Origin of the sequence: Streptomyces rubellomurinus (genome assembly GCF_000961885.1) — a bacterium.
Taxonomy (GTDB): Bacteria; Actinomycetota; Actinomycetes; order Streptomycetales; family Streptomycetaceae; genus Kitasatospora; species Kitasatospora rubellomurina.
Genome location: NZ_JZKH01000032.1, coordinates 1 through 55,781, shown reverse-complemented (window position 1 = coordinate 55,781; position 55,781 = coordinate 1). Strand labels below are relative to the sequence as shown.

The 55,781-nt window shown below is 73.7% G+C and carries 51 protein-coding genes and 2 pseudogenes (1 of these 53 running past the window's edge); 29 read left to right on the top strand and 24 right to left on the bottom strand.

Annotation, left to right across the window (positions count from 1 at the left end; genetic code table 11):
• Both VM95_RS17460 and VM95_RS17455 read left to right on the top strand, forming a co-directional pair.
• Positions 1–1,601, top strand: partial view of a thioredoxin domain-containing protein gene (locus VM95_RS17460; RefSeq protein WP_045697720.1) — the 3' portion only. Its footprint begins 466 nt before the window's first position; only the last 1,601 of its 2,067 coding nucleotides appear in the window; the start codon falls outside the window, past its left edge; the stop codon is at positions 1,599–1,601.
• 39 nt (positions 1,602–1,640) lie between these two features.
• The gene (locus tag VM95_RS17455; RefSeq protein ID WP_045697718.1) at positions 1,641–2,501 is read left to right on the top strand and encodes a GNAT family N-acetyltransferase; all 861 of its coding nucleotides are present in this window, start codon (positions 1,641–1,643) and stop codon (positions 2,499–2,501) included.
• A gap of 7 nt (positions 2,502–2,508) precedes the next feature.
• On the opposite strand, the gene VM95_RS17450 is transcribed toward VM95_RS17455, so the two are convergent.
• Positions 2,509–3,468, bottom strand: coding sequence for a hypothetical protein (locus VM95_RS17450; RefSeq protein WP_425265318.1), 960 nt, complete (start codon positions 3,466–3,468; stop codon positions 2,509–2,511).
• A gap of 234 nt (positions 3,469–3,702) precedes the next feature.
• Between VM95_RS17450 and VM95_RS17445 the strand changes: the two genes are divergently transcribed.
• The gene (locus VM95_RS17445; RefSeq protein ID WP_078860050.1) at positions 3,703–4,383 is read left to right on the top strand and encodes a papain-like cysteine protease family protein; all 681 of its coding nucleotides are present in this window, start codon (positions 3,703–3,705) and stop codon (positions 4,381–4,383) included.
• A gap of 10 nt (positions 4,384–4,393) precedes the next feature.
• Complete coding sequence (locus VM95_RS17440) at positions 4,394–5,257, top strand: hypothetical protein (RefSeq protein ID WP_045697755.1); 864 nt, start codon at positions 4,394–4,396, stop codon at positions 5,255–5,257.
• A gap of 63 nt (positions 5,258–5,320) precedes the next feature.
• Here the strand turns inward: VM95_RS17440 and VM95_RS17435 are convergent, their stop codons facing one another.
• The gene (locus VM95_RS17435; RefSeq protein WP_045697716.1) at positions 5,321–5,977 is read right to left on the bottom strand and encodes a TetR family transcriptional regulator; all 657 of its coding nucleotides are present in this window, start codon (positions 5,975–5,977) and stop codon (positions 5,321–5,323) included.
• 7 nt (positions 5,978–5,984) lie between these two features.
• A complete protein-coding gene (locus VM95_RS17430) occupies positions 5,985–7,613 on the bottom strand; it encodes an MFS transporter (RefSeq protein ID WP_078860048.1) in 1,629 nt (542 codons plus the stop codon).
• A gap of 320 nt (positions 7,614–7,933) precedes the next feature.
• Here VM95_RS17430 and VM95_RS17425 point away from each other — a divergent pair, with 320 nt between their 5' ends.
• Positions 7,934–8,461, top strand: coding sequence for a hypothetical protein (locus VM95_RS17425; protein WP_045697714.1), 528 nt, complete (start codon positions 7,934–7,936; stop codon positions 8,459–8,461).
• Here the strand turns inward: VM95_RS17425 and trhA are convergent.
• Entirely contained in the window at positions 8,432–9,154 is a 723-nt protein-coding gene (trhA, locus tag VM95_RS17420; RefSeq protein WP_045697751.1) for a PAQR family membrane homeostasis protein TrhA, read from the bottom strand. The two genes, VM95_RS17425 and trhA, sit on opposite strands and share 30 nt — an antisense overlap.
• A 285-nt stretch (positions 9,155–9,439) precedes the next feature.
• Here trhA and VM95_RS17415 point away from each other — a divergent pair, with 285 nt between their 5' ends.
• The gene (locus VM95_RS17415) at positions 9,440–11,281 is read left to right on the top strand and encodes a phosphoenolpyruvate carboxykinase (GTP) (RefSeq protein ID WP_045697713.1); all 1,842 of its coding nucleotides are present in this window, start codon (positions 9,440–9,442) and stop codon (positions 11,279–11,281) included.
• 153 nt (positions 11,282–11,434) lie between these two features.
• On the opposite strand, the gene VM95_RS17410 is transcribed toward VM95_RS17415, so the two are convergent.
• A complete protein-coding gene (locus VM95_RS17410) occupies positions 11,435–12,649 on the bottom strand; it encodes a pyridoxal phosphate-dependent aminotransferase (protein WP_045697711.1) in 1,215 nt (404 codons plus the stop codon).
• A gap of 246 nt (positions 12,650–12,895) precedes the next feature.
• On the opposite strand from VM95_RS17410, the gene VM95_RS17405 reads away from it, so the two are divergent.
• Positions 12,896–13,618 (top strand): prepilin peptidase, encoded by a 723-nt coding sequence (locus tag VM95_RS17405; RefSeq protein WP_052706388.1) that lies wholly within the window; start codon positions 12,896–12,898, stop codon positions 13,616–13,618.
• A gap of 134 nt (positions 13,619–13,752) precedes the next feature.
• Here VM95_RS17405 and VM95_RS17400 read toward each other — a convergent pair whose 3' ends face one another.
• Positions 13,753–15,366 carry a chitinase gene (locus VM95_RS17400; RefSeq protein ID WP_045697709.1) on the bottom strand — a complete coding sequence of 538 codons (1,614 nt, stop codon included), beginning with the start codon at positions 15,364–15,366 and terminating at the stop codon, positions 13,753–13,755.
• A 390-nt stretch (positions 15,367–15,756) separates the two neighbouring features.
• On the opposite strand from VM95_RS17400, the gene VM95_RS17395 reads away from it, so the two are divergent.
• The 4 genes from VM95_RS17395 to VM95_RS17380 all read left to right on the top strand — a co-directional run bounded on the left by VM95_RS17395 (position 15,757) and on the right by VM95_RS17380 (position 21,332).
• Positions 15,757–16,551, top strand: a complete 795-nt coding sequence (locus tag VM95_RS17395) for an isoprenyl transferase (protein WP_208615473.1) — start codon at positions 15,757–15,759, stop codon at positions 16,549–16,551.
• Between the two features lie 244 nt (positions 16,552–16,795).
• Positions 16,796–18,130: an RNA 5'-3' helicase PhoH2 gene (locus VM95_RS17390; RefSeq protein ID WP_045697707.1), complete on the top strand. Its 1,335-nt coding sequence runs from the start codon at positions 16,796–16,798 to the stop codon at positions 18,128–18,130.
• 417 nt (positions 18,131–18,547) lie between these two features.
• Positions 18,548–19,273 carry an aggregation-promoting factor C-terminal-like domain-containing protein gene (locus tag VM95_RS17385; RefSeq protein WP_045697705.1) on the top strand — a complete coding sequence of 242 codons (726 nt, stop codon included), beginning with the start codon at positions 18,548–18,550 and terminating at the stop codon, positions 19,271–19,273.
• Between the two features lie 502 nt (positions 19,274–19,775).
• Positions 19,776–21,332 carry an AI-2E family transporter gene (locus tag VM95_RS17380; protein ID WP_045697703.1) on the top strand — a complete coding sequence of 519 codons (1,557 nt, stop codon included), beginning with the start codon at positions 19,776–19,778 and terminating at the stop codon, positions 21,330–21,332.
• 99 nt (positions 21,333–21,431) lie between these two features.
• Here VM95_RS17380 and VM95_RS17375 read toward each other — a convergent pair whose 3' ends face one another.
• Together VM95_RS17375 and VM95_RS17370 are read right to left on the bottom strand one after the other, a co-directional pair.
• A complete protein-coding gene (locus VM95_RS17375; RefSeq protein WP_045697701.1) occupies positions 21,432–21,974 on the bottom strand; it encodes an alkyl hydroperoxide reductase in 543 nt (180 codons plus the stop codon).
• A gap of 3 nt (positions 21,975–21,977) precedes the next feature.
• Positions 21,978–22,529, bottom strand: coding sequence for a peroxiredoxin (locus VM95_RS17370; RefSeq protein WP_045697699.1), 552 nt, complete (start codon positions 22,527–22,529; stop codon positions 21,978–21,980).
• 192 nt (positions 22,530–22,721) lie between these two features.
• Here VM95_RS17370 and VM95_RS17365 point away from each other — a divergent pair, with 192 nt between their 5' ends.
• The gene (locus VM95_RS17365; RefSeq protein WP_078860046.1) at positions 22,722–23,672 is read left to right on the top strand and encodes a LysR substrate-binding domain-containing protein; all 951 of its coding nucleotides are present in this window, start codon (positions 22,722–22,724) and stop codon (positions 23,670–23,672) included.
• 3 nt (positions 23,673–23,675) lie between these two features.
• On the opposite strand, the gene VM95_RS17360 is transcribed toward VM95_RS17365, so the two are convergent.
• Complete coding sequence (locus VM95_RS17360; RefSeq protein WP_045697697.1) at positions 23,676–24,299, bottom strand: TetR/AcrR family transcriptional regulator; 624 nt, start codon at positions 24,297–24,299, stop codon at positions 23,676–23,678.
• Positions 24,300–24,451: 152 nt separating this feature from the next.
• Here VM95_RS17360 and VM95_RS17355 point away from each other — a divergent pair, with 152 nt between their 5' ends.
• Positions 24,452–26,641, top strand: coding sequence for an MMPL family transporter (locus VM95_RS17355; RefSeq protein WP_045697695.1), 2,190 nt, complete (start codon positions 24,452–24,454; stop codon positions 26,639–26,641).
• 24 nt (positions 26,642–26,665) lie between these two features.
• Here VM95_RS17355 and VM95_RS17350 read toward each other — a convergent pair whose 3' ends face one another.
• The 3 genes from VM95_RS17350 to VM95_RS17340 all read right to left on the bottom strand — a co-directional run bounded on the left by VM95_RS17350 (position 26,666) and on the right by VM95_RS17340 (position 32,879).
• Positions 26,666–28,549 carry a SpoIIE family protein phosphatase gene (locus VM95_RS17350; RefSeq protein WP_045697693.1) on the bottom strand — a complete coding sequence of 628 codons (1,884 nt, stop codon included), beginning with the start codon at positions 28,547–28,549 and terminating at the stop codon, positions 26,666–26,668.
• 105 nt (positions 28,550–28,654) lie between these two features.
• The gene (locus VM95_RS17345; protein ID WP_045697743.1) at positions 28,655–29,353 is read right to left on the bottom strand and encodes a class I SAM-dependent methyltransferase; all 699 of its coding nucleotides are present in this window, start codon (positions 29,351–29,353) and stop codon (positions 28,655–28,657) included.
• A gap of 568 nt (positions 29,354–29,921) precedes the next feature.
• Complete coding sequence (locus tag VM95_RS17340; RefSeq protein ID WP_045697692.1) at positions 29,922–32,879, bottom strand: AfsR/SARP family transcriptional regulator; 2,958 nt, start codon at positions 32,877–32,879, stop codon at positions 29,922–29,924.
• Between the two features lie 214 nt (positions 32,880–33,093).
• On the opposite strand from VM95_RS17340, the gene VM95_RS17335 reads away from it, so the two are divergent.
• Positions 33,094–33,378 (top strand): hypothetical protein, encoded by a 285-nt coding sequence (locus tag VM95_RS17335; protein WP_045697690.1) that lies wholly within the window; start codon positions 33,094–33,096, stop codon positions 33,376–33,378.
• Between the two features lie 262 nt (positions 33,379–33,640).
• Here VM95_RS17335 and VM95_RS17330 read toward each other — a convergent pair whose 3' ends face one another.
• Positions 33,641–33,844 (bottom strand): hypothetical protein, encoded by a 204-nt coding sequence (locus VM95_RS17330; protein ID WP_045697688.1) that lies wholly within the window; start codon positions 33,842–33,844, stop codon positions 33,641–33,643.
• A gap of 201 nt (positions 33,845–34,045) precedes the next feature.
• Here VM95_RS17330 and VM95_RS17325 point away from each other — a divergent pair, with 201 nt between their 5' ends.
• On the top strand, positions 34,046–34,804 hold the full coding sequence (locus VM95_RS17325) for a GntR family transcriptional regulator (RefSeq protein WP_045697686.1): 759 nt from the start codon (positions 34,046–34,048) through the stop codon (positions 34,802–34,804).
• 15 nt (positions 34,805–34,819) lie between these two features.
• On the opposite strand, the gene VM95_RS17320 is transcribed toward VM95_RS17325, so the two are convergent.
• The 3 genes from VM95_RS17320 to VM95_RS17310 all read right to left on the bottom strand — a co-directional run bounded on the left by VM95_RS17320 (position 34,820) and on the right by VM95_RS17310 (position 37,277).
• Positions 34,820–35,242: a PIN domain-containing protein gene (locus VM95_RS17320; protein WP_045697741.1), complete on the bottom strand. Its 423-nt coding sequence runs from the start codon at positions 35,240–35,242 to the stop codon at positions 34,820–34,822.
• Positions 35,242–35,475 (bottom strand): type II toxin-antitoxin system VapB family antitoxin, encoded by a 234-nt coding sequence (locus VM95_RS17315; RefSeq protein ID WP_045697684.1) that lies wholly within the window; start codon positions 35,473–35,475, stop codon positions 35,242–35,244. Before VM95_RS17315 ends, VM95_RS17320 begins: the two co-directional genes overlap by 1 nt.
• A 134-nt stretch (positions 35,476–35,609) precedes the next feature.
• On the bottom strand, positions 35,610–37,277 hold the full coding sequence (locus tag VM95_RS17310; RefSeq protein ID WP_045697682.1) for a fumarate hydratase: 1,668 nt from the start codon (positions 37,275–37,277) through the stop codon (positions 35,610–35,612).
• A 146-nt stretch (positions 37,278–37,423) separates the two neighbouring features.
• Between VM95_RS17310 and VM95_RS17305 the strand changes: the two genes are divergently transcribed.
• Both VM95_RS17305 and VM95_RS40405 read left to right on the top strand, forming a co-directional pair.
• Positions 37,424–38,215, top strand: coding sequence for a DUF1707 SHOCT-like domain-containing protein (locus VM95_RS17305; RefSeq protein ID WP_078860042.1), 792 nt, complete (start codon positions 37,424–37,426; stop codon positions 38,213–38,215).
• A 315-nt stretch (positions 38,216–38,530) separates the two neighbouring features.
• On the top strand, positions 38,531–38,944 hold the full coding sequence (locus VM95_RS40405; RefSeq protein ID WP_078860052.1) for a WhiB family transcriptional regulator: 414 nt from the start codon (positions 38,531–38,533) through the stop codon (positions 38,942–38,944).
• A 94-nt stretch (positions 38,945–39,038) separates the two neighbouring features.
• Here the strand turns inward: VM95_RS40405 and glpX are convergent, their stop codons facing one another.
• Positions 39,039–40,079: a class II fructose-bisphosphatase gene (glpX, locus tag VM95_RS17295; RefSeq protein WP_045697680.1), complete on the bottom strand. Its 1,041-nt coding sequence runs from the start codon at positions 40,077–40,079 to the stop codon at positions 39,039–39,041.
• Positions 40,080–40,314: 235 nt separating this feature from the next.
• Here glpX and VM95_RS17290 point away from each other — a divergent pair, with 235 nt between their 5' ends.
• Positions 40,315–40,830 (top strand): DUF4245 domain-containing protein, encoded by a 516-nt coding sequence (locus tag VM95_RS17290; RefSeq protein WP_045697678.1) that lies wholly within the window; start codon positions 40,315–40,317, stop codon positions 40,828–40,830.
• Between the two features lie 77 nt (positions 40,831–40,907).
• Here the strand turns inward: VM95_RS17290 and VM95_RS17285 are convergent, their stop codons facing one another.
• Complete coding sequence (locus VM95_RS17285) at positions 40,908–41,510, bottom strand: malonic semialdehyde reductase (RefSeq protein WP_045697677.1); 603 nt, start codon at positions 41,508–41,510, stop codon at positions 40,908–40,910.
• Positions 41,511–41,619: 109 nt separating this feature from the next.
• Entirely contained in the window at positions 41,620–41,877 is a 258-nt protein-coding gene (locus tag VM95_RS17280; RefSeq protein ID WP_045697675.1) for an exodeoxyribonuclease VII small subunit, read from the bottom strand.
• 112 nt (positions 41,878–41,989) lie between these two features.
• On the opposite strand from VM95_RS17280, the gene VM95_RS17275 reads away from it, so the two are divergent.
• Entirely contained in the window at positions 41,990–42,478 is a 489-nt protein-coding gene (locus VM95_RS17275; RefSeq protein WP_045697673.1) for a GNAT family N-acetyltransferase, read from the top strand.
• 10 nt (positions 42,479–42,488) lie between these two features.
• Here VM95_RS17275 and xseA read toward each other — a convergent pair whose 3' ends face one another.
• Positions 42,489–43,730, bottom strand: coding sequence for an exodeoxyribonuclease VII large subunit (gene xseA / locus VM95_RS17270; protein ID WP_045697671.1), 1,242 nt, complete (start codon positions 43,728–43,730; stop codon positions 42,489–42,491).
• A gap of 90 nt (positions 43,731–43,820) precedes the next feature.
• Entirely contained in the window at positions 43,821–45,185 is a 1,365-nt protein-coding gene (locus tag VM95_RS17265; protein WP_045697669.1) for an APC family permease, read from the bottom strand.
• A gap of 109 nt (positions 45,186–45,294) precedes the next feature.
• On the opposite strand from VM95_RS17265, the gene VM95_RS17260 reads away from it, so the two are divergent.
• Entirely contained in the window at positions 45,295–46,269 is a 975-nt protein-coding gene (locus VM95_RS17260) for a 4-hydroxy-3-methylbut-2-enyl diphosphate reductase (RefSeq protein ID WP_045697667.1), read from the top strand.
• A 128-nt stretch (positions 46,270–46,397) separates the two neighbouring features.
• Positions 46,398–47,144 (top strand): polyphosphate--glucose phosphotransferase, encoded by a 747-nt coding sequence (ppgK, locus tag VM95_RS17255; RefSeq protein WP_045697665.1) that lies wholly within the window; start codon positions 46,398–46,400, stop codon positions 47,142–47,144.
• A 24-nt stretch (positions 47,145–47,168) separates the two neighbouring features.
• Here ppgK and VM95_RS17250 read toward each other — a convergent pair whose 3' ends face one another.
• Complete coding sequence (locus tag VM95_RS17250) at positions 47,169–47,786, bottom strand: DUF6542 domain-containing protein (protein WP_157882131.1); 618 nt, start codon at positions 47,784–47,786, stop codon at positions 47,169–47,171.
• Positions 47,787–47,957: 171 nt separating this feature from the next.
• Between VM95_RS17250 and VM95_RS17245 the strand changes: the two are divergent.
• The 4 genes and pseudogenes from VM95_RS17245 to VM95_RS17230 all read left to right on the top strand — a co-directional run bounded on the left by VM95_RS17245 (position 47,958) and on the right by VM95_RS17230 (position 50,194).
• Positions 47,958–48,375 (top strand): annotated as a pseudogene (locus VM95_RS17245) (VOC family protein).
• Between the two features lie 84 nt (positions 48,376–48,459).
• Complete coding sequence (gene ychF, locus VM95_RS17240) at positions 48,460–49,533, top strand: redox-regulated ATPase YchF (protein WP_045697663.1); 1,074 nt, start codon at positions 48,460–48,462, stop codon at positions 49,531–49,533.
• Between the two features lie 128 nt (positions 49,534–49,661).
• Entirely contained in the window at positions 49,662–49,943 is a 282-nt protein-coding gene (locus VM95_RS17235; protein ID WP_045697662.1) for a type II toxin-antitoxin system Phd/YefM family antitoxin, read from the top strand.
• Positions 49,940–50,194: a Txe/YoeB family addiction module toxin gene (locus VM95_RS17230; RefSeq protein WP_045697660.1), complete on the top strand. Its 255-nt coding sequence runs from the start codon at positions 49,940–49,942 to the stop codon at positions 50,192–50,194. The genes VM95_RS17235 and VM95_RS17230 overlap by 4 nt, the downstream gene beginning before the upstream one ends.
• Before the next feature lie 11 nt (positions 50,195–50,205).
• Here VM95_RS17230 and VM95_RS17225 read toward each other — a convergent pair whose 3' ends face one another.
• Both VM95_RS17225 and VM95_RS44430 read right to left on the bottom strand, forming a co-directional pair.
• On the bottom strand, positions 50,206–50,874 hold the full coding sequence (locus VM95_RS17225; RefSeq protein WP_045697658.1) for an HAD-IA family hydrolase: 669 nt from the start codon (positions 50,872–50,874) through the stop codon (positions 50,206–50,208).
• A gap of 64 nt (positions 50,875–50,938) precedes the next feature.
• A pseudogene (locus VM95_RS44430) lies at positions 50,939–52,077 on the bottom strand (dihydrofolate reductase family protein).
• Between the two features lie 170 nt (positions 52,078–52,247).
• Here VM95_RS44430 and VM95_RS17210 point away from each other — a divergent pair.
• From VM95_RS17210 to VM95_RS17200, 4 genes are all read left to right on the top strand, one after another.
• Complete coding sequence (locus VM95_RS17210) at positions 52,248–53,069, top strand: methyltransferase domain-containing protein (RefSeq protein ID WP_045697651.1); 822 nt, start codon at positions 52,248–52,250, stop codon at positions 53,067–53,069.
• Positions 53,070–53,255: 186 nt separating this feature from the next.
• Positions 53,256–54,713 carry a DUF4190 domain-containing protein gene (locus VM95_RS17205; RefSeq protein ID WP_157882130.1) on the top strand — a complete coding sequence of 486 codons (1,458 nt, stop codon included), beginning with the start codon at positions 53,256–53,258 and terminating at the stop codon, positions 54,711–54,713.
• Between the two features lie 169 nt (positions 54,714–54,882).
• Positions 54,883–55,047, top strand: coding sequence for a hypothetical protein (locus tag VM95_RS43300; protein ID WP_167352932.1), 165 nt, complete (start codon positions 54,883–54,885; stop codon positions 55,045–55,047).
• Between the two features lie 18 nt (positions 55,048–55,065).
• The gene (locus tag VM95_RS17200; protein ID WP_045697646.1) at positions 55,066–55,482 is read left to right on the top strand and encodes an NUDIX domain-containing protein; all 417 of its coding nucleotides are present in this window, start codon (positions 55,066–55,068) and stop codon (positions 55,480–55,482) included.
• Positions 55,483–55,781 lie beyond the last annotated feature (299 nt).

Below are 55,781 nucleotides of genomic sequence, written 5' to 3'. Positions count from 1 at the left end.
CCGGGCGGATCCGGGCCGACCTGGCCGAACGGGCGTCCGTCTACTCGGCGGGCGCGCACCACCCGCCCGCGGACGCCGACCTGCACCAGGCGCTCGTCGGGCTCAGCCGGGACTTCGACCAGCGCCACGGCGGCTTCGGCGGCGCGCCCAAGTTCCCGCCGGCCATGACGGTCGAGTTCCTGCTGCGCCACCACGCCCGCACCGGCTCGGAGGCGGCGCTGGAGATGGCCGTCCGCACCGGCGAGGCGATGGCCCGCGGCGGCCTCCACGACCAGCTCGGCGGCGGCTTCGCCCGGTACGCGGTGGACGCCGGCTGGGTGGTGCCGCACTTCGAGAAGATGCTGTCCGACAACGCGCTGCTGCTGCGCGCCTACCTGCACCTGTGGCGGGCCACCGGCTCCCCGCTCGCCCGCCGGGTGGCGCTGTCCACCGCGGACTTCCTGCTGCGCGAACTCCGCACGCCCGAAGGCGCGTTCGCCTCCGCGCTGGACGCCGACAGCCTGGACGAGGAGACCGGCGCCACCGCCGAAGGGGCCTACTACGTGTGGGAGCCCGGCCAGTTGGTCGACCTGCTCGGGCCCGCCGACGCCGCCACCGCCGCCCGGCTGTTCACGGTGACCGCGGACGGCACCTTCGAGCACGGCACCTCCGTGCTCCAACTCCTCGACGAACCCGAGGACTTCGCCCAGTACGAGGAGATCCGCGAGCGGATGCTGCGGGCCCGGGCGGACCGGCCCGCACCCGCCCGCGACGACAAGGTGGTCGCCGCCTGGAACGGCCTCGCCATCGCCGCCCTCGCCGAGGCCGGCGCCCTGCTGGAGCGGCCCGACCTCGTCGAGGCCGCCGAACGCGCCGCCGACCTGCTGCTCGCCGTCCACCTCACCCCGGACGGGCGGCTGCTGCGCACCTCCCGCGACGGCCGGGCCGGCGACAACGCGGGCGTCCTGGAGGACTACGCCGACACCGCCGAGGGCTTCCTCGCGCTGTACGCCGTCACCGGCGACGCCGCCTGGCTGCAGCTGGCCGGCGGGCTGCTCGACACCGTGCTCAAGCACTTCACCGACGAGGTCTCCGGCGCCCTCTACGACACCGCCGACGACGCCGAGGAGCTCATCCGCCGCCCGCAGGACCCGACCGACAACGCCACCCCGTCCGGCTGGACCGCCGCCGCCGGCGCGCTGCTCGGCTACGCCGCGTACACCGGCTCCGACCGGCACCGCACCGCCGCCGAGCGGGCCCTCGGCATCGTCGGCGCGCTCGCCGCGCGGGCGCCCCGCTTCATCGGCTGGGGGCTCGCCGTCGCCGAGGCGCTGCTGGACGGGCCGCGCGAGATCGCCGTCGTCGGCCCCGCCGACCACCCGGCCACCGCCGCGCTGCGCCGGGCGGCGCTGCTCGGGACGGCCCCGGGGGCGGTGCTCGCGGTCGGCGAGCCCGCCGGGGCGGCGGAGCCCGAGGTGCCGCTGCTGGCCGACCGGCCGCTGGTCGGCGGCGCGCCCGCCGCCTACGTCTGCCGGCACTTCGCCTGCGAGGTGCCGACCACCGATCCGGCGGCGCTCGCCGAGCGGCTGGGCGTGGTCGTCGGGCGGCCGGACGCCGAATAACTGCTGGCGGGAGCCGGTGCGCCGGGGCGAGGATGGGCCATGACCTGGACCCTCACCACCTCCCTGGACGCGTTCCGCGCCGAGGCCGGGGCCTTCCTGGCCGCCCACCCGGCCGAGAACACCGTGCTGCTCACCATCTCCCACCGGCTCGCCGAGGCCGGGCTGGACGTGTTCGGCGGGCCGCCCGTCTTCGGCTGGTGGCGGGCGGCGCCGGACGGCCCGGTCGAGGGCGCCTTCCTGCAGACCCCGCCGTTCGACCCCCGGCTCTCCCGGATGCCGGAGCGGGCGGCCGCCGAGCTCGCCGTCGAACTCGCGGCGGCCGGGAGCGGGTTCACCGAGGTGGCCGGGGTCAGCGGGGCCACCGGCGCGGTCCGCGCCTTCAGCGGTGCCTGGACGGCCGCCACCGGCACCACGCCGTCCGTCCGCGTCCAGGAGCGGCTGTACCGGCTCGGCCGGCTGACCGACCCGCCGCGCCCACCGGCCGGGCGCCACCGGCTCGCCGCACCGGCCGACCGGGAGCTGGTGGTCCGCTGGTACCGGGACTTCCTGGCCGAGGTCGAGGTCGTCCTGCCCGACGTGCCACGGGCGGTGGACGAGAAGATCGCCGCCGGCGGCGTCCACCTCTGGGAGGACGGCGGCCGGCCCGTCGCCCTGGCCGGCACCAGCCCGATCATCGCCGGCATGTCCCGGGTCGGCCCGGTCTACACCCCGGCCGAGCACCGGCGGCGCGGCTACGCCGGCGCCGTCACCGCCGCCGCCTCCGCCCACGCCCTCACCGAGGGCGCCGAGGAGGTGCTGCTGTACACCGACGTCGCCAACCCGACCAGCAACTCCGTCTACCGGCAGATCGGCTACCGGCCGGTGGAGGACATCCTGGTCCTGGACTTCGCCCCGGCGTAGCGCGGCCTCACTCCCAGTCCCACCGGACCCCCAGCAGGCACGGCCGCAGCGCCGTCGCCACCAGGTGCACGCAGTGGTGCCCGTCGAGGGTCAACTCCTCGGTCTCGTACGGGTCCTCGCCGGGCGAGTGGAGCGCGAAGCGCTGGCAGCGCACGGGCAGGGCGGCGGGGTGGAAGGTGACCTGCAGGACGTACTGGCCGGCGCCGGAGTTGAAGCCGCGGACGTACTCGTCGCTGGGCTCGGGGGCGGGGGCGTCGTCGAAGCCGTAGCCGAGCAGGTGGGTGTCGCCGGCGCGCAGGCGCCGGTCGAGCAGGAGCTCGGCGAGGAGCAGGTGGTGGGCCCGGTCGCGGCGGATCCGGCCGGGGCGGCAGTTCTCCTCGGCGCGGACGCCGACCAGGCCGATGTCGCTGCCCGGGTCGCCCTGGTAGAGGGCGAGGTAGCGGTCGATGCCGTCGCGGTGGGCGCGCAGGGCGTGCTGGGAGTCGCGGCGGGTGAGGCGGCGGTCGGGGCCGATCCGGATGCGTTCGATGTGGGTGATGGTGTGCAGGCCGGTGTCGCGCGGGCCGGAGATGGTGGCGAGCAGGTCGTCGACGGCGGCGGCCGGGGCGATCAGGTCGCGGTACGGGCGCACGGGCGGGCCGGCCGGGTCGGCGGCCGCGCGGCGCGGGCCGAGCAGCCGGGTGAGGGAGTGCTCGGGCAGGTCGAGGACGTCCTCGAGGGCGGCGACGGCGCGCAGGGACTCGGGGCGTTCCGGGCGGCGGCGGCCCTGCTGCCAGTAACTGAGGCTGGTGAGGCCGACGTTGACGCCGCGCAGGGCGAGATGGCGGCGGACGCGGTGCAGGGTGAGGCCGCGGGCGGCGATGGCGGTGCGCAGGGCGAGGTGGAACGGGCCGGAGCGCAGGGCGGCGGCGAGGTCGGCGGGGTCGCTGCGGCGGATGGCTGCCTCCTGGGGGCGCGGCGCGGGCAGACCGGCTTTTGACCGTGAATATTCACATCCGGACGGCTGTTTGTCACTGGTCCGGGCGCCCCACCAGCGGCTTCGCCGGGCGGCGTTCACACCTGTTGCCGCCCGTTCACACCCCAACACCGGTACCCGCGGCACCCGTTGACCATCCTCCGACAACGGCGCGATGCTCATGGCGCGATCCGGACCGCGCCCCCCCACAGCACCTCGCTCCGCTCGTGCAAGGAGGCATCCCCCATGCCAGCAACACCCGTTCCCCGGACACGGCTGCGCCGCGCGGTCGCCCTGCTCGCCCTCGGCGTGCTGGGCCCGGCGCTCACCGCGGCGGTGGCCGCCCCGGCCGTCGCCGCCGACGCCCCCCACGCGTCGGCCGCCGACCGGGCCCCGGCGAAGGTCCGTCAGGCCGCCGCGCCCGGCAGCACGGCCGACCTGGCCGGCACCTTCAAGAAGCTCAACATCACCATGCAGCAGCAACAGCAGACCAACTGGTGCTGGGCGGCGAGCGGCAACACGATCGCCACCTGGTTCGGCTACAACTACAGCCAGAACCAGTTCTGCAACGCCGCGTTCGGCCGCTCGATCGACTCCGGCTGCCCCAACAGCCAGGCCACGCTGGCCGATGTGCAGAACGGCCTGGACTGGGTCGGCATCAACCCAGGCTCGTACGTCACCGGCTACCTGCGCTACTCCACCGTGCAGACCGAGGTGAACGCGAACCGGCCGATCGAGACGCGCATCCAGTGGAGCTCGGGCGGCGGGCACATGCACGTCGTCTACGGCTACGACACCGGCAACAACTGGATCTACTGGGGCGACCCGTGGCCGTCCAACTACCGCTACAACTGGGCGGACTACTCGTACTACGTGAACAACGACACGTTCTCGTGGACCCACTCCCTCTACCGGATCGGCGCGTGAGGTGGCGACCATGACCGAGCTGAACAGCATCCGCCGGGCCGCCGTCGCCGTCCTCCTCGCGGCCGGCCTCGGCCTGGCGCTCGCCCCGGCCGCGCAGGCCGACGACGACCCCCGGACCGCCGCCCCCGCGACCGCCGCCCCGGCGCCGGTGCCCGCCGCCGACCTGGCCCGGGCGCGCGGCGCGGTGCAGGACCCGGCGGTGCTCGACCAGGTCGGCCGGTTCTTCGCCCGCAAGGGCGTCCCGCCGACCCAGCAGCTGACCATCGGCGCGGCCGAGGAGGTGAAGGCGGCGGCCGCGTCGGCGCCCCGGCTGACCGGGGACACCGTGCCGGTGTACACCCTGGACGCCGGCTTCGTGGCCGGCACCGCCGGTGCGCCGGTGGCGAAGGCCGAGTTCACGGCCAGCAAGGTGACCGCGGCGGACGGGCAGAGCGCCTCGGTCTGGACGGTCCGGCAGGGCGACGGCTGGCGGGTCGTGAACATCGCCTCCGGCGGCGACGAGAGCGACTACGCGGCGAAGGCGGCGAGCGGCGGTGGCGGCACGGCCTTCCGCGAGCCGCAGATCAACGCCTGGTACGTGCTGCGCGACGGCCGGGTGCTCCCGCTGGACGACGAGGCCCGGCGCTCGGTCGGCACGGACGGGGTGTCGCTGGCCCGGTACCAGCAGCTGGTGCACCAGCGGTACGGCGACAAGCTGCCCGGCTCGGCGTACGACCGGTCCGGCGAGGGCGGCGGCTACCAGGTGGAGGCGGCGGCCGCCCCGGCGGCGGGCGGCGGCTCGGCGCTGCCCGCGGTGACGGCGGCCGCGGCCCTGGGCGCCACCGCGCTGGCCGGCACGGGCGCGGCGCTGCGGCGCCGGTCCCGCCGCAGCTAGCGGACCTGGCGGGACGGCGGGGCCCGGCGAAGGAGCCGGGCCCCGCACCGCGTCCGCCCACCGTCACACCCCGGCGAAGCCGCTCTCCAGCAGCGCGAAGGCGTGGTCGACCAGCTCCGCGATGTCCTGCTCGCCGCCGCCCGCCGCCCAGCACAGCACGGCCTCGGTGGACGCGGCGCCGATCGCGGCGGCGGTGATCCGCATGTCGTAGCTGGGCTCCTCGACGCCGGCCCGCCGCAGCAGGATGGCCAGGTAGAGCGCCGCCGGGCTGTGGTCGGCCCGGTGCAGCCCGGCGCGGAGCGCGGGCACCTCGGTGACCAGCCGCATCCGGATGAGCAGTTCCTGCCGCTCGTGCTGGAGCAGTTGGCGGATCAGCCCGATGAGCGCCTCCCGGCAGGAGGTGAGGAAGGGCTCGTCGGCGGGGCGCGCCAGCAGGGCGGCGATCATCGCCGGGTCGTACTCGTCGGTGAGGACGAGGTCGTCCTTGGTGGCGAAGTAGCGGAAGAAGGTGGAGGGGGAGACCTCGGCGGCGGCGGCGATCTGCTCCACCGTGGTGCTCTCGTAACCCTGCTCGGCGAACAGGCGGTACGCCTCGCGCCGGATGGTCTGCCGGGTCTTCAGCTTCTTGCGTTCGCGCAGCGACAGCGGCGCCTCCAGCAGGGCCTGGACCGGGTTGGTCGGGGCGTCCGGGAGGGCCGCGGTCGGCTGCGTGGCGTTCATGACCCGATTATCGGCGATCTTCGACGGCGGCGGGCTCGACTCCCGCCCCGGGCTCGATTCCCGCCCCGGCCTCCTGGGCCGGCGGCCCGCCCGCCGGCATCCGGGCCGCGATCAGCACCGCCGAGAGCACCGCGACGATCCCGGCGACCAGCAGCACCAGCGCCATCCCGTGCACGTACGCCGCGTGCGCGGAGGCGCTGAGCGCGGCCCCGCCCTCGCTCCGGGCGGCGACGGCGTCGGCGGCGACCACCGACTTCCCGGCCTGCCGCGCCGCCTCGGCGGGCAGCGCGCCGGTGTCCAGCGCGCCCCGGTAGGCGCCGGCGAGCAGGCTGCCGAAGGCGGCGACGCCGATCGCGCCGCCGACCTGCCGCAGGGTCTGCAGCAGCCCGGAGCCGACCCCGGCCCGGGCGGGCGGCAGGGTGGCCAGGGCGGAGGCCTGGGCGGTGATCAGCGACAGGCCCATCCCGAAGCCGAGCACGCCGAGCCAGACCGCGGCCCGCCCGTACCCGTCCGCGGGGCCGGTCCGGCTGCCGAAGAGGAGGGCGGCGGCGAGCAGGGCCAGCCCGGTCGCGACCACCGCGCGGGTGCCGAGCCGCACTACCAGCCGCTCGGTGAGCCTGGCGGCGACCATCAGGCCGAGCATCATCGGCATCAGCCGCAGCCCGGAGCCGAGGGCGTCGGTGCCGAGCACGCTCTGGAAGTAGAGGGGCAGGACGAAGAAGGCGCCGAACAGGACGACCGAGATCAGCGTGGCGGCGATGGCGGACCAGCGGTAGGAGGGGTCGGCGAGCAGCGCGAGGTCGAGCATCGGGTCGCTCTGCCGGTGGCTGCGCCGGACGAGCGCGGCGAGGGCGAGCACCGAGCCGGCGAGCGTGCCGAGCACCAGCGGGTCGCTCCAGCCGCGGTCGGCGCCCTCGATGATCCCGTAGGTGAGGGCGCTGAGCCCGGCGGCGGCGAGCAGCGTGCCGAGCAGGTCGATCCGGGGTGCGGCGGGGTTGCGGGTCTCCGGCAGCAGCAGGACGCAGGCGGCGATGCCGATCGCGGTGAGCGGGACGTTGATCGCGAACACCGAGCCCCACCAGAAGTGCTGGAGCAGGAAGCCGCCGATCAGCGGTCCGAGCGGGGCGCCGGCGGCGAGCGAGGCGGCGAGCACCGAGGTGGCCCGGCGCTGCTCGGCGGCCGGGAAGAGGCCGGGGATGACGGCCAGGGACATCGGCATGACGAGCGCGCCGGCCAGGCCCATCGCGGCGCGGGCGGCGATCAGCGTGCCGGGGGACGTGGTGACCATGCCGACCATCGAGGCCAGGCCGAACAGGGCGAGGCCGGTGGTGAGGGTGCGGCGGCGGCCGAACCGGTCGCCGAGCAGCCCGGCCGGGAGCATGGCGGCGGCGAAGACCACGGTGTAGGCGTCGACGATCCACTGCTGCTGCCCGGTGGTGGCGTGCAGCTGGGCGGCCATGGTGGGCAGGGCGACGTTGAGGATCGTCATGTCGAAGCTGATCACCAGGACGCTCAGGGCGACGGCGACCAGGGCCAGCCGCCGGCGCGGGTTCGCCTCGGCGCCGGCGGCGTTCCCGGGCGCGGTTTCGGCGGCGGTTTCGGCGGCGTTCTCGGCTGCGGGGGGTGCGGTGGACACGACTGACCTCCGGCGGGAGTCGAGGGAGGAGACATAGGAGTCTCTGTCAAATGAGAGTAACTCCCAAAAGGTCCCGGCCGTCAATGCGTGGACTCGTGACGATTCGATCGCATACGGTGATGTGTCCTGGAAGTGCTGCTTCCGCACACGGAATTGACGCAACGTTGATCTGTCGTTCGCCGCCTCGGGGCAGCCTGGAGTGACGGACGGTAGATACCATGTGGCAATCGGTCAGTGCTGGCCGACGCGTGCCGAGAGCGGAGAAGGGGTGGGGCGGCCAGGGCCGACCACGAGCCCGGCGCCGGGAAAGGGGAGCCGAAGTGGCCGACAGTGACGAGGTGCGGGCGAGCGCCCAGGTGTGGGGCGGGGCGGTGGTGGTGGCCTCCGCGCTGGCCGTGGTCGCGGCCTATCTGATCAACGGCGCCCTGCTGGTCCTGACGGTCGCCGGGGTCGAGACCCTGCTGCTGATGGTCTACGTCGCCCGCCGCTGGCGCGCGCTGCACCGGTCGCCGGCGCCGGAGTCCGGTCACCGCCCGCGCCGGGGCACCCCGGACGCCGCGCACTGCGAGCGCTGCCGCCGGGCCCGCGAGGCGCTGGACGCCCGCCAGGCGCGCGGCCGGGCCGGCCGGGTCGAGCGGCCGGAGCCGCGTCCGGAGTCGGCGCCCCCGGCGGAGCCGCTGCCCGGGCTCGGCGAGGCCGCCCGCCCGCCGTACCCGCACCGCCCGCAGGGCCGGGCCCCGTACGAGCGGCCCTGGACGGCCGAACGGGCGGCCGCCCGGTCCGTGGACCGCGCGACCGCCCGTCGTGGGACGCCGGGTTCAGCCGGCCGTGCTGTACGCCACCAGTGAGACGCCGACGTACTGCACGATGAAGGCGCCGAGGGTGAAGGCGTGGAACACCTCGTGGAAGCCGAACCAGCGCGGTGAGGGGTTGGGGCGCTTGAGGCCGTACACCACGCCGCCGACGCTGTAGAGCACCCCGCCGACGATCATCAGCACCAGCACCGCGACGCCCCCGGTGTGCAGGAAGTCCGGCAGGAAGAAGGCGGCGGCCCAGCCCAGCGCGAGGTACACCGGCGTGTACAGCCAGCGCGGCGCGCCGACCCAGAACACCCGGAACGCGATCCCGGCGAGCGCCCCGCCCCAGACCGCCCAGAGCAGCACCTGCCGGCTGCCGCCCTGCAGCAGCAGGATGGTGAACGGGGTGTAGGTGCCCGCGATGATCAGGAAGATGTTCGCGTGGTCCAGGCGGCGCAGGATCGCGTCGCCGCGCGGCCCCCAGGTGAAGCGGTGGTAGACCGCGCTGACCCCGAACAGCAGCCAGGCGCTGACCGAGTAGACCGCGCAGGCGGCCTTGGCGCGCGGTGAGTCGGCCAGGCAGATCAGCACGATCCCGGCGGCGACGGTGGCGGGGAACATCCCGGCGTGCAGCCAGCCGCGCCACTTCGGCTTGCCCTCCCCGGTGTCCGGGAGGCCGCCCTCCGCGGGGCCGGTTCGGGTCGGATCCTCCGCGGGGCTCTCCCCGAGCGCAGCAGCAGTCATGCGCTGCATGCTACCCGTTACCTACGCCTCCGTAGGTTACTGGCGCGTAGTGAAGTGGTGATAGTCACTCTTGGACGTTTTGGAGTGTTCGAAGTGTGGCGCCGCGCACTCCGGGCCGGACGTCGACGAGCTGTTACTGGCTGGTAATAGTACTGACTGTAGTAAAAGATGCGTCAATATCGCCGAGCTGCCGCATTCAGCTCGAACACCCGGGGCTACGCTGCAAGCACCCTCAGACCCCCGCTACGCCGCCTCTTCGACGAGATGGCGTGAAACGGAGCGATCGTGTCGTACGAGATCTCTGCTCTCAGCGCATCCGCGCCCACCCGCCACAAGCAGCTGCTCGCTTGGGTGAGCGAGATCGCCGAGCTGACCCAGCCGGACCGCATCGAGTGGTGCGACGGCTCCGACGAGGAGTACCAGCGCCTCGCGGACCTGCTGGTCGCTCAGGGCACCTTCAAGAAGCTCAACGAGGAGAAGCGCCCCAACTCCTACTACGCCGCCTCGGACCCGACGGACGTGGCGCGCGTGGAGGACCGCACGTTCATCTGCTCCGAGCAGGAGAAGGACGCCGGCCCCACCAACAACTGGAAGGCCCCCGCCGAGATGCGGGAGCTCTTCCAGGGCACCGAGGGCCTGTTCCGCGGCGCCATGAAGGGCCGCACCATGTACGTCGTGCCCTTCTCGATGGGCCCGGTCGGCTCCCCGCTGGCCGCGTACGGCGTCGAGATCACCGACTCCGCCTACGTCGCCGTCTCCATGCGCGTGATGACCCGCATGGGCCAGGCCGTGCTGGACCAGCTCGGCGAGGACGGCGACTTCGTCAAGGCCGTGCACACCGTCGGCGCCCCGCTCGCCGAGGGCCAGGCGGACGTGCCGTGGCCGTGCAACACCACCAAGTACATCTCGCACTTCCCGGAGACCCGTGAGATCTGGTCCTTCGGCTCCGGCTACGGCGGCAACGCCCTGCTCGGCAAGAAGTGCTACGCGCTGCGCATCGCCTCGACCATGGCCCGCGACGAGGGCTGGCTGGCCGAGCACATGCTGATCCTGAAGCTCACCCCGCCGGCCGGCCCCTCGGGCGAGTCGCAGCCGAAGTACGTCGCGGCCGCCTTCCCCTCGGCCTGCGGCAAGACCAACCTCGCCATGCTCCAGCCCACCGTTCCGGGCTGGAAGGTCGAGACGATCGGCGACGACATCGCCTGGATGCGCTTCGGCGCGGACGGCCGCCTGTACGCCATCAACCCCGAGGCCGGCTTCTTCGGCGTCGCCCCCGGCACCGGCGTGGACACCAACGCCAACGCCATCGACACCCTCTGGGGCAACACCGTCTTCACCAACGTCGCCCTCACCGACGACGGCGACGTGTGGTGGGAGGGCCTGACCGAGGAGCCCCCGGCGCACCTCACCGACTGGCGCGGCAACGACTGGACCCCGGAGTCCGGCACCCCGGCCGCCCACCCGAACGCCCGCTTCGCCGTCCCGGCCGCGCAGTGCCCGACCATCGCCCCGGAGTGGGAGGACCCGGCGGGCGTGCCGATCTCGGCGATCCTGTTCGGCGGCCGCCGCGCCACCGCCGTCCCGCTGGTGACCGAGTCCTTCGACTGGCAGCACGGCGTCTTCCTCGGCGCCAACATCGCCTCCGAGAAGACCGCCGCCGCCGAGGGCACCGTGGGCGAGCTGCGCCGCGACCCGTTCGCGATGCTGCCGTTCTGCGGCTACAACATGGGCGACTACTTCGCCCACTGGCTGAAGGTCGGCGCCCAGGCGGACGCCGCCAAGCTGCCGAAGATCTACTACGTCAACTGGTTCCGCAAGAACGCCGAGGGCAAGTTCGTCTGGCCCGGCTACGGCGAGAACAGCCGCGTGCTCAAGTGGATCGTCGAGCGCCTGGAGGGCACCGGCGAGGGCGTCGAGACCCCGATCGGCGTGCTGCCGACCGTCGAGGGCTTCGACCTCGGCGACCTGAAGCTGTCCGAGGAGGACCTCGACCTGCTCTTCACCGTGGACGCCGACATCTGGCGCCAGGAGGCCGCGCTCGTGCCGGCCCACCTGGAGCTGTTCGGCGAGCACACGCCGAAGGAGCTGTGGGACGAGTACCGGAACCTGGTCGCGCGCCTCGGCTGAGCCTGAGCCTCGGCCGAGCGGAGGCGGGCGCGCGGCACGAACCGCGCGCCCGCCGAGCGACAGGACGGCCGGAGTTCCGCCGGACGGTCTTTCCCCGACCAAGGAGACCGCCCGGGCCGGGACTCCGGCCGTAGTGCTTTCCCCTTTTACTTCCTACGGCTGGGTGTAGCCGCCGAGGAAGTCGCCGATCCGGGTCACCGCCTCGGTGATCTCCTCCGCCCGGGGCAGCGTGACCAGCCGGAAGTGGTCCGGCTCGGGCCAGTTGAAGCCGGTGCCCTGGACCAGCAGGATGCGCTGGGAGCGCAGCAGGTCGAGCACCATCCGGGCGTCGTCCTTGATCTTGTGGACCTTCGGATCCAGCCGGGGGAACGCGTACAGCGCGCCCTTCGGCTTGACGCAGCTGACGCCCGGGATCTGGTTCAGCAGCTCGTACGCGGCGTCGCGCGAGGCCAGTAGCCGGCCGCCGGGCAGGACCAGGTCCTTGATCGACTGCCGGCCGCCGAGCGCGGCGGCCACCGCGTGCTGGGCCGGCATGTTGGCGCACAGCCGCATCGAGGCGAGCACGGTCAGGCCCTCGATGTAGCTGCGGGCCCGGGACCGGTCGCCGGAGAGCACCATCCAGCCGGAGCGGAAGCCCGCGACCCGGTACGCCTTGGACAGGCCGTTGAAGGTGACGCAGAAGAGGTCCGGTGCCAGGGTGGCCAGCGGGACGTGCTCGACGTCGTCGTAGAGGATCTTGTCGTAGATCTCGTCCGCGTAGACCACCAGCTGGTGCCGGCGGGCGATCTCGACGATGCCCTCCAGCACCTCGCGCGGGTAGACCGCGCCGGTCGGGTTGTTCGGGTTGATCACCACGATGGCGCGGGTGCGGTCGGTGACCTTGGCCTCGATGTCGGCGAGGTCCGGGTACCACTCGGACTGCTCGTCGCAGCGGTAGTGCACGGCGGTGCCGCCGGCCAGCGAGACCGAGGCCGTCCACAGCGGGTAGTCCGGCGCGGGGACGAGCACCTCGTCGCCGTCGTCCAGCAGCGCGGTCATGGCCAACTGGATCAGTTCGGAGACGCCGTTGCCCAGGAAGACGTCGTCGACGGAGAGGCCGTGCAGGCCGCGGTCCTCGTAGTGCATGACGACGGCGCGGCGCGCCGAGAGCAGGCCCTTGGAGTCGCCGTAGCCGTGCGCGGTGGCGAGGTTGCGCAGGATGTCCTGGAGGATCTCCGGCGGCGCCTCGAACCCGAAGGTGGCCGGGTTGCCGGTGTTGAGCTTGAGGATGCGGTGGCCCTGGTCCTCCAGCCGCATCGCCTCGTCGAGCACCGGGCCGCGGATGTCGTAGCAGACGTTGGCGAGCTTGCTGGATTGGATGACCTGCATGCCTGCCTACTTTAGGGGTACGGCGGGCCCTTCGGCGGGGCTCCGCGGGGGTGCTTCCCGGGGCCCGGGAGGCTCCCTTGGATCGGCAGGCCGGGGTGGCGGGGGGCCTTCCGAACCGGCAGTCCCATGTCCGGATTGCCCCCGTACACGAGGGGTGGCGGCGCGCGGCCGGGTGGAACGAGACGGACGGCACACCGCCGCACGCGGGAGGATGTGGCCGGTGTCGGACGAGGAGGGGGTGCGCCGGTGGTCCCGGTCGTGGTCGCGGCGGTGCTGGTCGGTCTCCTGGCGGCCGTGCCGCTGCGCGGGCTGATCGCCCGGTTCGCGGTGCCGGAGGGCGAGCCCTGGTGCGAGGCCTGCCCGTCGTGCGGGCGCCCGGTGCGCCTGCTGCCGCCGACCGGGCGCTGCCCGGGCTGCCGGGAGCGGCTGGGCGCCGGCCCCTGGACGGTGGAGCCGGTCACGGTGGCCGTCGCCGTCGCCGTGGCGTACGCGGCGGACGGGCTGCTGGTGGTGACCCCGGCGCTGGCCTGGGCCGCGGCGCTCGGGGTGGTGCTCGGCTTCGTCGACGCCCGGGTGCGCCGGCTGCCGTACCGGCTGACCACGCCGCTGCTCGGCGGGACGGCCGGCCTGCTGGTGCCCGCCGCGCTGTCCGCCCAGCAGCCCGGGGCGACGCTGCTGCGCTGCCTGCTGGCCGCCCTCGCGGTCGGGGGCGTGCTCGAACTGGCCGTCTGGCTGGGCGCGTTGGGCCCCGGCGACTCCCCGCTCGGGCTCGCCCTGGGCGGGCTGCTCGGCTGGTACGGCTGGCGGACGGTGCTCGGCGGGCTGTGCGCCGCGGTGCTGCTGGCCGGCCTCTGGGGCGTCGTGCGGGCCGTCGCGGCGCTGGCCCGCCGCCGCCCGGTGCGCGGACTGGACCTCGCGGTGGGCCCGTTCCTGCTGCTCGGCGCGCTGGCCGCCGTGCTGGGGCGCTGAGCGCCGCCCGGCGGGAGGACGCGGAAAGGCCCGCCGTACCGGGTGGGTACGGCGGGCCCGGCCGCCGGCGCGCGGGCCCCACCCTCAAGGAGCGGCACGCCGGAGGGGGTTGGGTCCTCAGGGGCTGTCCGGCACTACGGCATCTTGTGCACGAACGGGCCGACCGCGTTCGAGAACGCGTTGCCGTTGTTGGCGTCCCAGTTGGTCGACCAGGTCATCGCGCCGCGGATGGTCGGCCACTTGGCCGGCGGCACGAAGCTGCCGCAGTTGGCGCCGGTGGCCAGGCAGTTCAGCGCGTTGTTCACCACGGACGGGTCGACGTAGCCGCCGCCGGCCGCCTTGGCGGAGGCCGGGACGCCGATGCCGACCTGGTCGGGCCGCAGGCCGCCCTGGATGTGGGTGCAGACCTGCGAGGTGATGAAGTCGACGGTGCCCTGGTTGTAGACCTTGCCGTCGCAGCCGTTCATGCCGCCCGAGTTGTAGAACTGGGTGTTGACGACGGTCAGGATGTCCTTGGTGTTCAGCGCCAGTTGGAAGTACGCGCCGGCGGTGCTGTACATCCCGATCGTCTCGGGCGCCATGGTCAGCACGAAGCCGGGGCCGACCTTGGCCTGCAGGGCGTGCAGCGCGTCGCCGAGCGGGCCGGCCTGGACGCCGTTCTCCAGGTCGACGTCGATGCCGTCGAAGCCGTAGTCCTTGATGATCGCGTATGCGCTGTCGGCGAAGTTCGCCCCGGCCGTCGCGTCGCCCACGGTGATCGCGCCGTTCTGGCCGCCGATCGAGAGGATCACCTTCTTGCCGGCCGCCTGCTTGGCCTTGATGTCGGCGCGGAACTGCGCGTCGGTGTAGCCGCCGAGCGCCTTGGACAGGCCCGGGTCGAGGGTGAAGCTGATCGCGCCGGTCCGGGTCGGCACGGCGTCGGCGAAGGAGACCGCGATGATGTCGTACGCGCTCTGGACGTCGGCGAGGCGCTGCGGGGTCGAGCCGTTGTCGAAGTTCTGCCAGTAGCCGGTGACGGCGTGCGCGGGCAGGCCGGTGGCCGGCGGGGTGGTGGCGGTCGGGGTGGCCGTGGGCGTCGCCGTGGGGGTGGGGGTCGCGGTCTGGGTGGGCGTCGCCGTGGGGGTGGGGGTCGCGGTCCGGGTCGGCGTGGCGGTGGCGGTCGGCGAGGCGGTCGGCGTCTGGGTGGGGGTGGCGGTCGGCGAGGGCGTCGACGTGCCGCCGGGGCCGGCCAGCGCGACGTCGTCGGCCAGGTAGGCGCTCTGCCCGTACCAGCCGTGCAGGTAGACGGTGACGCTGGTGGCGCTCGCCCCGGTGGTGAAGGTGGTGGACAGCTGGTTCCAGCTGTTCTGGTTCGACCAGGTCGACGGGTCGGTGCCGCCGGTGCCGCGCGCGCCGAGGTAGACGTACGGTCCCTGGACCCAGGCGCTCAGCGTGTAGCTGGTGTTGGGCAGCACGCTGATGGTCTGGGCGCACTCGGCGGTGTCGCCCGCGCCCGGGGTGGCCTGCAGCGCGCCGGCGCCGGAGTGCGTCGGCGAGGAGACGGCGCTCGCGGCGCCGGTACAGCTCCAGCCGCCCAGCCCGTTCTCGAAGCCGCCGTTGGCGACCAGGTTCCCGGCCGCCGCGCTGGCGCCGCCGGCGAACAGGGCCAGGCCGCCGCCGGCCAGGGCGAGGGCGGTGGCGCCGGCCGCGACGGCCGGGAGGGGGCTGCGCCGGCGCTTGTGGGCGGGCTGGTTCGGCGTACGGGCCATGGTGCGACGCTCCTGGGGGAGGAGCGGCCGCCGCGGTGGGGGGCGCGGCGGCCGCGTGTGGGGGAGGGGAGGTCCGGTGCGAGACATGGGGGGCGAGCGGTACCCGCTGCGTCCTGGGTGACAAGCTGGACTAGACCAATAGCGGCCGTCAAGCATCGGACGGCCTGCTTACGGATTCCTTAAGGAATCGGAGACCGTTCCGTGTCCGCGCCACGGCGGCCGGCCGGCGCCTTTCCCCCGCAGGCGGCCGACACGCCGCCGGGACAGACTCCGTACAGGACCGTGACCAGACCGCTACCTGCGGCTTTACCGCCCGCCTGCGCGCCGGAGTAGGCTGCGCCGGGGGCTGAGAAGCACCAGCTGAACGAGGAAAAAGAGGGGCCGGGAACCATGGGTCTGCGCGATGTGGCCGAACGGACGCCGGGGCTGCGCACCCTGCTGGGCGGGATGTACGGCCTCTACGGCCGCCGGGTCGAGGTCCACCTCGCACGCACCCCGCACCACATCGGCGTGATCCTGGACGGCAACCGCCGCTGGGCCAAGGCCACCGGCGGTTCCACCGCGTACGGCCACCAGCGCGGCGCCGACAAGATCAGCGAGTTCCTCGGCTGGTGCGACGAGACGCACGTCAAGGTCGTCACCCTGTGGATGCTCTCCACCGACAACCTGGACCGCCCGGCCGAGGAGCTGGTCCCGCTGCTCGGCATCATCGAGGAGGCCGTGGCCGGCCTGGCCGCCGCCCGCCGCTGGCGGGTCAACCCGGTCGGCGCGCTGGACCTGCTGCCCGAGCACACCGCCGGCGTGCTCAAGAGCGCCGCCGAGCGGACCGCCGACATCGAGGGCATCACGGTCAACGTCGCGGTCGGCTACGGCGGCCGGCACGAGATCGCCGACGCCGTCCGCTCGCTGCTCCAGGAGCAGGCCGGGCGCGGCACCTCGATCGAGGAGCTGGCCGAGGTCCTGACCGTCGAGCACATCGCGGAGCACCTCTACACCCGCAACCAGCCCGACCCGGACCTCATCATCCGCACCTCGGGCGAGCAGCGGCTGTCCGGCTTCCTGCTCTGGCAGAGCGCGCACAGCGAGTTCTACTTCTGCGAGGCGTACTGGCCGGCCTTCCGGAAGGTCGACTTCCTGCGCGCGCTGCGGGCGTACGAGCAGCGGCACCGCCGACTGGGCCTCTAGTCCCGCGGCTCCCTGGGGTCTGGGCCCCCATGCCGTCCCACGGTGAAGTGACCGCCGTAGGGCTGGCGTACCCGGGCCCCGCGCGAGGCCAAACGTTCACCGGCAATGATCCGTCAGTTCGCCGGGGGCGCGAATGCACCGCCGCTCGCCTGGGAATACTCCAGTCAGTCCGGCCCCGAGGCCACCGGGGCAGCGGGGGCCGGCATGCCGCGGATGACGCAGGGTCATCCGCTCTGGAGGCCTAGTGGTCAGTTCCAAGAGCCGCCGGACACCAGACCGGCGCACGTACGTTCTCGACACCAGCGTGCTCCTGGCGGACCCGCTCGCCATGACCCGCTTCGAGGAGCACGAGGTCGTCCTCCCGGTGGTGGTCGTCACCGAGCTGGAGGCCAAACGGCACCACCCGGAGCTGGGCTACTTCGCCCGTCAGGCGCTCCGCCTGCTCGACGACTACCGCATCCGGTACGGCCGGCTCGACGAGCCGATCCCGGTCGGCGAGCTGGGCGGCACGATCCGGGTCGAGCTCAACCACTCCGACCTGTCGATACTGCCGGCCGGCTACCGGTCCGGCGCCAGCGAGGCGGACACCCGGATCCTGGCGGTCGCCCGCAACCTGCAGGCCGAGGGCTACGACGTCACCGTCGTGTCCAAGGACCTCCCGCTGCGGATCAAGGCCAGTTCGGTCGGCCTGCTCGCCGAGGAGTACCGGGCCGAGCTGGCGATCACGTCCGGCTGGACGGGCATGACCGAGCTGCACGTCCCGGCCGACCAGGTGGACGCGCTGTTCGCGGGCGGCCACGACGTCCCGGTGGACGTCGACGGCGCCGCCGAACTCCCCGTCCACACCGGCCTGGTGCTCACCTCGGAGCGCGGCCGGGCGCTCGGCCGGGTCACCGGCGACGGGCGGGTGCGGCTGGTCCGCGGCGAGCGGGAGGCGTTCGGCCTGCGCGGGCGCAGCGCCGAGCAGCGGGTCGCGCTGGACCTCCTGCTGGACCCGGAGGTCGGCATCGTCTCGATGGGCGGCCGGGCCGGCACGGGCAAGTCCGCGCTGGCGCTGTGCGCGGGGCTGGAAGCGGTGCTGGAGCGGGGGCAGCATCGCAAGGTGATGGTCTTCCGGCCGCTGTACGCGGTCGGCGGGCAGGAGCTCGGCTACCTTCCGGGCAGCGAGGCGGACAAGATGGGCCCCTGGGCCCAGGCGGTCTTCGACACGCTCTCCGCCGTCACCACCCCGGACGTGATCGAGGAGGTCATCTCCCGGGGGATGCTGGAGGTGCTGCCGCTGACCCACATCCGGGGGCGCTCGCTGCACGACGCCTTCGTGATCGTGGACGAGGCCCAGTCGCTGGAGCGCAACGTCCTGCTGACGGTGCTGTCCCGGATCGGGCAGGGCTCGCGGGTGGTGCTCACCCACGACGTCGCGCAGCGGGACAACCTCCGGGTGGGCCGGTACGACGGGGTGGTGGCGGTGGTGGAGAAGCTGAAGGGGCATCCACTGTTCGCCCACATCACCCTCACCCGGTCCGAGCGTTCGCCGATCGCGGCGCTGGTCACGGAGATGCTGGAGGACATCCACCCGTGATCCGCCTCTGACCGGGGCATAGTAGGACAATACGGTCAACTGCCGTAGCGGGGCCCGTTCCTGACGGAGCGGGCCCCGCCGCTTTTCACCCTTGGGTGTGACGTGCGCCACGCGGGCGGGAATTGCGTCGACCGTGCCCCTTGCGGCATGGTGAGGGTTCTGTCAGGCCCCGCGTACGGCGCGACAGGGCTTCCGGAGCCCGGAAGTCCGGTCCCGGAAGGTCCGCCAACTCCGGTCGGTGGACGCACAATTGAAGACCGATGAGCCGTACGCCGCCCGATCTCAACGCCCGGTCGCCTCACCTCGGCCGGACGCCGGGCCAGCACCTCCCGTGACCAGAGCACCGTGCGGAGGTCCGTGCCAAGGGGCAACTTGCGCCCGCACGGTCACGCGTGGGCGACGCTGGAAGGAAACCATGTGACTCGGATCTCGGTCCGGGGAGTTGCTGTGGCCTCCGCCACCGCCGTCACCGCTGTCGGTGCCGTCGTGGGTGTGGCCTCGGGCAGCGAGGGCAAGACGACGCAGACGGTCGACGTCGCCGGTGCGACCCTGCTTGCCGAAGTCCCCTCTGGCACCCAGGCGCAGACCGTCAGCGACAACATCGGCCAGCAGGCGTCCGCCCAGCGCGCCTCCGCCGACGCGGCCGCCAAGGCCGCCGCCGAGCAGAAGGCCGCCGACGAGGCCGCGCGCCAGAAGGCCGCCGCGGACGCCCAGGCGAAGGCCGACGCGCAGGCGAAGGCCGACGCGGACGCCAAGGCCGCCGACGACGCCCGCAAGGCCGAGGCCGCCAACCGGTCCAAGGCCCGCTCGGCGATGACCGCCACCGACAGCGCGCCGGCCGTCTCGGTCAGCCCCGGCTCGGTCCAGGACATCGCCCGGCAGATCATCGGCAACGACACCCAGTTCCAGTGCTTCAGCCAGATCGTGAAGCGCGAGAGCGGCTGGGACTACACCGCCACCAACAAGAGCTCCGGCGCGTACGGCCTGGTCCAGTCGCTGCCCGGCTCGAAGATGGCCTCGGCGGGTGCCGACTGGCGCACCAACCCGGCGACCCAGATCAAGTGGGGCCTCGGCTACATGAACGACCGCTACGGCAGCCCCTGCGGCGCGTGGTCGTTCTGGCAGGCCCACAGCTGGTACTAGGAGGGCCCGCGGTCCGTCCGCGCCCTCGACGGCCCCCGGGCCGCTCGTCGTCCCGTCGACGAGCGGCCGGGGGCCGTTCCCGTTTTCGGGCCCGTTCCCCGAGCGCGGTCCCGCCGGACGGGGCGGGCCGCGCCGCCCGGGCTGCGCTGACCGGGGCGCTCGCGGGCGGTGCGGTCCTGGGTGCGGACGCGGGGCGCGGGAAGGGGTCCTGGTGCTCCCCGCACCGGCCGGTCCGCCGGCGGTTGGCTTCTGCCGGGACGCGGCCCGCGGCCCTGCCGCGCGGCGCTGGTCCCGTTCCGACTCCTCCCCACCGCCCGGTGTCCGAAACCATGCGAAACATTGGGATTGGTCCTCGTTGTCCGATGGTCCGGTCGAACCGAACCCCGCGGCGGGGCGGACTCGCCGGGCCGTCGCCGGGTAGCGTCATCCCTGACGGCCGTGGCGCGACCCACGGCGGAGCGCCGGACACGGCGGAAGCGGCAGGGAAGCGGCGGGTAGCAGGATGGCGCGGGGCGGAAAGGCCTTCAAGGCCGTGGCCAAGGGCATGGCCGTGGTGGCGAGTGCGGCCGCCGTGATCGAACGGCGCCGACGCGCCGCGATGGCGGCCGATCCGCACGACCCCGCCGTCCCCGAACCGGCCGGAGCGGCCGCCGTCCCGGCCGAGCTCCCCGAGCCGCGCGCCGACCACGGCCCGGCCGCCGTGGCGGCCCCGGCCGCGCTCCCGGCACCCGTGCCGGCGACCCAGGCCACCCCGGCCTCACTGGCCGCCCAGGCTGCCCAGGCCTCACCGGCCCCCGCGCCGGCGCCGCCCGCCCAGGCGACGCTCGGCCGCGAGTACCACCCGGGCCGGCCCGCCACCCCCGCCGAGGCGGTGCCCTGGGGGCTGCGGGTGGCCGCCGAGTCCACCTGGCGGCTGCTGCTGCTCGGCGCCGCGCTCTACGTCGTCTTCTACGTCGTCGACATGCTGCGGCTGGTCGCCTTCTCGGTGCTGGCCTCGCTGCTGATCGCCGCGCTGCTGGAGCCCTCGGTCTCCTGGCTGCGACGGCACGGGGTGCCGCGCTCGCTGGCCGCCGGCGGGACGTTCCTGAGCGGCCTGGCCGGGATCGGCCTGGTCGGCTGGTTCGTGGTGTGGCAGGTGACCGACAACGTGGACACCGTCACCACCAAGGTGAAGACCGGTGTCGACCAGATGCGGGACTGGCTGATCGACGGCCCGCTGCACCTGACCCACCAGCAGATCACCGACTTCGCCAACCAGATCACCGGGGCGATCACCAGCAACACCGACCGGCTCACCTCGGTCTCGATCACCGGCGCGCAGATCGCCGTCGAGGTCCTGACCGCGCTGATGATGACCTTCTTCACCACCTTCTTCTTCCTCTACGACGGGGCGAAGATCTGGAACTGGGCGCTGCGCGGCCTGCCCCGGCACTCCCGGTTCGCGATGGCCGGGGCCGGGCCGAAGGCCTGGGCGACCCTCACCGCGTACGTGCGCGGCACCGTCTGCGTGGCCTTCATCGACGCGGTCTGCATCGGCATCGGGGTCGACTTCCTCGGCGTGCCGCTGGCGCTGCCGATGGCCGTGCTCATCTTCCTGGGCGCGTTCGTCCCGCTGGTCGGCGCGCTGATCACCGGCACCGTCGCGGTGCTGATCGGGCTGGTCACCCAGGGGCCGTGGACGGCGCTGATGGTGCTGGTGGTGCTGATCGTGGTGATGCAGGTGGAGAGCCACATCCTGCAGCCGCTGATCCTCGGCCGGGCCGTCCGGGTCCACCCGCTCGGCGTGGTGCTCGGCGTCGCGGCCGGCGGCATCATCGGCGGCATCGGCGGCGCGGTGGTCGCCGTCCCGCTGATCGCCGTCACCAACACCGTGATCGCCCACCTGCGCCGGCGCAACGAGGCCGGCCAGGCCGTCTTCACCGCGATGGAGGCCGCCCGCGAGGCGGCCGAGCGCACCGCCGCCGCCCAGCCGCAGGCCCACCCGACCCACACCCGGCCCGCGCCCGCGCCCGCGCCCGCTCCCGTCCGTCCCGCCGAGCCGGCCCCGGCCGCGGACTGACCGGCCGGGCCCGCGCACGCGGACGGGCCCCGCGCCGGACGTGGTGTCCGGGGCGGGGCCCGTCGCTGTGGTGCGGGGTGGTGCGGGTGGCGCGGTGCCTCAGGCGTCGACGGAGGCGAGCGCGGCCTCGGAGTCGAGGACCCCGGCCACGGCCTGGAGCACGGCGGCGATCTTCATCGAGGCCTGGATGACCTCGCGCTCGACACCGGCCTTGCGCAGGACGCCCTCGTGCGAGTCCAGGCACTGGCCGCAGCCGTTGATGGCCGAGACCGCGAAGCACCAGAGCTCGAAGTCGACCTTCTCGACGCCGGGGGTGCCGATGATGTTCATCCGCAGACCGGCCCGCATCGTGCTGTACTCCTTGTCGGAGAGCAGGTGCAGCGTCCGGTAGTAGACGTTGTTCATCCCCATGATCGCGGCCGCGCCCTTGGCGGCGTTGTACGCCTCCGGGGACAGGTTGGCCTTGGCCTCGGGCTCCAGCTCGCGCAGCACGCGGGGGCTGCGGGTGGCCATCGCGCAGGACAGCACGGTGCCCCAGAGCTGCTGGGCGGGGAGGTCGGAGTTGCCGATGACCGAGCCCAGGTTGAGCTTGAGGTCCTTGGCGTAGTCCGGGAGGGCGGCCTTCAGGTCGTCGAGAGCCATGGGTCAGCCCGCCAGCAGGGCCTGGGCGTCGAGGGTGTCCTCGCCCTTGTTCCAGTTGCACGGGCACAGCTCGTCGGTCTGCAGGGCGTCCAGCACCCGCAGGACCTCCTTGGGGTTACGGCCGACGGAGCCGGCGGTCACCATGACGAACTGGATCTCGTTGTTCGGGTCGACGATGAACACGGCGCGCTGTGCGGTGCCGTCCTCGCCCTCGACGCCGCAGGCGCGCATCAGGTCGTGCTTGACGTCGGCCAGCATCGGGAAGGGCAGGTCGCGCAGGTCCTTGTGGTCCTTGCGCCAGGCGTGGTGCACGAACTCGGAGTCGCCGGAGACGCCGAGGATCTGGGCGTCGCGGTCGGCGAACTCGTCGTTCAGCTTGCCGAACGCGGCGATCTCGGTCGGGCAGACGAAGGTGAAGTCCATCGGCCAGAAGAAGACGATCTTCCACTTGCCCTCGTAGGACTTGTGGTTGATGTCGGCGAAGGCGTTCGCGGCGTCCAGGTCGACACAGGCCTTGAGGTCGAACTCGGGGAACTTGTCACCGATCGTGAGCACGTTCGCTTCTCCTGAAGTGAGACTGCGGGGAGTTTTGTCCGGATTCCGGACGCCGTCCACCATTCCACATGGTGGACTGATCGGGGAAATAGCTACCCTGGATGTGTCTGATCGGAGATTGTTATCAGTAATGAACCGCGCACGTCCCGGCCCGGCTCCCGCCGCGGCGAGGGCGGCAAGCCCGAGGCGACTGTGGCGAGTGCCACAGTCCGCGCCCCCCGCACCCCCACCGTCGCCCAGCTCCGGGCCTTCGTCGCGGTGGCCGAGCACCGGCACTTCCGGGAGGCCGCCGCGGCCACCGGGACGAGCCAGCCCGCGCTGTCCGGGGCCGTCGCCGCGCTGGAGGAGGCCCTCGGCGCGCAACTGGTCGAGCGTACGACGCGCAAGGTGATCGTGACCCCCCTGGGGGAGCGGGTGCACGCGCACGCCCGCCGGGTGCTGGCCTCGCTGCAGGCCCTCACCGAGGAGGTCGAGGCCGCCCGCCGCCCGTTCACCGGGCCGCTGCACCTGGGCGTCATCCCGACCGTCGCACCGTACCTGCTGCCCACCGTGCTCCGGCTGGTCCGCGACCGCTTCCCCGAGCTGGAGCTGCACGTCCACGAGGAGCGCACCCCCTCGCTGCTGGAGGGCCTGGCCGCCGGGCGGCTCGACGTGCTGCTGCTCGCGCTGCCGGCCGGCGGGGCCTCGCCGACCCGCGACATCCCGCTGTTCGACGAGGACTTCGTGCTGGTCACCCCGCCCGGGCACCCGCTCGCCGGGCGGATCGACGTCCCGCGCGACGTGCTGCTCGACCTGGAGGTGCTGCTGCTGGAGGAGGGCCACTGCCTGCGCGACCAGGCGCTGGACATCTGCCGCGAGGTCGGCGCCGACCCGGCCGGCTCCACCACCCGCGCGGCCGGGCTGTCCACCCTGGTCCAGCTGGTCGCCGGGGGCCTCGGGGTGACCCTGCTGCCCGCCACCGCGCTGGACGTCGAGGCCGGGCGCGCCGACCGGCTGGCCGCCGTCCGCTTCGCGGAGCCCGCGCCCGGCCGCCGGATCGGCCTGGCGACCCGGCCGGGCTCGGCCCGCAGCGCCGAGTACGAGCGCTTCGCGGCGGCGCTGCGCGAGGTGCTGGCCGAGCTGCCGGTGCGGATCGTCGACTGATCGTCAGCTGATCGCGGGGGCGCCCAGGCAGAGCCCGACCGCGGTCGCGATCAGCACCTCCAGGCCCCGCAGGGTGTCCGGGTCGGCCGGCTCGCCGGGGGTGCGCTGCGCCAGGTGGCGGTCCGTCAGGCCGTCGAAGCCGGCCAGGAAGAAGACGGCGACCTCCCGTGCGGGCAGGGCGAGCCGGATGCCGTGCGCCTCGGCCAGCGCGGTGAGCATCTCGGCGGCGGTGCCCTCGATCTCGCGCTGCATCGCCGACATGATCTCCTGCAGGTCCGGGTCGCGCATCGCCAGCGCCGCGAACTCGCTGAGCAGTTCGCAGTGCCCGTCCCCCCTGGTCGAGTTCTCCCACAGGGCGTGGACCAGTGCCCGGATCTGCTCGCCGAACGGGCCGTCGCCCGGGTCGGCGGCGCGGACGTTGCCGATGAACTCGGCGGTCAGCTGCTCGACCACGGCTCGGTAGAGGTCCTTCTTGGTGCCGAAGGTGTAGTGCACCGTCGCCTGCGCCACGCCCAGCTCGGCCGCGATCGCGCGGGTGCTGCCGGCCGCGACGCCCTCCCTGGCCATCAGGTCGAGGGCGGCCTGGACCAGCTGCGGGCGGCGTTCGGAGGCGGGGACATGAGCCATTCCGTCAGGGTATCGCCACGGTCGGGCAACCGTGTCAACCGATCCGGTCATTCGGTCTCGTCGGCCGACTTTGTCACCTGACAAAGTTGGGCGTACGGTGGTGCGCGACGCTGCCAGGCACCCGCCTGCTCGACGACCGCGAGGGGTCACCCATGGCCACGTACCTGTACCGACTGGGCCGCTACTGCTTCCGGCGAAGGCGCGCCGTGCTGGCCGTCTGGATCGCCGTGCTGATCGCCGTCTGCGGGGCCGCGGGCGCCTTCGCCGGGAAGACCAGCGACGAGTTCAAGGTGCCCGGCACCGAGGCGCAGGCCACCCTGGACCGGATCAAGGACACCTTCCCGGCGCAGGGCCACGGCTCCGCGCAGGTCGTCTTCGCCGCCCCCGCCGGCGGCGGCATCGCCGCACCGGACGCGGCCAAGGCGGTCGGCGCGTCCGTCGAGCGGATCGCCCACGTCCCGGGCGTCGCCGCGGTGCCCGACCCGTACGCCACCGGCGCGGTCTCCCCGGACGGGCGGGTCGCGATCGCCCTGGTCTCCTTCGACCACAAGCTCGCCGAGGTCACCGACCAGCAGCGCGAGGCCGTCCGGGCCGCCGCCGAACCGGCCCGCGCGGCCGGGCTGGACGTCGCCTTCGGCGGCGACGCGTACAACAGGATGGCGAAGGTCGAGGGCGGCAGCGAGTCGATCGGCGTGGTGGTCGCCGGGGCGGTGCTGGTCATCACCCTGGGCACCCTGGTCGCCGCCGGGCTGCCGCTGCTCACCGCGCTGGCCGGCGTCGGCGTGGCCATGGCCGGGCTGCTCGCGCTCACCGGCTCGTTCGAGATCATCACCACCGCGCCGGTGCTGGCGCTGATGGTCGGCCTGGCGGTCGGCATCGACTACGCGCTCTTCATCCTGTTCCGCCACCGCCGCCACCTGGACGAGGGACTGGAGCCCGAGGAGGCCGCCGCCCGCGCCACCGCGACGGCCGGCAGCGCCGTCGTCTTCGCCGGCCTGACCGTGGTCGTCGCGCTCGCCGGGCTCGCCGTCGCCGGCGTTCCGTTCCTCACCGTGATGGGCCTGGCCGCCTCCGGCGCGGTCGTGGTGGCCGTGCTGGTCGCCATCACCCTGCTGCCCGCGGTGCTCGGCTTCGTCGGCCGCGGCATCGACCGGCTCCCGCTTTGGAAGCGAGCCCCGGCCGCCAACGGCGGGACCACCATGGGCGAGCGCTGGGCCCGCTTCGTGGTCCGCCGCCCGCTGCCCGTCCTGCTCCTCGGCCTGACCGGGCTGGGCGTCCTCGCCGCACCCGCCGCGAGCCTGGACCTCGGGCTGCCGGGCGGCGGCTCACAGGCCGTCGGGACGGACGCCCGCAAGGCCTACGACCTGGTCAGCGACAGCTTCGGGCCGGGCTTCAACGCGCCGCTGGTGGTCGTCGTCGACGCCCACGACGCGCCGAACCCCGAGCAGGCCGTCCAGACCGTCGCGGGCCGGCTGCAGACCCTGGAGGGCGTCAGGACGCTGCTGCCGCCGACCGTCGACCGGGCGAGCGGGACGGCCCTGGTGCCCGTCATCCCGACCACCGGCCCCGACCACGCGGACACCAGGGCGCTGGTCAACGAGATCCGCGACCAGCGCGCCGCGCTCAGGTCCGCGACCGGCGCGAGCGTCGCCGTCACCGGCACCACCGCCGCCAACATCGACGTCTCCACCAAGCTCGACCAGGCCCTGCCGCCGTTCGTCGCGGTGATCGCCGGCATCGCGCTGGTGCTGCTCGCGCTGGCCTTCCGCTCGATCCTGGTGCCGCTCAAGGCCGTGCTCGGCTTCCTGCTCAGCATCGCGGCCTCGCTCGGGGCCGTCGTCGCCGTCTACCAGTGGGGCTGGCTGGACGGGTTCATCGACGTGCCGAAGGTCGGGCCGGTGGTCAGCTTCGTGCCGATCCTGCTGATCGGCGTGCTGTTCGGGCTGGCGATGGACTACGAGCTGTTCCTGGTCTCCGGGATGAAGGAGCAGCACGTGCACGGCAAGGCCCCGCGCGAGGCGGTCGTCGGCGGCGTCAAGGGCGGCGCCCGGGTGGTGACGGCGGCCGCGCTGATCATGGTGTCGGTGTTCGGCGCCTTCGTCCTCGGCGACGACCCGATCGTCCAGCCGATCGGCTTCGCGCTCGCGGTCGGCGTGCTGGTGGACGCCTTCGTGGTGCGGATGGCGCTGGTGCCCGCCGCGATGGCGCTGTTCGGCAGGGCGGCCTGGTGGTTCCCCAGGTCGCTCGGGAAGGTCGTGCCGAAGGTCGACATGGAGGGCGAGGAGCTGATGGCCCGCCTCGCCGAGGAGAAGCGCGAGGCGAAGGAGCCCGCCGGGGTGTGACGCCCCCCCCGGCCGGGCACCGGGTCAGTTCTTCGGCAGGCGCTGCTCGAACCAGACCACCTTGCCGGTGCCCAGCCGGGTCGCCCCCCAGCGCTCCGCGCACCGCGCCACTATCTGCAGCCCGCGCCCGCGTTCGTCCTCCGGCCCGGTACGGCGCGGGCGCGGCAGCAGCGGGCTGTCGTCGCCGACCTCGCAGCGCAGCCGCGTCGTGCGCACCAGGCTCAGCGTGATCGGCCGGGTCGCGTGCTGGACGGCGTTCGTCACCAGCTCGCTCACCATCAGCTCGGTCGCCTCGCTCAACTCCTCCAGCCCCCAGCGCCGCAGCGTGTGCGCGGCCAGCCGGCGGGCCCGGCCCGGCGTCTCGTTGCGCGGCTGCAGGTACCAGTGCGCGACGTCCCCCGCCGGGATGCCGTCGAAGCAGGCGCCGAGCAGCGCGATGTCGTCGCCCCGGTCGCCCGGCGGCAGGATCCGCAGCGCCTCCTGGCACAGCTGCTCGGGCGACTGCCAGCGGGCGCCCGAGATCCGGGCCCGCAGCAGCTCCAGACCGTCGCTGATCGGCCGGTTGCGGGTCTCCACCAGGCCGTCGGTGAACAGCAGCAGCGCCGAGCCGGGCGGCGCCGGCAGCTCCACCGAGTTGAAGTCCACCCCGCCGACCCCGATCGGCGCCCCGGAGTCCAGCTCCACCAACTCGGCCTTCCCGCCCGGGCGGACCAGCACCGGCGGGACGTGCCCGGCGTTGGCCAGCACCACCCGGTTCGCGATCGGGTCGTACACCGCGTACACGCAGGTCGCCAGGTGCTGCTCGCGGCCCAGCCGCTGCGCCTGCTCGTCCAGGTGGTACAGCACCTCGTGCGGCGGCAGGTCGAGCGCGGCCAGGGTCTGGGCGCTGGTGCGCAGTTGGCCCATGATGGCGGCCGAGGTGAGCGAGTGGCCCATCACGTCTCCGACGATCAGGGCGACCCGGTTGCCCGGCAGCGGCACGGCGTCGTACCAGTCCCCGCCTACCTGCGCGCCGCGCTCGCCCGGCAGGTAGCGCTGCGCGAGCCGGACGCCGTGCGGCTGCGGCAGGCGCAACGGCAGCATGCTGCGCTGGAGCTCGTTGGCTATCTCCCACTCGCGGGCGTACCGCAGCGCGGTGTCCACCGCCAGCCCCGCCTGGGTCGCCAGGTGGGCGGCCGTCGCGGTGTCCGTCGCGTCGAAGGGCGGGCGGCCGGTGCGTTCAGGGGGCCGGCGGATCAGCACCAGCAGCCCGAGGACGGCCTTGCGGCCGCGCAGCGGCAGCGCGAGCACCGAGGTGCCGGCGGCCAGCCGGGACGGGCCGCGGGTGCCGTACAGCTCGCGCAGCAGCGTCGCGGTGCGCTCGGCGGCGGGCGTGCCGAGGACGGCCGGTTCGGCCGGGCGGCGGCTCAGCAGGGTGTGCGCGATCGCGCCGCCGCGGGTCACCGGGACGGCCGGGCCGGGATCGGCGGTCGAGCGCGAGCCGTACCGGGAGCGGTTCCGGTCGTCCAGGCCGCCCCGGCGGCCCTGGCGGCCGATCCGGGTGCCGGTGCTGTGGTGGATGCGCAGCTCGTCGGGGAAGCCGGGCTCGCGCTCGACGTTCGGCAGCGGGTCGCGCAGGTGGATCACGGCGGCGTCGGCGAGGGTCGGGACGAGCACCCGGCCGATGTTGCGCAGGGTGGCGGCCAGGTCGAGGGCGCTGTTGATCCGGCGGGTGGCGGAGTCGAGGTAGGCGAGGCGGTCCGCCACCTCGGCACGGGCCGGTGTCTCGGCGCGGTCGGGCGCGGGCCGCTCGGGCCGCTCGGCGGCGGGGGCCTCGGGGGCCTCGGGGGCCTTCTGGGCCGGGAGCCGACGGCGCGGGCCCGGGACGGCGGACGGCTGCTCCGCCTCGGTCTTGAGCTGGTCGCGCACGGGCTGCCTGTCCTGGAATCGGGGTGGTCGGTGGGCTCGGTTCGGTGCGTCTCGGTGCGTCTAGGTGCGTCTAGGTGCGTCTCGTGCGGGTCTCTTCGGGGGCGCTCAGCCGACGCGTCGACAGCACAGGAACAGCTGTTCCTCCGGCGGCAGCGAGGTGCTGGCCGGTGCGTACGGGTGCCCCGAGCACTCCTCGACCGCGAACCCCGCCGTGACCAGAACCCGCTCCAGATCCTCCCTCAGATACCCACTGATCCGCAGCTCTCTGCCAAGGAACGGAAGCGGAACGTGATCCAGATCCGCCTCGACCATACCGAGGACCAGCAGCCCGCCCGGCCGCAACAGCCCGCGCAACCGGCCCAGTACGGTCGGGATCTCGTCCTGCGGCAGCAGGATCAGCGAGAAGAACGCCGTCACGGCGGCGAACCGGCCGGCCCCCGCCGGCCCCAGCTCCGGGGAACCCCACACCCGGGACGCGCGCTCGGTGGCCAGATCGTAGAGGTCGATCCGATGGAACGACGGCGGATGCTCGCCCGCGTACCGGGCCCGGCGGGCCAGCGACAGCATCACGTCCGACAGGTCCACCCCGGTCACCCGCAGCCCGCCGTCCGCCAGCTGTCGGACCGTCGGCTCCCCGGTGCCGCAGCCCACGTCCAGCACCCGGGCCCCCGGCTCCAGCTCCGCCAGCAGCCGGCGCCCGCAGGCCAGCTGCCCGTCCTTGGCGGGGAACGCCTCGCCGTACCGGGCTCCGATGGTGTCGAACGCGACGGCCTGCAGCGCCCTGGCCGCGCGGCGGTGCCGCACCTCCGGGCCGTCGTCGGGGCAGCCGTCGGGCTCGCCGTCCCACGCGTCCTCACCGAGGGGGAACGCATCGGATATCCGTCCGGTCGTCACGATGAGAGGCACCCTTCCACCCGTGGCCTCCGCCCGCACTGTCCCGCCTGGTGGGCCGGGGCGCCCAGGGCTCCCCGCACCAACGGACGGACCGTACTTCGACACGCTGCCGGCAGACACTCGTGTGTGTACTGGCATCCGAGAATATGCGTGATCACTGCGCCGTGGGGTCCCTTTCCGGCCAACTCGTCATGCTTGGGCCGATGTGGGCGGGCTTGCGGAAGCACGACGGTGCGGGCCAGGGGAGCACGTTTGGCCCCGCACGCCGCATGGCGCGCCGGGGGTGGCGCACCCGACCTGCGGAAACACCCGGTCCGTGGACGGACGAGGCGGCGTTTATCGAACGTCAATCGCGCCGGTGCACAGTGGACCCAGCGCCGGGGAAGCGTTGAGGGCGCTCCCGCAGCCGGGGGGCTGCGGGAGCGCCGACGCGCGGATCGGGGGAGGTGTTCCGCTGGGGGGCGGAGGCCTCAGGGCGCTAGGGGAGGGGAAGAGGAGGCTCGGTGTGCTGTCGGGAGATGAGGTCTGCCACAGGGGAGGCCTCGGGCACACCGAGCCGGACGAAGATCGCGTGCGCCTCGGTGAGACACGCGAGCCCACGCGCCGGCTGGGCGAGGGCGAGCAGTGCCTCGCCGAGCGCGGCGTTGGCCAGGCCCTGGCAGTAGGCGGAGTCCATCTCCTGGCCGATCGCCAAGGAGCCGCCCGCTGCTTCGGCCGCGTCGGCGTGCTGACCAGCGGCGAGTAGGGCGGAGGCGAGCCGGGCGAGGGTGTAGCCCTCCCAGAGGGGGTTCTGCTGGGACTGGTAGAGCTGATGGGCCTCTCGGAGGTGGGGGACGGCCTGGGCGCCGGGGAGCACCACGCCGAGCTGGTAGAGGGTCTGGGCGAGCAGCGGGCCGTTCTTCGACTCCCGCGCCGCAGCCACGCCGTCGCTGGCCGACCGGATCGCCGTCCCGGTCATGCCGAGGCGGTGCTGGACCCGGGCGATGTTGCCGACGATCCGGGCCTCGGCGGTCGGGCTGCCGACGGCCCGGCTGGTGGCTCGGGCCTGTTCGAGGAACGACAGCGCCTCGGCCAGCCGGGTGCCGAGGCTCAGGATCCAGCCCAGCGTGTTGGCCGTGGCCAGCAGCAGGACGGACGGATCGTCCGGTGCCTGGTGGTCGAGGCTCCGACGCAGCGAGACCTCGGCGCCGTGGAAATCACTGGTGACGGACTGGAGAGTGCCGAGCGCGAAGTACGCGCGGGCGCACACGGCCGAGTCGTCGTGCGGCTCCGAGTCGTGACCGATGGCCTCCAGGATCCGGAGCAGGCGCGGTCCGCAGGTCGGGTCCGGGTCGATGCTGAAGAGGTAGTTGACCAGGTCGACGGCTGCTCGTTGCAGAGCTCTGGGGCCGCCGGCGGCAGCCTCGAACGCGCTGAGCAGCAAGGCGCCCTCGGCGTGGAGCCAGGCCTGCGCGGCCTGGCTCGTCGGCAGATCGAGCCCGGGCGAAACAGAGGTGGTCAGTAGCTCGGGCAGTGGGTCGTCCGGCTCGATGACCTGGGCCGCGTTGCGCAAGGTCGGGATCAGCAGATCGAGCAGACGCAGCACCGCCTGTTCCTGTACCTCGGTGTCCCCGATCCGTTCGTTCTGCCGCTGGGCGTAGAGCCGGAGCAGGTCGTGGTAGCGGTAGCGGCCAGGGGTGAAGCACTCAAGCATGTTCGCCTCGACCAGCGCCTCGGTGAGGTCCTCGGCGGCGAGCTCGTCGACACCGAGGAGCGCCGCGGCTGCCGCGAGCGGAATGTCGGGGGAGTCGATCAGGGCGAGCAGTCGAAAGGCGCGGGCCTCGGCTGCGGACAACTGTCCGTAACCAAGTCCGATGGTGGTCTCCACGGCGAGGTTGCCGAGCTGGAGTTCGTCCAGGCGTCGTCGCTGATCGGCTAACCGACGGGCCAGGTCCGAGACGCTCCAGCGCGGGCGGCTGGCCAGACGAGCGGCAGCGATGCGGACCGCCAGCGGCAGGAAGCCACACGCGGTGACCACCTGCATGGCCGCCTCCAGCTCGGCGGCGACCCGCTGTTCCCCGACGATGGCCGAGAACAGCGCCAGCGCTTCCTCCGGCGTCAGCTCCTCCACGTCGAAGAGCTGCGCTCCGGGGATGCCGGCCAGCCGGGAGCGGCTGGTGGCCAGCACGGCACAGCCGGAGACGCCGGGGATGAGCGGCCTGATCTGTTCGGCGTCCCGCGCGTTGTCCAGCAGGATGAGCATCCGGCGGCCGGCCAGCTGCGAGCGGTAGAGGGCCGCGCGCTGGTCGAGCGAGTCGGGGCTCTCGGTGACGCCGAGCGAGTGCAGGAAGTCGCCCAGGACGACCACCGGATCGGCCGGCGAGGTGCCCGCCCCTCGCAGGTCGACGTACAGCTGGCCGTCCGGGAACTCCGACCGGACGCGGTGGGCGACGTGGACGGCGAGGGTGGTCTTGCCGACGCCCCCGATCCCGGCCAGCGAGGTCACCACCACGGCCTGGCCGGTGGCGTTCTGGAGGACCGCCGAGAGGTCGTCCACGAGCTCCGCTCGGCCGCTGAAGTCCAGTACGTCGGCGGGAAGTTGAGCGGGGACCGGCGGCGCTGTCGGGCCGTCCTCCCGTAGGACGGGCGCGGGGGCGGCCGGGAGGACGAGCTTCGGGTCGGCGGCGAGGATGCGCGTGTGCATCGTGGACAGGCCGGCGCCCGGCTCGACTCCGAGTTCGTCGATCAGCAGCTTGCGGGTGTCGGTGTAGACGCCGAGCGCTTCGGCTTGGCGCCCGCAGCGGTACAGCGCCAGCATCAGCAGCTCGCGCGGGCGCTCGCGCAGCGGGTGCTCGGCCGTCAGGTTGTTGAGTTCCCCGACGACTTCGGCGTGCAGGCCGATGTCGAGGGCGGCGGCGCAGAGCTCCTCGGAGGCGGCCACCTGGCGTTCGGCCAGCCGCGCCCGCTGGGCGTCGGCATAGGGGCCGGGGACGCCGGTGAGCGGACGGCCGCTGAACAGCTGGAGAGCCTCGGCGAGGAGTCGGTGCGCCTCGTGCCGGTCTCCGGAGGTCCGGGCGGCCGCGGCGTCGGCGGACAGCCGCTCGAAGACCGTCAGGTCCAGGGCGTCGTTCGGGATGCGCAGCGCGTAGCCGTCCGCGATGGAGACCAGCACCTCGGAGGGCCTGCGGATCTCCCGACGGGGGTCGATGACGGAGCGCAGCCGGGAGACGTAGGTACGCAGCGCGGCCACGGCCTGGGTCGGCGGACGGTCGCCCCACAGTGCGTCGACGAGGTCCTGCGTGGTGACCGGGCGACCGGACTGCAGCAGGAGGGTGGTCAGCACGGCCTGCTGCTGGGGGGATCCGAGCGAGAGCGGTTTCCCGTCGAGCCATGCCTGGACCGGACCCAGGACCTGGAAGCGCAACGCAGATGCCTGCGGCGTCTCCCGAAACTCCATGAAGTCCCCCGATGGCCTGTGGTGTCGATCTCGTGAAAGGGCGCTCGGCGGTCCGCCGCGGTGCTTCAGCTTAGGCGGACGCCCGACTCTGCCGGACGGCCCCGCAAGCCGCACGCTGTTTATCGGACATTTAATCAACCCTACGATACTGTCCCCGCGCCCGCGCCAAGCAGGTCGGGCTCAACACAATTGATGACTGAAAGGCGGCCGCCCAATGGCCAACAACCAGAGCGAGACCCCGGTGCCGTCGACGCCCGAGAACGCGGCGCCGACCCCGGCCCCGGCTGCCGCTGTGGAAGCCGGCCAGGCTGTCGAGGGCGCGGTGGCAGCGACCTCGAACCCGACCGAGTACAGTGCGCCGGATGCGGACCGGAAGGACGCCTTCGAGAACGGCGCCTTCGGCGATGAGGCCGAGCACGTGGAGGGGCCCGCCAAGCCCGTCGGCGACGAGCCGGGCAAGACCTACGAGCCGGAGAGCGTCGTCTCCGGCTGCCCGTAAAGAGGTGCGCCCGAGCGCCCCTGCGCCCCCGTCCGGGCGCGGGGGCGCTTTCGTAATGGCCGCGCCAATTCGGAGAAAGCGTGCCCGGGGCGTGCCCGCCGGGTGGCCGAATCCCGTCCGCGGTGCACGCATGGTGACCGTGGTTATCCGTAACGTGCCCGGCGGTGTCGGTGGATCGTTCCGGAATTCCGGATTCATCGGGCGATTGATCAGCCCGAAATGCTGTAGTTTGCCTGGTTTTTGCCAGATTACCGGATTGATCTCATTCGGTTGAGCCCTGCGGCCCGCCCGCCGGGGAGACGTGGTCCGGTTCGACGGCCCATTCGCGGCCGCCGCCCTCGGGGCGGAGGTAGTGCTCGCCGCCGATGGTGTCCATGTAGATGCCGGTGCGACCGGATCGCCGGTCGAGGACGAGTTCACCCACCTGCGGCCGGTAGGCCGGGGCGTTGCGCTGACGGGTGCTCATCGCGCTGCTCCTTGCTCTGGTGCGGGCGCGCGGCCGGTGGGGGCGCGTCCTGGTCGCTGTCCGTGCGTGTGCGTGCCTGCTGCTCGGCGACTACCCAGCATCTCTAGAGAAGCTAATATCTCTAGAGATGTCAACGGTCGTATCTCCTTATCAAGCGACCGGAGGCGCGCCTAGGATTCACCCGAGGGAGAGGGAGCGGCGATGAGCGGCAGCAGCGGCGAGAAACAGCCCAAGTACCAGCGGATCGCCGACACGCTGAAGGCGGCGATCGACGCCGGCCGCTACCGCGCGGGGGACCGCCTCCCCGGCGAGAACGACCTCATGGACGAGTACGGCGTCGCCCGGATGACCGCCCGGCAGGCGCTCGGCGTGCTGCAGAGCGAGGGCATCGCCGAGGCGCGACGCGGGGCCGGGGTGTTCGTCCGGGACTTCCGGCCGCTGCGCCGGCGCGGCATCCAGCGGCTGGCGCAGGGGCAGTGGGGGTCGGGGCGGTCGATATGGTCGGCGGACATCGACAACCGCACCCTGGTGGTCGACCAGGTGTCCGTCTCCGAGCGCGGCGCGCCCGAGCACGTGGCGCGTGTGCTGGGGGTGGACCCGGGCGCGCCGATGTGCGTGCGGCACCGCCGCTTCGTGCTGGACGGCAAGCCGGTGCTGCTCTCCACCTCGTACTTGCCGGCCCTGCTGGTCGCCGGGACGGCGATCACCCGCGAGGACACCGGCCCGGGCGGCACCTACGCCCGGCTGGCGGAGATCGGGGCGAAGCCCGTCCACTTCCGCGAGGAGGTCCGCTCCCGGATGCCCAGCGCGGAGGAGTCCGCCCGCCTCGACCTGTCCGCCGGCACCCCGGTCATCCTGATCTGCCGCACCGCCTTCGCCGACGAGGGCCAGGTCGTCGAGCTCAACGAGATGATCCTCGACGCCGCCTCCTACGTCCTGGAGTACGACTTCGACGCCTGAGTGCTGCGGCGCCGGTCAGCCTGCGGTCGACCGGCGGATATCTCGTTCTCGGAATTCGGTGACCACCCGGGCCACGGTGGCGAAGTCGTCGTCGAGGTGAAGCACGGTCATGTCGTGGTGGACGGCGGTTCCGGCCAGGAGCAGGTCGGCCAGCCCGGCCGCACGGTGCTGGCCCTTCTGGGTGAGCTTGTACTGAGCGGTGTCGATCCAGTCCCAGATCGCCTTCGGAGCGCTGACGGCCGGGCCGAACAGCGCCGCCAGCTCGTCCTCCAAGTCGTCCCGGTGGGCCGAGTTCCTGGCGGAGAAGAGGATCTCGGTGCGGGTCGACTTGCTGATCCTGATCAGACCGGACTCGATGTGCCCCCGCCACTGCGACCGAAGCCCTCGATCCGACATCAGCCGGACGTAGGCCGAGGTGTCGATCAGGAAGCTGTCGATCATTCGGCTTCCTCGCGCTGTGCCCGCTTGCGGGCCTCGTACACCCGCATCGTCGGCTCGAACTCGCCGGCGGCGGCTCGGTGGGACAGCTTCTCCAGGGCTTCCAGTCTCTTCAGGCGGTTGACGTAGTCGGCGAGGGCATTGTTGATGGTGTCCTTCTTCGTCGTCGCCCCCATCAACCGCATGGCCTCCGCAAGGACGGCGTCATCGACATCGACATTGGTCATGCTCATCAGGCACCTCCATGGGTGATGTGGGTGATCCACCTGCTTTATCCACATTACCCACGAGCGGCGTCCTCGAGACGAGAAACCGCCCCGGCCGCAGGGGCGGCCGGGGCGGTCGTGGGGCGCGTGGGGCGTGCGGGTTACTCCTTGGAGCGGACGCGCAGGTTGGTGATCAGCGGGCCCTCGGTGGTCTCGCGGAAGAAGTCGTTGCCCTTGTCGTCGACGACGATGAAGGCCGGGAAGTCCTCGACCTCGATGCGCCAGACGGCCTCCATGCCGAGCTCGGCGTACTCCAGGACCTCGACCTTCTTGATGCAGTCCTGGGCGAGGCGGGCGGCCGGGCCGCCGATGGAGCCGAGGTAGAAGCCGCCGTGCTGGGCGCAGGCGTCGGTGACCTGCTTGCTGCGGTTGCCCTTGGCGAGCATGACCATGGAGCCGCCGGCGGCCTGGAACTGGTCGACGTAGGAGTCCATCCGGCCGGCCGTGGTGGGGCCGAAGGAGCCGGAGGCGTAGCCCTCGGGGGTCTTGGCCGGGCCCGCGTAGTAGACCGGGTGGTCCTGGAGGTACTTGGGCATGCCCTCGCCGGCGTCCAGGCGCTCCTTGATCTTGGCGTGGGCGATGTCGCGGGCGACGACCAGGGTGCCGGTGAGCGAGAGCCGGGTCTTGACCGGGTACTTGGACAGCTCGGCGCGGATCGCGGACATCGGCTGGTCGAGGTCGATGCGCACCACGTCGTCGTCGAGGTGTTCGTCGGTGGTGTCCGGCAGGTACTTGGCCGGGTCGGTCTCCAGTTGCTCCAGGAAGACGCCCTCGGCGGTGATCTTGCCGAGCGCCTGGCGGTCGGCGGAGCAGGAGACGGCCATGGCGACCGGCAGCGAGGCGCCGTGGCGCGGCAGCCGGACGACGCGGACGTCGTGGCAGAAGTACTTGCCGCCGAACTGGGCGCCGATGCCGATCTTCTGGGTCAGCTCGGTGACCTTGGCCTCCAGCTCCAGGTCGCGGAAGCCGTGGCCGGTCTTGGCGTCGCCCGAGGTCGGCAGGTTGTCCAGGTAGTGCGCGGAGGCGTACTTGGCGGTCTTGAGGGCGTACTCGGCGCTGGTGCCGCCGATCACGATGGCCAGGTGGTACGGCGGGCAGGCGGCGGTGCCGAGGGAGCGGATCTTCTGCTCCAGGAACGAGAGCATGCTCGCCTCGTTCAGGATGGCCTTGGTCTCCTGGTACAGGTACGACTTGTTGGCGGAGCCGCCACCCTTGGCCATGAACAGGAACTTGTAGGCGTCGCCGTCGGTGGCGTACAGCTCGATCTGGGCCGGCAGGTTGTTGCCGGTGTTCTTCTCGTCCCACATGGTCACCGGGGCCATCTGGGAGTAGCGCAGGTTGAGCTTGGTGTACGCGTCGTACGCGCCGCGCGCGATCGACGCCTCGTCCGCACCGGAGGTGAGCACGTTCTGGCCGCGCTTGCCCATCACGATCGCGGTGCCGGTGTCCTGGCACATCGGGAGGATGCCGCCGGCCGAGATGTTGACGTTCTTCAGCAGGTCGAGCGCGACGAAGCGGTCGTTGGGGCTGGCCTCCGGGTCGTCCAGGATGCGGCGCAGCTGGGCGAGGTGGGCGGGGCGCAGGTAGTGCGAGATGTCGTGCATCGCCTCGGCGGTGAGCAGGCGCAGCGCCTCGGGCTCGACCTGGAGGAAGGTGCGGCCGCCGGCCTCGAAGGTGGAGACGCCTTCGGAGGTGAGCTTGCGGTACGGGGTCGGGTCAGCGCCCAGGGGGAGCAGGTCGCTGTACTCGAAGTCTGGCGTGGGAGCCATGGGGGCGGTCCTTAGGTTTCCAGTGATCCGGCTGCGTCGGCGAAGCACCATCCAGGGTAGGACCCGTCGTTCGCGCGCATGCGGACAGGTCGGCCTTGCGTGACCGGGCTCACTCGGGCAGGAGTGCGAGCGACTAGGCTTGGCCCGTGGACAACTCGCCGCCGCAGGACGATCCGGGGCAGCCGTCGGTGCCGGCGCCCGTACCGCTGACCAAGCCCGAATCCCGGCCCGAGCCGCCGCTCCCGCAGGCCCCGGCTCCGCAGGCCCCGGCCCCGCAGACCCCGGCTCCGCACGCCCCGGTGGCGGAGGCGGACCTGCGGGTCTCCGACGCCGACCGCGAGCGGGTCGCCGAACTGCTGCGGGACGCCTACGCCGAGGGCCGGCTGGACGCCGAGGAGCACGCGGAGCGGATCGAGGCCGCGTACCGCGCCAAGACCTTCGGCGAGCTGGCGCCGCTCACCCGGGACCTGCCCACCCACCGGCCGCTCTCCTTCGAGAAGCAGGCCGCCCCGGCGTCGGCGCCCCGCCCGGGGCCCCGGCTGCCGCCCGCGCGCCACGAGGCGCCGTCGATGGTGGCGATCTTCGGCGGCGCGTCCCGCAAGGGCCGCTGGCGGGTGGGTTCGCACCTGCGGGCGTTCGCGGCGTTCGGCGGGGTGGAGATCGACCTCACCGACGCGGTGTTCGAGTCCCCCGAGGTGGAGATCGAGGTGACGGCGCTGTTCGGCGGGGTCGACATCCGGGTGCCGGAGAACGTCAGCCTGCACGGCGGCGGGGTCGGCATCTTCGGCGGGTTCGACGTCAAGGAGCAGACCGCGGCGGACCCGTACGCGCCGGTGGTCCGGGTCAAGGGCGTTGCGGTGTTCGGCGGTTGCGAGGCCAAGCCGCGCCGCGGCAAGAAGATCACCGAGTGGGTGCGCAAGCAACTCGGCTCGGAATAGCGCATGTTGGCTGGAAACAGCGCCCGGCCGGGGTCAACTCCCGGTCGGGCGTTCGGCGTTGCCGTGGGTGCACTCCGTAGCCGATTGCGTGCAGGGTGCATGAATCGGGGTCGGGCGGGGTAGGTCCTTCCGCACATCGCTTCTCGTACGGCTGCGCACCGGAGGCGGCCCGGCGGCCGACCCGAGGGTTGGACAGCGGGGGCTCGCAGCCGGGCAGGGGAGCGTGCCCCCGTGTCCGAGAGCCTCGTCAGGAGTACGGCCGTGCTGCATCCGATCGAGTCCCGCACCACCTCGCCAGTCACCGCCGCGCGGCTGCTGGAGCGCCCCCGCGAGGTCCCGCCCCAGCCGTCGTCGCCGGGCAGTACGGCGGCCGGTGCGCCGGGCGGTGCGGCGGGCGCCTCCGCGGGTGCCGGGGCCGGCGAGGACAACCCCTGGCACACCGGTGCGGCGTGCCGCCGGGACGAGGTGGGGCTGTTCTTCGCGCCGTCGAAGGAGCCCACGGCGGCGCGGCTGGCGCGGGAGGAGCAGGCCAAGCGGGTCTGTGCCCGCTGCCCGGTGCTGCTGGAGTGCCGCGAGCACGCGCTGGCCCAGCCGGAGCCGTACGGCGTGTGGGGCGGGCTGACGGCCGCCGAGCGGCGGGTGGTGCTGGCCCGGCGCCGCCGCCGGGACGCGGAGCTGCGGGAGGCGGCCCGGGTGTCGGCGGCCGCGCGCAGCCGGATAGCCGGGTGAGGCCGGGCCGGAGACCCGGCCCCGACCCGCGGACGTGCCGCGGCCCCGGCGGAGGGGGATTCCGCCGGGGCCGCGAACCGCGTCCTCCCGGGCCTCAGTTGGCGCGGTCGAAGTCGATCGCGCTGTAGGCCCGCAGCTTCGACAGCTTGTGGGTGGAGTGGATCTCGCGGATCGTGCCGCTCTTGGAGCGCATCACCAGCGAGCTGGTGGTGGCCGTCTCGGAGCGGTAGTGCACGCCGCGCAGCAGCTCGCCGTCGGTGATGCCGGTGGCGACGAAGAACACGTTCTCGCCGCTGACCAGGTCGTCGGTGGTGAGCACCCGGTCGAGGTCGTGGCCGGCGTCGATGGCCTTCTGCCGCTCGGCGTCGTCCTTGGGCCACAGCCGGCCCTGGATCACGCCGCCCATGCACTTCATCGCGCAGGCGGCGATGATGCCCTCGGGGGTGCCGCCGACGCCCATCAGCAGGTCGACGCCGGTGCCCTCGCGGGCGGCCATGATGGCGCCCGCCACGTCGCCGTCCGAGATGAACTTGATCCGGGCGCCCGCCTCGCGGATCTCCCGGACCAGGCCGTCGTGGCGCGGGCGGTCGAGGACGACGACGGTGACGTCCTCGACGGCGCTGCCCTTGGCCTTGGCGACCCGGCGGATGTTGACGGCCGCCGGGGCGGTGATGTCGACGAACTCGGCGGCCTCCGGGCCGGCGACCAGCTTGTCCATGTAGAACACGGCGCTGGGGTCGAACATGGTGCCGCGGTCGGCGACGGCCAGCACGGCCACCGCGTTGTTCATGCCCTTGGCGGTCAGCGTGGTGCCGTCCACCGGGTCCACCGCGACGTCGCACTCGGCGCCGGTGCCGTCGCCGACCCGCTCGCCGTTGTAGAGCATCGGCGCCTCGTCCTTCTCGCCCTCGCCGATGACGACCACGCCGTTCATCGAGACGGTCGAGACGAGCGTGCGCATCGCCTTCACGGCGGCGCCGTCCGCTCCGTTCTTGTCGCCGCGGCCGACCCACCGGCCGGCGGCCATCGCGGCCGCCTCGGTGACGCGGACGAGTTCGAGCGCGAGGTTGCGGTCCGGAGCCTCCGGCGCGACCTCCAGGGCACTGGGAAGGTGGTGCGGGTACTGCGTGGTCATCGTCGTTACCTCTCTGTACGCGACGGCCAGTGAGCGCCCGACTACTGCCTGGTCGAACGCCGTGGTGAGGGTCCTGCGATCGTATCTGCCCACGAGATGACTGTCTGTGGCGCGGGTCCCCCTCGGGGTGCGGAATCGGCCGCTTCGTCCGCCTTCACCCGGACGTGGACCCCCTGGTGGCGGCGCCGGTGTGGGGATGGGTCACCATGTGGGGGTGGCTGGAGAGAGCAAGGGCATGAGGGGTCGGCAGAGCGTGCGGGACATGGTCCTGTCGATGCTGGCGGTCGGTTTCGTCGTCGGGGTCGGGTACCTGTTCCTGCCGCACGACGCGGGCAAGGACCCGGTGCACCCGGTCCAGTACCGGGTGGAGGCGGCCTCGGCGAAGCGCGCCGCGCCGTACCAGCTGCTGTCCCCGGAGGGGCTGCCCGACCAGTGGCGCGCCACCTCCGTCAGCTACCAGCCGGCCGCGATCAGCAACGGCAAGGGCAACGCCTGGCACCTGGGCTTCGTGACGCCCTCCGGCCAGTACGCGGCGGTCGAGCAGAGCGACGTCCCGCGCGACGCGCTGCTGGCCGACAAGGTCGCGGGCGGCACGCCGGACGGCAGCGAGCAGGTGGCCGGCCGCACCTGGGACCGGGTGCAGGGCGAGAAGGCCCGCGCGCTGGCCGTCCACGACGGCACCGGGGCGACGGTGCTCACCGGCACCGCCTCCTACGAGGAGCTGGCCGTCCTGGCGCAGGCGCTCAAGTAGGCCCGGCGCTCCCGAGCACGCCGAAGGGCCCGCACCCGGACGAACCGGTGCGGGCCCTTTCGCGTGCGCGGGGCGCGTCAGACGGTGGTGACGACCTCGTCGTAGGACAGGCGCGGGGAGCGCGGGTAGAAGGCGTCCTCGGCCGGCTTGCCGATGTTGACCACGGTCAGCACCGAGTGGTCGCCGTCGCCGAAGAACTCCTTGTTGATGCCCTCGGCGTCGAAGCCGGTCATCGGGCCGGCGGCCAGGCCGGCGGCGCGGATGCCGATGATGAAGTAGGCGGCCTGCAGCGAGGCGTTCAGCGCGGCGGCGCCCTCGCGGACGGCGCGCTCCGAGAAGAAGACGTCCTTGGCCTGCGGGAAGTGCGGGAACAGGGTCGGCAGCTCCTCGTGGAACTCGTTGTCCGCGGCGAGGATGGCGACCAGCGGGGCGGCCGCGGTCTTGGCCTTGTTGCCGTCCGACATGTGCTGGACGAGGCGCTCGCGGCCCTCGGCCGAGCGGACCAGGACGATGCGCAGCGGCGTCTGGTTGAAGGCGGTCGGGCCGTACTTGATCAGGTCGTAGATCGCCTTGACCTGCTCCTCGGAGACCGGCTCGTCGGTGAAGGTGTTGGCGGTGTGGGCCTCGCGGAACAGCAGGTCCTGGGCGGCGGCGTCGAGAACCAGGGCGTCGGTGGTCATGCTTCTGCACCTCATGCGGGAGGGGTGGTCACGGGTTGACCGGCGCGGCCGATCACACCGTCCAACATAGGTGAAGATTCAACGATTCCCCAAGCGAGTGTGACGCGCGTCACATCTCGCCCGGCTCTGCGCCCTCCTCGGCGGCCAGTGCGGCGTCCAGGCGGGCCCGGGCGCCGTCCAGCCAGCGCTGGCAGACCTTCGCCAGCTGCTCGCCACGCTCCCACAGAGCCAGCGACTCCTCAAGGGACGTCCCGCCGTTCTCCAGCTGCCGGACGACCTCCACCAGCGCGTCCCGGGCGTGCTCGTAGCCCAGCGCGTCGTCCGGGGTCGGCGCCGCCGCGCCCTGCTGCTCCTGCTGCTCTGCCATGCGTGCCAGCGTAGGGGCTGGCGCCGACAGGGGCGGCCGCGCGCCGACCGCGGCGGGCCCGCGCCGCGAAACTCGGGTGCACCCGCTCGGCCCCGGCGCTAGCCTCCGCCGCATGACCGAGGTCCGACCCGCCGTCCCCGCCGACGCCGCCGAGCTGGTGCGGCTGCGCAACCTGATGTTCGAGGCGATGCCCGGCATGGCCGCCCTGGCCGGGCCCGGGCCCTGGCAGGCCACCGCCGAGCGGATCCTGCGCGAGCGCCTGGCCGTCCCCGCCGAGCGGCTGACCATGCCGTCGTTCGTGGTCGACGACCCGGAGCGGCCCGGCCGGCTCGCCGCCTGCGCGGTCGGCACGCTGGAGGAGCGGCTGCCCGCACCCGGCAACCCGGAGGGGCGGTTCGGCTTCGTCTTCAACATCTGCACCGACCCCGGCCACCGGCTGCGCGGCTACGGCCGGGCCTGCACCGAGGCGCTGCTGGACTGGTTCGACGGCCGCCGGGTCGGCCGGATCGACCTGCACGCCACCAGCGGCGGCGAGGCGCTCTACCGCAGCCTCGGCTTCGGCGAGCACTCCATCGCGCTGTCCCGCCAGCGCTCCTTCTGAGCGTTCCTGTTCAGCGCTCCCGCTGGTTGGCGGCCCGGTCGGCGGCCGCGGCCACGGCCACGTCGAAGCCGCCGCCCGCCACCCGGGCGTGCAGCCCCTCCCCGGCCGCGACCTGCGCCGGGTCCGTCACCACCGAGCCGTCCGCCCGCTGCAGCACCGCGTAGCCGCGCTCCAGCGTGGCCGCCGGGGAGAGCGCGACCACCCGGGCCAGGGTGTGCCCCAGGTCGCTCTGCGCGTGGTCCAGCCGGTGCCGCAGAGTGCGCCGGGCCCGCTCCAGCAAGCCCTCGACCTCCTGGTGGCGCCCGTCCAGCATCCGGTGCGGGGCGGCCACGGACGGGCGGCTGCGCAGCCCGTCCAGCCCGTGCTGCTCGCGCTCGACCCGGGCCCGCACGTGCCGGCGGGCGCGGTCGCGCAGCTGGCGGACCTTGGCCAGCTCCTCGCCGACGTCCGGGACCACCCGCTTGGCGGCATCGGTCGGCGTCGAGGCCCGCAGGTCGGCGACGAAGTCCAGCAGCGGCTGGTCCGGCTCGTGCCCGATCGCGCTGACCACCGGCGTACGGGCGGCCGCGACCAGCCGCACCAGCCCCTCGTCCGAGAACGGCAGCAGGTCCTCGACGCTGCCGCCGCCCCGCGCCACGATGATCACGTCCACCTCGGGGTGCTCGTCCAGCTCCCGGACGGCCGCGCTCACCCGCTCCACCGCGCTCACCCCCTGCACCGGGACGTTGCGCACCTCGAACCGGACGGCCGGCCAGCGCCGCCGGGCGTTCTCCAGCACGTCCCGCTCGGCCGCCGAGCCCCGCCCGGTGACCAGCCCGACGCACTGCGGCAGGAACGGCAGCCGCTGCTTGCGCCCCTCCGCGAACAGCCCCTCCGCGGCGAGCCGCCGCTTCAGCTGCTCCAGCCGGGCCAGCAGCTCGCCCAGGCCCACCGGCCGGATCTCCGCGGCCCGCAGCGACAGCTGCCCGCGCGCCGCGTACCACTCCGGCTTGGCGTGCACGACGACCCGCGCGCCCTCCTGCACGACGTCGGCGACCTGGTCGAACACCGAGCGGAAGCAGGTCACCGTGAGCGACACGTCCGCCTGCGGGTCGCGCAGGGTCAGGAACACCACGCCCGCCCCGGGCCGCCGGCTGAGCTGGGTGATCTGCCCCTCCACCCACACCGCGCCGAGCCGGTCGATCCAGCCGCCGATCAGCGCGGAGACCTTGCCGACCGGGAGCGGGGCTTCGGGGGAGCTGGAGTTGGCCATGCGTACGAGGCTAGCGGCGCGCGCCGACACCGGTGGGACGCCCGGCTGGCGCCGGTGGGACGCCCGGTGGCTGTCGGCTACCGCCGCCGACTACCGCCGCCGGCCGACCGGCCCCGTCCCCTGGGCGCCGAGCACCACCAGGCCGACCGCCAGCCAGGCCAGCCCGACCAGCTGCGCCGTGGTCGAGGCCTCGTACACGACCGCGCCGATCACCGCGATGCCCAGCACCGGCACGGCCAGGTGCCGCAGCCGGTCCCGGGAGCCGTGCCGCACCGTGTACCAGCCGACCACCGAGGCGTGCAGCAGCGCGAAGGCGGCCAGCGCGCCCACGTTCACCACCGAGGTGAGCCGGTCCAGCCCGTCGTCCCGCTCGGCCGCCCAGACCGCCGCGGCCATGGTGACCGCCGCGGCCGCCAGCAGCGCCCGGCGCGGCACCGCGCTGGCCGGGTCGATCGCGCCGAGCGCGCGCGGCAGCCGCCCGTCCCGGGCCATCGCGTAGACCAGCCGCCCGGCCGCCGCCTGCCCGGCCAGCGCCGCGAACGCCGCGCCGATCGCCTTGCTCGCCGCCACCAGCACGTGCAGCCAGTGCCCGATCCCGCTCTCCACCGTGTCGTAGAAGGCCGAGCCCTGCGCGGCGGGGTCGGCGGCCAGCCGCTGCGGCGCCGTCGGCGCCAGCAGCGCCGCCAGGTAGGTCTGCGCGACGAACAGCACCCCGGCCAGCGCCAGGCACCACAGCACCGCCTTCGCCACCGCCGCCGAGGCGCCGACCGCCTCCTCGACGAAGGTGGCGATCGCGTCGAAGCCCAGGTAGGAGAGCACCGCGACGGACACCGCCGAGACCACCGCGGTGAGCGAGAAGCCGCCGACCGCGGTGAACGGGGTGTCCCAGCCGCGCCGCGCGCCGCCCTGGGCCAGCGCCACCACGGCGGCGGCCGTGAACACCAGCAGCACCGCGATCTCCAGCGCCAGCACCGCGAAGCCGACCACCGCCGCCGTGCGCACCCCGACCAGGTTGAGCGCCGTGGTGACGAGCACCGCGAGCGCCGTCCACAGCCAGCGCGACACGTCCGGCACCAGCGAGTGCAGCGCGATCCCGGCGAACAGGTAGGCCACCGCGGGGATCAGGACGTAGTCGAGCATCGCCATCCACCCGGCGAGGAAGCCCGCCCCCTCGCCCAGCCCCGCCCGGGCGTAGGCGAACACCGAGCCGGTCTGCGGCACCGCGCGCACCATCTGCGCGTACGAGTAGGCGGTCAGTCCCATCGCCACCGTCGCGGCCAGGTAGACCGCGGCGACGGCGCCGTGGCTCCGGGCGTCCAGCACGCCGAACACGCCGACCGGGGCCATCGGGGCGATGAACAACAGCCCGTAGACCATCAGGTCGCGCACGCCCAGGCTGCGGCGCAGGCCGCTCGGGCCCGGCTGCTCGTTCGTCGCGCTCGTGGACACGCTCATGGACACCAGATTCGATCACCGGTGACCGGTTCCGCCCGGGAAGTTCCGCCAGTCGGTGCCGCCCGGCGCCGCGACCGGCGCGGCCCGCCGCCGCCCGTACGATGGAGCCATGTCGAATTCCGCGCAGCGCCGTGTCCTGCTCGCCGCCCCCCGGGGCTACTGCGCGGGCGTCGACCGCGCCGTGATCGCCGTCGAGAAGGCCCTGGAGCAGTACGGGGCCCCGATCTACGTCCGCAAGCAGATCGTCCACAACAAGTACGTGGTGCAGACCCTGGAGAAGCAGGGCGCGATCTTCGTCGACGAGACGGAAGAGGTGCCCGAGGGCTCGATCGTGGTCTTCTCCGCGCACGGTGTCGCGCCGTCCGTCCACGACGAGGCGAAGGCCGGCAAGCTCGCCACCATCGACGCCACCTGCCCGCTGGTCACCAAGGTGCACAAGGAGGCCGTGCGCTTCGCCGACGAGGGCTTCGACATCCTGCTCGTCGGCCACGAGGGCCACGAGGAGGTCATCGGCACCATGGGCGAGGCCCCGGACCGCATCCACCTGGTGGACGGCGCCGAGGACGTCGCGCAGGTGAAGGTCCGGGACGAGTCCAAGGTCGTCTGGCTGTCCCAGACCACGCTGTCCGTGGACGAGACCATGGCCACCGTCGGCGAGCTGAAGAAGCGCTTCCCGGCGCTGGTCAGCCCGCCCAGCGACGACATCTGCTACGCCACCCAGAACCGCCAGGTCGCCGTCAAGCAGCTGGCCGAGGAGACCGACCTGCTGATCGTGGTCGGCTCGAAGAACTCCTCCAACTCCGTCCGCCTGGTCGAGGTCGGCCTGGAGTACGGCGCCAAGGCCGCCCACCTGGTGGACTTCGCCGAGGAGATCCGGGAGGAGTGGCTGGAGGGCGTCACCACGGTCGGCCTGACCAGCGGCGCCTCGGTGCCGGAGATCCTGGTCGACGGCGTGCTGGAGTGGCTGGCCGCGCGCGGCTACGACACCGTCGAGACGGTCAAGACCGCCGAGGAGCACCTGACCTTCTCGCTGCCCAAGGAACTGCGCCGCGACCTGCGCGCCGAGGCCGCGGGCAAGCTGTAGACCGCCGCCGAGGAACCCGGTGTCCGTACGGGCACCGGGTTTTTCGCTGTGCGGGCCCGCTCCGGCTCTCGTAGTTTTGTGCACAGGCTGTGGACAGACGGGTGCACGGGTCGCGGAGGGTGGTCGTGATGACGGCGGTATTCGGCGTGGACATCGGCGGTTCGGGGATCAAGGGCGCCCCGGTCGACCTCGCCCGGGGCGCGCTCGCCGAGGAGCGGTACAAGGTGCTCACCCCGCAGCCGTCCGCGCCCGAGGCCGTCGTCGCGGCCGTCCGCGAGGTGGTGCGCCACTTCGACCACCAGGGCCCGGTCGGGCTGACCTTCCCCGGCGTCGTCGTCGGCGGCCGCACCAGGACGGCGGCCAACGTGGACAAGGGCTGGATCGGCCTGGACGCCGCGGGCCTGTTCCGCGAGGCGCTGGACCTGCCCGCGACCGTCCTCAACGACGCCGACGCGGCCGGGATCGCCGAGACCGCGCACGGCGCCGGGCGGGGCGAGCAGGGCGTCGTCCTGGTGCTCACCTTCGGCACCGGCATCGGCAGCGCGCTCTTCGTCGACGGCGCGCTGGTGCCCAACACCGAGCTCGGCCACCTGGAACTGCGCGGCAAGGACGCCGAGCGCCGGGCCTCCTCGGCCGCCAAGGAGCGCCACGGGCTGAGCTGGGAGCAGTGGGCCGGGCGGGTCGACGAGTACCTGGACCTGGTGGAGATGCTCTTCTCGCCGCAGCTGATCGTGATCGGCGGCGGGGTGAGCCGCAAGCACGAGAAGTTCCTGCCGCGGCTGCGCGAGCGCGAGGCGCGGGTGGTGCCGGCCGAGCTGCGCAACGACGCGGGCATCGTCGGGGCCGCCATGGCGGCGGCCCGGGCTGCCGACTGAGGGCCCGCTACCGCTGAGGGCCCGCTACCGCGCGCGGTGGATCCGGCGCTGGGCGACGAAGCGGGCCAGCACGATCAGCGCGGCCAGCCCGGTGCCGGAGAACAGCCAGCCGGCCCGCAGCGCCAGCCCGGTCGCCAGCGCCACCACCTGGGCGGTGACACCCGAGGAGTTGACGGGCGCGAGCAGCAGCAGCGCCGCCGCGAAGGCGATCGGCCCGCTGATCGGCGCGGCCAGCAGGTCGGCGTAGCGGACCCGGACGGCCAGCTGGAAGCAGACCACCAGGTAGCCGACCCCGAACAGCCAGCCGAGGCCGTCGAACAGCAGCCGGTCCACGCCCGCGACGGCGAGCGTGGCCAGCACCGCGACCACGCCGGTGCCGACCGCCGTCAGCCGGGTCGGCCGCCCGGTCCGCCGCCGCCCGTACAGCGCGGCGTCGCCGCGTCCGCGCAGCGGCAGGCGCAGCCGCAGCCGGGGGGTGGCCGGGCGGGCGGCGGGCTGGCCGGCCACCGGGCGCAGCCGGGAGGCGGCGGCGGCGGGGGCTCCCTCGGGAGCCCGGCCGGGACCGGGGACGGAGGCCCCTGCCGCGCCGCTGCGCGGACGACGTCTGGGCCCTGGCGGCTGGGTACGGGTGCTCTGCTCCACCCGCCCAACGTACGGTCCGATCATCGCCACACTGTGTAATGGACCGTTCAGGTCTTGATCCGTGTCTCCGGAAGGCGTACTCCTGTGATCGTCATTCGGGGGGCTGACCTGCCCGGCCGAGTCGACACACCATGATCATCGGATGACCGCACGACCGTACGGGGGGCCGTCATGACCACCGAGACCGCGGACTTCGCCTTCGAACGCCTGGACCACTTCCAGCTCGACATCCCGGCCGGCGCCGAGGACGAGTGCCGGGCCTTCTGGGTCGGCGTCCTCGGCATGACCGAGCTGGCGAAGCCGCCGGTGCTCGCGGCGCGCGGCGGCTGCTGCCAGCCCTGATTCGGCGGGGCGCGGCGACGGCGTCGAGGTCCACCTCGGCGTCACCCCCGACTTCCGCCCGTCCGTCAAGGGCCACCCCGGCATCCTGGTCCGCTCCCTGGACGCCCTCGCCGCCCGCCTCACCGCGCACGGCCACGAGGTGACCTGGGACGACAACCTGCCCGACCACCGCCGCTTCTACGCCGCGGACAAGCTGGGCAACCGGCTGGAGTTCCTGGAGCCGCGGGCGGCGTCGACCGAGGCGTGAGCGCGGCTTGGGGCTGCCCGTAGACTTGGGGGTCGGCCCGTACGGTGCCGACCCAACTCCTCCAAGCCCACGGGACTGCGCTTCATGTCGCTCACGATCGGAATCGTCGGCCTGCCGAACGTCGGCAAGTCGACCCTGTTCAACGCCCTGACCAAGAACGACGTGCTGGCGGCCAACTACCCGTTCGCCACCATCGAGCCGAACGTCGGCGTCGTCGGCGTCCCGGACGAGCGGCTGACCAAGCTCGCCGAGATCTTCGGCTCGCAGCGCATCCTCCCGGCCACCGTCGACTTCGTCGACATCGCCGGCATCGTGCGCGGTGCCAGCGAGGGCGAGGGCCTGGGCAACAAGTTCCTCGCGAACATCCGCGAGTCGGACGCGATCTGCCAGGTCGTGCGGGCCTTCACCGACCCCGACGTGGTGCACGTGGACGGCAAGGTGTCGCCCAAGGACGACATCGACACCATCCACACCGAGCTGATCCTGGCCGACCTCCAGACCATCGAGAAGGTCCTGCCCCGGCTCCAGAAGGAGGCGCGCCTCAAGAAGGACACCGCCCCCGTCCTGGCCGCCGCCGAGGCCGCGCAGGCCGTCCTGGAGACCGGCAAGACCCTCTTCGAGGCCGGTTTCGACACCACCCCGATCCGCGAGCTCCACCTCCTCACCGCCAAGCCCTTCCTCTACGTCTTCAACGTGGACGAGGCCGAGCTGGCCGACGAGGACTTCAAGAACGCCCAGCGCGAGCTGGTCGCCCCGGCCGAGGCGATCTTCCTCAATGCCAAGATCGAGTCCGAGCTGATCGAGCTGGACGACGCCGAGGCCCTCGAGCTCCTCCAGTCCATGGGCCAGGACGAGCCCGGCCTCGCCACCCTCGCCCGGGTCGGCTTCGACACCCTCGGCCTGCAGACCTACCTCACGGCCGGCCCCAAGGAAGCCCGCGCCTGGACCATCAAGAAGGGCGCCACCGCCCCCGAGGCCGCCGGTGTCATCCACACCGACTTCCAGAAGGGCTTCATCAAGGCCGAGGTCATCGCCTTCACCGACCTGGTCGAGACCGGCTCCACCGCCGAGGCCCGCGCCAAGGGCAAGGCCCGCATCGAGGGCAAGGAATACATCATGCAGGACGGCGACGTCGTGGAGTTCCGCTTCAACGTCTGAGCGGCCTGACGGCAGTGCCTCGTCGAGGGGCCGGACTCCACCGGAGTCCGGCCCCTCGACGGCGTTCCGGTTCGACCGCGACCCGGAGTGGTACGTTATCCGGTACCACTTGTGGAGGGAGATGCCTCATGTCCATCACCGCGAGCGAGGCCCGCAGGGATCTGTTCCCGCTGATCAAGCAGGTCAACGAGGACCACGACGCGATCGAGATCGTCTCCAGGCACGGGAACGCCGTGCTGATGTCCGCCGAGGACTACGCGGCCCTGCGCGAGGGCTCGTACCTGCTGCGCTCGCCCGCCAACGCGCGCCGGCTGCTGAAGGCCTACGAGAACGCCCTGGGCCGGACCAACCTCGCCGAGCGTGCGCTGATCGACCCCGATGCCGCCGACGCCGGGCAGGCCGACGCGTGAGGCTGGTCTTCGAGGAGCAGGGCTGGGAGGACTACACGTCCTGGCTCAAGCACGACCGCAAGATGCTCGCGCGGCTCAACAAGCTCATCGAGGACACCCTCCGTGACCCGTTCACGGGGATCGGGAAGCCCGAGCCGCTGAAGTACCACCTGCCCGGCGCCTGGTCGCGGCGCATCGACGACGAGCACCGCCTCGTCTACCTCGTTGGCCACGACGAGATCATCGTCCTGGCCGCCCGCTACCACTACTGAGCGCTCGCCCGTCAGGGGTGGAGGGTGAGCGTCAGGGTGCCGTCCGGGTGGGGGGTGACGGTGACGGTGTCGAGGGTGGGGGTGTGGGCGTCCGGGTGGTGGGGGACGGCGCGGGGGCCGATGCCGAGGACGGGGATGCCGGCGGCGCGGGCGGCGGCGATGCCGGCGCCGGAGTCCTCCAGGGCGAGGCAGTCGGCGGGGGCGAAGCCGAGGGTGGCGGCGCCCTTGAGGAAGCCCTCGGGGTCGGGCTTGCTGGCGCCCACGGATTCGGCGGTGACCAGGACCGGCGGCAGCGGGAGGCCGGCGGCGGCCATCCGGATGCGGGCGAGCGCCAGGTCGGCGGAGGTGACCAGGGCGTGCGGCAGGCCGGCCAGGGCGGCGAGGAAGGCGGGCGCGCCCGGGACGGGGACGACGCCCTCGGTGTCGGCGCGCTCCTCGGCGAGCATCCGCTCGTTCTCGGCGAGGTTGACCTCCATCGGGCGGTCCGGGAGGAGGGCGGCCATGGTCGCGTGGCCCTGGCGGCCGTGGACGACCTCCAGTGCCGCGACGGGGTCGAGGCCGTGCCGCACGGCCCAGGCGCTCCAGCAGCGCTCGACCACGGCGTCGGAGTTGACCAGGGTGCCGTCCATGTCGAGGAGGAGGGCGCGGGTGGTCAGCCGGATGGGGGTGGCGGCGGGCATGGGTGGCTCCTTGGGGGCCTCGGCGGCAGAAGACGAGTCTTTTGTATCTAAATGATACAAAAGATCATCCGAGCAGGTGGGCGTTGACCGCCCGGGCCTCCTCCGCCAGCTCCGGCAGCTCCACCACCTCGACCCCGGCCGCCGTCAGCAGCGCGGCGCCCTGGCAGTCGGTGACGAACAGGTCCGGCTCCCGCCAGGCGACCACCACCCGCGGCACACCGGCCGCGATCAGCAGCCGGGCGCACGGCCGCGGCCGTGAGGCGCGCCGGCCGCAGGGCTCCAGGCTGCTGTAGACGGTCGCGCCGCGCAGCTGCGGGTCGCCGGCCGGGAGCTTGGCCAGGGCCGCCTCCTCGGCGTGGTCGTGCGGGTCCGTCTCCCGGCTGAAGCCCTCGGCCAGCACCGTGCCGTCCGCGCCGACGATCACCGCGCCGACCGAGAAGGCCGTGGTGGAGGGCGGGCAGCGGCGGGAGAGCTCGACGGCCCGGCGCAGGTGGGCGAGGTCGGCGGCGGGGCTGGTCACGGGGCGGGCTCCTTCGGGGCGTACCTGAGCAGGACGACGTCGCCCACGGTACGTGCCTCCAGCAGCCGCATCCGCCGGGTCGGGCCGCCCGGGAACGCCGCCGGGCCGACGAACCTCGGCGCCCCGGCCTGCCCGACCAGCAGCGGGGCGACGGCCAGGTGCAGCTCGTCCGCGAGGCCCCGGGCGAGGAACTGGGTGTGCACCCCGCCGCCGCCCTCGACCATCAGCCGGCGCACGCCGCGCGCGCCCAGGTCGTCCAGCACCGCGCCGAGGTCGACCGCCGGGCCGAGCGCGGCCACCTCGGCCAGTCCGTCCAGCCGGGGGCGCAGCGCCGCCGCCCCGGCGTCGGTGCTGTAGACGAGCTTGGCGCCGCCGGTGTGCCAGAACCGCAGGCCGGCGTCGAGCGCGCCGCTCGCGCTGAGCGTCACCTTCAGCGGGTGCTCGGGGCGGCCCGCGGCGAGCCGGGCGGCCCGCCGCGCCGGGGAGTTGACGAGCAGGCGGGGGTTGTCGGTGCGCAGGGTGTTGCCGCCGACCAGGATCGCGTCGGCGGCCGCGCGCTCCTCGTCGACCCGGTCGAAGTCGGCGGCGTTGGAGAGCAGCAGGCGGTCGGGGGAGGCGTCGTCGAGGTGGCCGTCGAGCGACATGGCGGCGCTGAGCAGGACGAAGGGGCGCTGGCCGGGCATGGGCGGGACCGTTCTCTCGGGTGGGTCCACGGTACGGCGGGCGGGTGCCGGGCGGTTGCCGCTCGGTCGGAATGTGAGACGAATCTTCTCGTGATGTGGAACGTGGGCTAGCGTCGGAACGGCCCGAGAAGCCGTCGAGCCGGACGCCGAGCACCCAGCAGGGGGACCGCATGACCGCACCGAAGCCCGCCGCCGCCGTCTACACCCACGGCCACCAGGAGGCGGTGCTGCGCTCGCACCGTTCCCGCACCGCCGCCGACTCGGCCGGCTACCTGCTGCCCGAACTGCGGCCCGGGCAGGCCCTGTTGGACGTCGGCTGCGGACCCGGCACGATCACCGCGGACCTGGCCGAGCTGGTCGGCCCGCAGGGGCGGGTGGTGGCCGTGGACGCCTCCGCCGAGGTGCTGGCCCGGGCCGCCGAGCACGTCGCCGGGCGCGGGCTCGCGAACGTCGCCTTCGAGTGCGCGGACGTCCACCGACTGCCGTACCGGGACGGTGAGTTCGACGTGGTGCACGCCCACCAGACGCTGCAGCACGTGGCCGACCCGGTGGCCGCGCTGCGCGAGCTGCGCCGGGTGACGGCGCCCGGCGGGGTGGTCGCGGTCCGTGACGTCGACTACGCGTCGATGACCTGGTACCCCGAAGTGCCCGAGCTGGGGCGCTGGTTGGAGCTGTACCGGCAGGTCGCCCGGGCCAACGGCGGTGAACCGGATGCCGGCCGGCGGCTGCTGTCCTGGGCCCGCGCCGCCGGCTTCGCCGAGGTGACCGCGAGTGCCACCACCTGGACCTTCGCGACGCCCGAGCGGCGCGACTGGTGGGGCGGGATGTGGGCGGACCGGGTCACCGGCACCGCGTTCGGACGGACGGCGGTGGAACGGGGCTTCGCCGACCGGGCGGAGCTGGAGCGGATCGCGGCCGGCTGGCGGGAGTGGAGCGCCGCCGGGGACGGCTGGTTCGCCATGCTGCACGGCGAGATCCTGGCGCGCGGGTGATCGGCCGGGGAGGCCGGGTGGGCGACCGCCGGAAATGGCGCGGCGGATCGTCGGAATGATCGGATAGAGTCGCGCGGCCGCTCGAATCCGGGCCGGTTCGGGTCCGTCCGACCGGCTGGTGCGGAGCGGCCGATGAGTCGAACTGCCGGAGCCGATGCCCGTCGCGGCGGGGTGGGGGAGTCCAAGGTGTCGAAGTCCGAGCTGCCGGAGCCGGGGCCGGAGTCGCCCGCCGGGGAAGCCGCGACGGAACGCGAGCAGGAACGCGGTCCGGCGCCCGAGTCGGCCTCGGCGCGGGAGGAACGCGACCCGCGGATCGACCTCCTGAAGGCCCCGGCGGAGCCCGAGTCCGCCTCGGAGCCCGAGGCGCCCGCCCAGCCCGAGGCCCCCGGGACCCCCGAGGCACCCCCCGCCCCGCCGCAGGCCGCCGCCCCCTTCCCCTCCGCCGCCCCGCCGCAGCCGCCGCCCCCGCCGCTGCCCGCCGGAGGCTGGGCCTCGGTGCCGCCCTCGGCCGTGTCCGGCCTCCAGCCGGCTCCGCACCCGCCCGCGCCGCACGGCAACCCGTACCCGTACCCGTACCCGTACCCGCCGGCCGCCCCCTCCCCCGCGCCGACCAACGGCCTCGCGGTGGCCGCGCTGGTGACCGGCCTGGTGCTGGCCGCGCCGGTGGCGCTGGTCCTCGGCATCGTCGCGCTGACCCAGATCAAGCGCCGCCGGGAGCACGGCTTCGGCATGGCCGTGGCGGGCGTGGTGCTCGGCGCGGTCGGCACGGTGGTCATGTCGCTCGTCCTGGGCGCCGGGGACTTCAGCCCGCGGCACGACGACGACCTCGCCCGCAGCGGCGGCGGGAAGGCTCCGGCCGGCGCCGTGCACTGGTCCGAGCTGAAGGCCGGGGACTGCTACAACGACACCGGCGACGGCGTCGTGGCCAACCCGGGCGGCGACGACACGGTGTACTGGGTGCGCCGGGTGCCCTGCGCGGAGCCGCACCACGGCGAGGTGGCCGGCGGCACCGACTTCCCCACGGCGGACGGCTCGTCCTTCCCGGGCGAGACGGTGCTCCGCTCCCGCGCCGCCGAGCTGTGCCGCCCGGTGCTCGACGAGTACGCGCTCGACCAGTGGGCCGTGCCGGACGGCATGGACGACGTCTACCTCTACCCGACCCGGACCACCTGGGGCCGCGGCGACCGGCGCGTCACCTGCGCCTTCGAGGACCGCGACGAGCAGCACGTGGGGACGGTCCGCACCGACCGGCGCAGTCTGACCGCCGCCCAGCTGGCCTACCTGGAGGCCGCCCGCGGCTTCAACCGGGCCACCGCCGACCAGCCGTCGAAGGACCCGTCCGCCGCCCCCGCCGAGTACCGGGACTGGGCCCGGCGGATGGCCAACGCCTGCCGGGCCGAGGCCACCGCGCTGGACAAGCCCTCGGTGGCCTGGCCGGCCGAGGTCGCCCCGAAGGTCGCCAAGCTGGCCGCGGCCAAGGAGCAGGCGGCCGGCGCCTGGAGCGACGCGGCCTCCGGCACCGACCTGCCCGGCGACATCCGCCGGGCCGAGGGGCTGCAGGTGAAGTCGATGGCGCTCAACGCGGAGATCCGGCGCGGGCTGGGCCTGTCCACCGGCGAGCAGGTGCCCGACCTGCGGGTCTGACGCGGGCCCGCCGCCCCGCCCCAGGGTTACTCAGCGTTAACACCATCCGTACCTGCCGGTAGCTCGCCGGGCGTAGGGTCACGGGCGCGGCCCCGGCCCGACCCCCACGCGGGCCGGGGCCGTACGGGCCCCGACTCCCACCGCGGGCCGGGGCCCGTACGCTGGCGCCATGGGCAGCCACCGCGTGATGCGGCAGGACGACAACGGCAACCGCTTCCTGGTCGCCGAGGGGCTCGAACGGGCCGAAGCGGAGCGCCTGGCCGCCGAGTTCGAGGCCCGCGGCCACAAGCAGCTCTACTGGGTGGAGGCGGACGCGGAAGGCGCCGACAGCTGAGACCGTAGGGTTCGGGGCATGGACGAAGCCCCCGAGCAGCCCCCCGCCCCCCGGATCGTCGTCGGCGGCGCGCTGGTCCACCAGGGCCGGGTGCTGGCCGCCCGGCGCAGCACGCCCGCGGCGGTGGCCGGGCGCTGGGAGTTCCCCGGCGGCAAGGCCGAGCCGGGCGAGACCGAGGCGCAGGCGCTGGAGCGCGAGCTGCTGGAGGAGCTGGGCGTACGGGCCCGGGCGCTGAGCCGGCTGCCCGGCGCGTGGACCGTGCGCCCCGGCCTGGAGCTGCGGTTCTGGACCGCCGAGCTGCTGGCCGGCGAGCCGCGCCCGCTCCAGGAGCACGACGAGCTGCGCTGGCTGGGCCCGGACGAACTGGACGCCGTCGACTGGATCGGCCACGACCGCGAGGTCCTGCCGCACGTCGCCCCCCTGCTGCACCCCTGACGACCGCGACGGCGAACGGCACCCGGCGGCCCGGCGACGCGCAGACCGCCCGGGTCGGTCAATCGGACAAGAGGACGCGGGACCCGGGATAGCCTGGGCCCCGCTGGGTATGTCACTATTCGGCCCAATTCGTCACCATCGGTGAGCCGCCCCCCAGCCGGCGGCGCCGATCCCGACCAGAGCCGGAGGCCTCGACGGTGCCGAGTACCGGGAGCGGTCGCGGGGGAGAGCGGCGGGCAGGCATCGCGGGGAGCGCCGCCGCCCGCGCCCGGCTGCGCCGGGGCACCCGCCCCGGCACC

Bases quoted from the DNA above. Each gene is read 5' to 3' on its own strand.
- VM95_RS17445 (WP_078860050.1), top strand. From the start codon at position 3,703: ATGCCAGCAACACCCGTTCCCCGGACACGGCTGCGCCGCGCGGTCGCC.
- VM95_RS17260 (WP_045697667.1), top strand. From the start codon at position 45,295: ATGTCGAATTCCGCGCAGCGCCGTGTCCTGCTCGCCGCCCCCCGGGGC.
- VM95_RS17330 (WP_045697688.1), bottom strand. From the start codon at position 33,844: ATGAGCACCCGTCAGCGCAACGCCCCGGCCTACCGGCCGCAGGTGGGT.
- VM95_RS17290 (WP_045697678.1), top strand. From the start codon at position 40,315: ATGAGGGGTCGGCAGAGCGTGCGGGACATGGTCCTGTCGATGCTGGCG.
- ychF (WP_045697663.1), top strand. From the start codon at position 48,460: ATGTCGCTCACGATCGGAATCGTCGGCCTGCCGAACGTCGGCAAGTCG.
- VM95_RS17395 (WP_208615473.1), top strand. From the start codon at position 15,757: ATGGGTCTGCGCGATGTGGCCGAACGGACGCCGGGGCTGCGCACCCTG.
- VM95_RS17285 (WP_045697677.1), bottom strand. From the start codon at position 41,510: ATGACCACCGACGCCCTGGTTCTCGACGCCGCCGCCCAGGACCTGCTG.
- VM95_RS17210 (WP_045697651.1), top strand. From the start codon at position 52,248: ATGACCGCACCGAAGCCCGCCGCCGCCGTCTACACCCACGGCCACCAG.
- VM95_RS17400 (WP_045697709.1), bottom strand. From the start codon at position 15,366: ATGGCCCGTACGCCGAACCAGCCCGCCCACAAGCGCCGGCGCAGCCCC.
- VM95_RS17440 (WP_045697755.1), top strand. From the start codon at position 4,394: ATGACCGAGCTGAACAGCATCCGCCGGGCCGCCGTCGCCGTCCTCCTC.
- VM95_RS43300 (WP_167352932.1), top strand. From the start codon at position 54,883: ATGGGCAGCCACCGCGTGATGCGGCAGGACGACAACGGCAACCGCTTC.
- VM95_RS17340 (WP_045697692.1), bottom strand. From the start codon at position 32,879: ATGGAGTTTCGGGAGACGCCGCAGGCATCTGCGTTGCGCTTCCAGGTC.
- ppgK (WP_045697665.1), top strand. From the start codon at position 46,398: ATGACGGCGGTATTCGGCGTGGACATCGGCGGTTCGGGGATCAAGGGC.
- VM95_RS17225 (WP_045697658.1), bottom strand. From the start codon at position 50,874: ATGCCCGCCGCCACCCCCATCCGGCTGACCACCCGCGCCCTCCTCCTC.
- VM95_RS17355 (WP_045697695.1), top strand. From the start codon at position 24,452: ATGGCCACGTACCTGTACCGACTGGGCCGCTACTGCTTCCGGCGAAGG.
- VM95_RS17275 (WP_045697673.1), top strand. From the start codon at position 41,990: ATGACCGAGGTCCGACCCGCCGTCCCCGCCGACGCCGCCGAGCTGGTG.
- VM95_RS17435 (WP_045697716.1), bottom strand. From the start codon at position 5,977: ATGAACGCCACGCAGCCGACCGCGGCCCTCCCGGACGCCCCGACCAAC.
- VM95_RS17280 (WP_045697675.1), bottom strand. From the start codon at position 41,877: ATGGCAGAGCAGCAGGAGCAGCAGGGCGCGGCGGCGCCGACCCCGGAC.
- VM95_RS17335 (WP_045697690.1), top strand. From the start codon at position 33,094: ATGGCCAACAACCAGAGCGAGACCCCGGTGCCGTCGACGCCCGAGAAC.
- VM95_RS17380 (WP_045697703.1), top strand. From the start codon at position 19,776: ATGGCGCGGGGCGGAAAGGCCTTCAAGGCCGTGGCCAAGGGCATGGCC.
- VM95_RS17455 (WP_045697718.1), top strand. From the start codon at position 1,641: ATGACCTGGACCCTCACCACCTCCCTGGACGCGTTCCGCGCCGAGGCC.
- VM95_RS17265 (WP_045697669.1), bottom strand. From the start codon at position 45,185: ATGAGCGTGTCCACGAGCGCGACGAACGAGCAGCCGGGCCCGAGCGGC.
- VM95_RS17235 (WP_045697662.1), top strand. From the start codon at position 49,662: ATGTCCATCACCGCGAGCGAGGCCCGCAGGGATCTGTTCCCGCTGATC.
- glpX (WP_045697680.1), bottom strand. From the start codon at position 40,079: ATGACCACGCAGTACCCGCACCACCTTCCCAGTGCCCTGGAGGTCGCG.
- VM95_RS17325 (WP_045697686.1), top strand. From the start codon at position 34,046: ATGAGCGGCAGCAGCGGCGAGAAACAGCCCAAGTACCAGCGGATCGCC.
- VM95_RS17410 (WP_045697711.1), bottom strand. From the start codon at position 12,649: ATGCAGGTCATCCAATCCAGCAAGCTCGCCAACGTCTGCTACGACATC.
- VM95_RS17200 (WP_045697646.1), top strand. From the start codon at position 55,066: ATGGACGAAGCCCCCGAGCAGCCCCCCGCCCCCCGGATCGTCGTCGGC.
- VM95_RS17315 (WP_045697684.1), bottom strand. From the start codon at position 35,475: ATGAGCATGACCAATGTCGATGTCGATGACGCCGTCCTTGCGGAGGCC.
- VM95_RS17360 (WP_045697697.1), bottom strand. From the start codon at position 24,299: ATGGCTCATGTCCCCGCCTCCGAACGCCGCCCGCAGCTGGTCCAGGCC.
- xseA (WP_045697671.1), bottom strand. From the start codon at position 43,730: ATGGCCAACTCCAGCTCCCCCGAAGCCCCGCTCCCGGTCGGCAAGGTC.
- trhA (WP_045697751.1), bottom strand. From the start codon at position 9,154: ATGACTGCTGCTGCGCTCGGGGAGAGCCCCGCGGAGGATCCGACCCGA.
- VM95_RS17310 (WP_045697682.1), bottom strand. From the start codon at position 37,277: ATGGCTCCCACGCCAGACTTCGAGTACAGCGACCTGCTCCCCCTGGGC.
- VM95_RS17375 (WP_045697701.1), bottom strand. From the start codon at position 21,974: ATGGCTCTCGACGACCTGAAGGCCGCCCTCCCGGACTACGCCAAGGAC.